Annotated in this window: 36 protein-coding genes, 1 tRNA gene and 1 other RNA gene; 24 read left to right on the top strand and 14 right to left on the bottom strand. The window is 60.6% G+C overall.

Going from position 1 to position 46,142, the window contains the following annotated elements:
- From I4W09_RS10315 to gatB, 5 genes are all read left to right on the top strand, one after another.
- Positions 1–191: hypothetical protein (locus I4W09_RS10315; RefSeq protein WP_230318614.1), on the top strand; the 191-nt coding region annotated here is incomplete at its 5' end.
- A 283-nt stretch (positions 192–474) separates the two neighbouring features.
- On the top strand, positions 475–1,392 hold the full coding sequence (locus tag I4W09_RS01985) for a class C sortase (RefSeq protein ID WP_196031437.1): 918 nt from the start codon (positions 475–477) through the stop codon (positions 1,390–1,392).
- Positions 1,393–1,717: 325 nt separating this feature from the next.
- Positions 1,718–2,029, top strand: coding sequence for an Asp-tRNA(Asn)/Glu-tRNA(Gln) amidotransferase subunit GatC (locus I4W09_RS01980; protein ID WP_196031436.1), 312 nt, complete (start codon positions 1,718–1,720; stop codon positions 2,027–2,029).
- Positions 2,029–3,543: an Asp-tRNA(Asn)/Glu-tRNA(Gln) amidotransferase subunit GatA gene (gatA, locus tag I4W09_RS01975; protein WP_196031435.1), complete on the top strand. Its 1,515-nt coding sequence runs from the start codon at positions 2,029–2,031 to the stop codon at positions 3,541–3,543. Before I4W09_RS01980 ends, gatA begins: the two co-directional genes overlap by 1 nt.
- Positions 3,543–5,219: an Asp-tRNA(Asn)/Glu-tRNA(Gln) amidotransferase subunit GatB gene (gene gatB, locus I4W09_RS01970; protein ID WP_196031434.1), complete on the top strand. Its 1,677-nt coding sequence runs from the start codon at positions 3,543–3,545 to the stop codon at positions 5,217–5,219. Before gatA ends, gatB begins: the two co-directional genes overlap by 1 nt.
- Before the next feature lie 224 nt (positions 5,220–5,443).
- Here the strand turns inward: gatB and I4W09_RS01965 are convergent, their stop codons facing one another.
- Positions 5,444–6,448 carry a helix-turn-helix transcriptional regulator gene (locus I4W09_RS01965; protein WP_196031433.1) on the bottom strand — a complete coding sequence of 335 codons (1,005 nt, stop codon included), beginning with the start codon at positions 6,446–6,448 and terminating at the stop codon, positions 5,444–5,446.
- Between the two features lie 114 nt (positions 6,449–6,562).
- Here I4W09_RS01965 and I4W09_RS01960 point away from each other — a divergent pair, with 114 nt between their 5' ends.
- The 6 genes from I4W09_RS01960 (at position 6,563) to I4W09_RS01935 (ending at position 13,641) form a co-directional block, all read left to right on the top strand.
- Positions 6,563–8,389 (top strand): ABC transporter ATP-binding protein, encoded by a 1,827-nt coding sequence (locus tag I4W09_RS01960; protein WP_196031432.1) that lies wholly within the window; start codon positions 6,563–6,565, stop codon positions 8,387–8,389.
- Complete coding sequence (locus tag I4W09_RS01955) at positions 8,390–10,147, top strand: ABC transporter ATP-binding protein (RefSeq protein ID WP_196031431.1); 1,758 nt, start codon at positions 8,390–8,392, stop codon at positions 10,145–10,147.
- 145 nt (positions 10,148–10,292) lie between these two features.
- Positions 10,293–10,538, top strand: coding sequence for a DUF6110 family protein (locus I4W09_RS01950; RefSeq protein ID WP_196031430.1), 246 nt, complete (start codon positions 10,293–10,295; stop codon positions 10,536–10,538).
- Between the two features lie 78 nt (positions 10,539–10,616).
- Complete coding sequence (locus I4W09_RS01945; protein ID WP_271756729.1) at positions 10,617–12,632, top strand: heavy metal translocating P-type ATPase; 2,016 nt, start codon at positions 10,617–10,619, stop codon at positions 12,630–12,632.
- 143 nt (positions 12,633–12,775) lie between these two features.
- Positions 12,776–13,129, top strand: coding sequence for a hypothetical protein (locus I4W09_RS01940; protein ID WP_196031428.1), 354 nt, complete (start codon positions 12,776–12,778; stop codon positions 13,127–13,129).
- Complete coding sequence (locus tag I4W09_RS01935; protein ID WP_124785938.1) at positions 13,126–13,641, top strand: type II toxin-antitoxin system VapC family toxin; 516 nt, start codon at positions 13,126–13,128, stop codon at positions 13,639–13,641. Before I4W09_RS01940 ends, I4W09_RS01935 begins: the two co-directional genes overlap by 4 nt.
- Before the next feature lie 58 nt (positions 13,642–13,699).
- Here I4W09_RS01935 and I4W09_RS01930 read toward each other — a convergent pair whose 3' ends face one another.
- Complete coding sequence (locus I4W09_RS01930) at positions 13,700–14,134, bottom strand: hypothetical protein (RefSeq protein WP_196031427.1); 435 nt, start codon at positions 14,132–14,134, stop codon at positions 13,700–13,702.
- Between the two features lie 236 nt (positions 14,135–14,370).
- Here I4W09_RS01930 and ssrA point away from each other — a divergent pair.
- The 8 genes from ssrA (at position 14,371) to I4W09_RS01890 (ending at position 23,618) form a co-directional block, all read left to right on the top strand.
- Positions 14,371–14,734, top strand: a transfer-messenger RNA (tmRNA) gene (gene ssrA / locus I4W09_RS01925).
- A 492-nt stretch (positions 14,735–15,226) separates the two neighbouring features.
- The gene (locus tag I4W09_RS01920) at positions 15,227–16,105 is read left to right on the top strand and encodes a patatin-like phospholipase family protein (protein WP_196031426.1); all 879 of its coding nucleotides are present in this window, start codon (positions 15,227–15,229) and stop codon (positions 16,103–16,105) included.
- A gap of 193 nt (positions 16,106–16,298) precedes the next feature.
- Positions 16,299–16,742, top strand: coding sequence for a 50S ribosomal protein L13 (gene rplM, locus I4W09_RS01915; protein WP_022094635.1), 444 nt, complete (start codon positions 16,299–16,301; stop codon positions 16,740–16,742).
- A 2-nt stretch (positions 16,743–16,744) separates the two neighbouring features.
- On the top strand, positions 16,745–17,140 hold the full coding sequence (gene rpsI, locus I4W09_RS01910; RefSeq protein WP_022094634.1) for a 30S ribosomal protein S9: 396 nt from the start codon (positions 16,745–16,747) through the stop codon (positions 17,138–17,140).
- Positions 17,141–17,263: 123 nt separating this feature from the next.
- Positions 17,264–18,601 carry a phosphoglucosamine mutase gene (glmM, locus tag I4W09_RS01905; RefSeq protein ID WP_006234694.1) on the top strand — a complete coding sequence of 446 codons (1,338 nt, stop codon included), beginning with the start codon at positions 17,264–17,266 and terminating at the stop codon, positions 18,599–18,601.
- A gap of 101 nt (positions 18,602–18,702) precedes the next feature.
- The gene (locus I4W09_RS01900; RefSeq protein ID WP_229030367.1) at positions 18,703–19,170 is read left to right on the top strand and encodes a PTS sugar transporter subunit IIA; all 468 of its coding nucleotides are present in this window, start codon (positions 18,703–18,705) and stop codon (positions 19,168–19,170) included.
- A 271-nt stretch (positions 19,171–19,441) separates the two neighbouring features.
- Complete coding sequence (gene nagB / locus I4W09_RS01895; protein ID WP_055287061.1) at positions 19,442–20,170, top strand: glucosamine-6-phosphate deaminase; 729 nt, start codon at positions 19,442–19,444, stop codon at positions 20,168–20,170.
- 448 nt (positions 20,171–20,618) lie between these two features.
- Positions 20,619–23,618: an AfsR/SARP family transcriptional regulator gene (locus I4W09_RS01890; protein ID WP_196031425.1), complete on the top strand. Its 3,000-nt coding sequence runs from the start codon at positions 20,619–20,621 to the stop codon at positions 23,616–23,618.
- Between the two features lie 69 nt (positions 23,619–23,687).
- Here I4W09_RS01890 and I4W09_RS01885 read toward each other — a convergent pair whose 3' ends face one another.
- The 6 genes from I4W09_RS01885 to I4W09_RS01860 form a co-directional block, all read right to left on the bottom strand.
- Positions 23,688–23,987, bottom strand: a complete 300-nt coding sequence (locus tag I4W09_RS01885) for a YhbY family RNA-binding protein (protein WP_006234690.1) — start codon at positions 23,985–23,987, stop codon at positions 23,688–23,690.
- Between the two features lie 159 nt (positions 23,988–24,146).
- Positions 24,147–24,830 (bottom strand): class I SAM-dependent methyltransferase, encoded by a 684-nt coding sequence (locus I4W09_RS01880; RefSeq protein ID WP_196031495.1) that lies wholly within the window; start codon positions 24,828–24,830, stop codon positions 24,147–24,149.
- A gap of 528 nt (positions 24,831–25,358) precedes the next feature.
- A complete protein-coding gene (locus I4W09_RS01875) occupies positions 25,359–26,723 on the bottom strand; it encodes a PFL family protein (RefSeq protein ID WP_196031424.1) in 1,365 nt (454 codons plus the stop codon).
- A gap of 108 nt (positions 26,724–26,831) precedes the next feature.
- Positions 26,832–29,390 carry a homocysteine S-methyltransferase family protein gene (locus I4W09_RS01870; RefSeq protein ID WP_196031423.1) on the bottom strand — a complete coding sequence of 853 codons (2,559 nt, stop codon included), beginning with the start codon at positions 29,388–29,390 and terminating at the stop codon, positions 26,832–26,834.
- Between the two features lie 9 nt (positions 29,391–29,399).
- Complete coding sequence (locus I4W09_RS01865; RefSeq protein WP_196031422.1) at positions 29,400–30,188, bottom strand: hypothetical protein; 789 nt, start codon at positions 30,186–30,188, stop codon at positions 29,400–29,402.
- Complete coding sequence (locus tag I4W09_RS01860) at positions 30,188–31,060, bottom strand: methylenetetrahydrofolate reductase (RefSeq protein ID WP_196031421.1); 873 nt, start codon at positions 31,058–31,060, stop codon at positions 30,188–30,190. Before I4W09_RS01860 ends, I4W09_RS01865 begins: the two co-directional genes overlap by 1 nt.
- A gap of 426 nt (positions 31,061–31,486) precedes the next feature.
- On the opposite strand from I4W09_RS01860, the gene I4W09_RS01855 reads away from it, so the two are divergent.
- On the top strand, positions 31,487–33,574 hold the full coding sequence (locus I4W09_RS01855; protein ID WP_196031420.1) for a glutamine synthetase III family protein: 2,088 nt from the start codon (positions 31,487–31,489) through the stop codon (positions 33,572–33,574).
- Between the two features lie 634 nt (positions 33,575–34,208).
- Here the strand turns inward: I4W09_RS01855 and I4W09_RS01850 are convergent.
- From I4W09_RS01850 to I4W09_RS01830, 4 genes are all read right to left on the bottom strand, one after another.
- A tRNA-Glu gene (locus tag I4W09_RS01850) sits at positions 34,209–34,285 on the bottom strand.
- 100 nt (positions 34,286–34,385) lie between these two features.
- On the bottom strand, positions 34,386–36,563 hold the full coding sequence (locus I4W09_RS10310) for a MurT ligase domain-containing protein (protein ID WP_230318613.1): 2,178 nt from the start codon (positions 36,561–36,563) through the stop codon (positions 34,386–34,388).
- Between the two features lie 45 nt (positions 36,564–36,608).
- A complete protein-coding gene (locus tag I4W09_RS01835) occupies positions 36,609–37,652 on the bottom strand; it encodes a hypothetical protein (RefSeq protein ID WP_196031419.1) in 1,044 nt (347 codons plus the stop codon).
- Positions 37,652–38,728, bottom strand: coding sequence for a hypothetical protein (locus tag I4W09_RS01830; RefSeq protein WP_196031418.1), 1,077 nt, complete (start codon positions 38,726–38,728; stop codon positions 37,652–37,654). The genes I4W09_RS01835 and I4W09_RS01830 overlap by 1 nt, the downstream gene beginning before the upstream one ends.
- Positions 38,729–39,228: 500 nt before the next feature.
- Here I4W09_RS01830 and I4W09_RS01825 point away from each other — a divergent pair, with 500 nt between their 5' ends.
- The 4 genes from I4W09_RS01825 to I4W09_RS01810 all read left to right on the top strand — a co-directional run bounded on the left by I4W09_RS01825 (position 39,229) and on the right by I4W09_RS01810 (position 43,657).
- Positions 39,229–40,452 carry an iron-containing alcohol dehydrogenase gene (locus I4W09_RS01825; RefSeq protein ID WP_195240295.1) on the top strand — a complete coding sequence of 408 codons (1,224 nt, stop codon included), beginning with the start codon at positions 39,229–39,231 and terminating at the stop codon, positions 40,450–40,452.
- Positions 40,453–40,530: 78 nt separating this feature from the next.
- Positions 40,531–41,631, top strand: coding sequence for a glycerol dehydrogenase (locus I4W09_RS01820; protein ID WP_196031417.1), 1,101 nt, complete (start codon positions 40,531–40,533; stop codon positions 41,629–41,631).
- A gap of 114 nt (positions 41,632–41,745) precedes the next feature.
- Positions 41,746–42,252 carry an iron-containing alcohol dehydrogenase gene (locus I4W09_RS01815; RefSeq protein ID WP_196031416.1) on the top strand — a complete coding sequence of 169 codons (507 nt, stop codon included), beginning with the start codon at positions 41,746–41,748 and terminating at the stop codon, positions 42,250–42,252.
- Between the two features lie 151 nt (positions 42,253–42,403).
- On the top strand, positions 42,404–43,657 hold the full coding sequence (locus I4W09_RS01810) for a 4Fe-4S binding protein (RefSeq protein WP_196031415.1): 1,254 nt from the start codon (positions 42,404–42,406) through the stop codon (positions 43,655–43,657).
- Positions 43,658–43,788: 131 nt separating this feature from the next.
- On the opposite strand, the gene I4W09_RS01805 is transcribed toward I4W09_RS01810, so the two are convergent.
- On the bottom strand, positions 43,789–44,544 hold the full coding sequence (locus I4W09_RS01805; protein WP_196031414.1) for a GntR family transcriptional regulator: 756 nt from the start codon (positions 44,542–44,544) through the stop codon (positions 43,789–43,791).
- A gap of 65 nt (positions 44,545–44,609) precedes the next feature.
- Positions 44,610–45,635: a zinc-dependent alcohol dehydrogenase family protein gene (locus I4W09_RS01800; protein ID WP_118387611.1), complete on the bottom strand. Its 1,026-nt coding sequence runs from the start codon at positions 45,633–45,635 to the stop codon at positions 44,610–44,612.
- Positions 45,636–46,142 lie beyond the last annotated feature (507 nt).

Raw genomic sequence — 46,142 nt, 5'->3', positions numbered from 1 at the left:
CCCGTGCGCGGGCGGCCGACGACTCGATCGGAGGTCCCCAAATGCTGAAATTCCTTAACGCGCTCGCCGCCCTCGCGACGGTGGGCACGTTCGTCATCGCGTTTCTTGACTCGTATGAAGTTCGGTTTAAGGTCCGTAGGCGCACGCGCGGTGCGGACGGTGGACGGCATTTGCGTCGAAAGCGCAAATAAGAATGCCCGGGGGTCGGATCCCGGGCATTTAACAAAAGCTGAAAACTAGGCCGCCCGCGCTCTCGTACACTTACGCGGGGTGCGTCGTTTTCTATTGACATTGTATCCCGAATCGCTCAGCCGATTCGGGACATTTTGAAAACTCAAATGCGGGCCCATACTCGCACTGCGCAATGCTGCTAGGCTGCGTTGTCCGGCGTGGAAGCTCGCTAATCAGCTATTATTTGTTTAGACAACTTGAGTTGTAGAGGAGTGACCGGCGATGGTGCAGGGCGCCAAACATATGAAGAGCAATAACGCCGCGACAAACGGTGGCTCAAGCCCTCAGCCCAAACCTCAACCAAAACCCAAGCGTCGTCGCAAGCGGTTGCCGCGCTGGGCCGACCGGCTCATCACCATCGTCATCATCCTTATTGGCGTGGGCCTTATGACCTGGCCGTGGATCTTGGATCGGCTCGAGGCCTCGGGCGTGTTCAACCAGATCAGCACGGTGTCCAGCACCGTGGATGCGCTCTCCGAAGAGGAGCGCGAGCGCATTCTGCTGCAGGCGCGCTCCTATAATGAGCAACTTTCCGGCGAGGCCACCGAGCTTCCCGCCGACCAGATCGAGCCCTACGCTCAGCAGCTCATCTTTGACCGCGACCCCATGATGAGCTGGGTCGAAATCCCCTCCATCGACGTGAGCATGCCTATCTACCACGGCACGAGCGAGGAGGTCCTCATGGCGGGCGTCGGCCACCTGGAGGGCACGAGCCTGCCGGTGGGCGGCGCCTCGACGCATTGCGTGCTCACCGCGCACTCGGGCATGCGCAACCTGAGCATGTTCGACGACATCCATTCGCTGGAGCCCGGCGACCTGGTGCTGCTGCACACCATGAGCAAGACGCTCGCCTACAAGATGGTGGACTCCGAGGTCGTGCTGCCCGAGGAGATGGAGTCGCTGACCATCGAGCCCGGCGCCGACAGGGTGACGCTCGTCACCTGCACGCCCTACGGCGTGAACGACCATCGCCTGCTGGTGCACTGCGTGCGCACCAAGTACAACAAGAAGGACGTCGACAAGCAAAAGTCGCTGGCCGACCGCCACTGGGGCAAGCGCGAGTTTGCCGTGCTCATCGTGGTCGTGGCCATTGTGCTGTTGCTGCTGGACATCGTGATCCACGCGGTCCGCAAGCGCCGCAAGGCCAAGGCCTCGGCATAAGACATCGTTCAGAACCACCACAAAGGGGACAGGCACCTTTGTGGCGGTCGGGGCTTTCAAACCATCACAACATTCGATGAAAATCTCGATTTTGACGATAAACGTCGAATGTTGTGATGGTCTTCGTTGTGGGCGGGACGGTTTTCGTTGTGGACAGGACGGTTTTCGCTACGGACGGTGCGGTTTCGCTGCAGAACCGCCGGCCTGTCGCCTGCCAACCGCCGCCCTCGTTACGTTTTCGCTGCATTTAGGTAAAGCGCCTGCTCCAAGCTGGCGTTGCCTTGTATACTAGAGCGGTTTAACTGTTATGCGGAAGGGAGCGCCTATGGCACTCAGCGAGAAAGACGTGCGCGGCATCGCCGAGTACGCAAAGATCGCACTGACCGATGACGAGCTCACCCAGATGACGTCCTACATGAACGACGCCGTCCAGATGCTCGAGCCCGTCTTGCAATATGACTTACCCGACGTGGAGCCCACGTTCCATCCTATCGGAAGCCTGTCCAACGTGATGGGCGACGACCTGCGCGAGCCCGAGCGCGACCTGCCGCTCGGCGTCGCGCTCGAAAACGCCGGCAGCGCGCGCGAGCGTTACTTCCGCGTGCCGTCCATTTTGGGAGAGGGGGAGAGCGAGTAATGGCGCTAAGCTTCGATTCCCTTACCGCCGCCCAGATTGCCGCGGGTGTTGCCGCCGGCGACTTTACCGCTACCGAGGTGGCCCAGGCCTCCCTTGACGCCATCGAGGCGCGCGAGGGCGGGGTCCAGGCATTCCTGCAGGTGGCGCCCGAGCTTGCGCTCGAGGCCGCTGCGCGCGTGGATGCCGACCGTGCCGCAGGCAAGCCGCTGCCCCCGCTCGCGGGCGTGCCGCTGGCCATCAAGGACAACATGAACCTCGTGGGCACGCGCACCACCTGCGCTTCCCGCATGCTCGAGAACTACCAGAGCGTCTACACCGCCACCTGCGTCCAGCGCATGCTCGATGCCGGCTGCCTGCCCATGGGCAAGGCCAACATGGACGAGTTTGCCTTTGGCAGCTCCACCGAGAGCTCGGCGTTCCACCGCACCAACAACCCCTGGGATACCGAGCGCGTGCCCGGCGGCTCCTCGGGCGGCTCCGCTGCCGCCGTCGCTGCGGGCGAGGTCGCGCTCTCGCTGGGCTCGGATACCGGCGGCTCCATTCGCCAGCCGGCGTCGCTGTGCGGCGTGGTGGGCTTTAAGCCCACGTATGGCGCCGTGAGCCGTTACGGCGTGGTCGCCTTTGGCTCGTCGCTCGACCAGGTGGGGCCATTTGGCCGCACGGTCGAGGATGTCGCGCTGGCCATGAACGCGCTTACCGGCGCGGGCCACGATCCGTACGACTGCACCAGCCAGGATTGCGCCGTCGACTTTACTGAGCATCTCAACGACAGCATCGAGGGCAAGCGCGTGGGCATCATCCCCGCGTTTATGGAGGCCGAGGGCCTGACGCCCGAGGTCAAGGCCGCTGTTCAGCGCGCCGCCCAGGAGCTGCAGAACCAGGGCGCCGAGCTGGTCGAGGTCGACCTGCCGCACCTGGACGCCGCCATCGCCGCCTACTACGTCATCGGCCCGGCCGAGGCGTTCTCCAACCTGGCCCGCTTCGACGGCATTCGCTACGGCTATCAGGAGGAGGGCTGCGCCAACCTGTCCGACCAGAGCTCGCTCTCGCGCGCCCACGGCTTTGGCGCCGAGGCCAAGCGCCGTCAGATGCTCGGCGCCTACCTGCTGAGCTCGGGCGTGTACGACAAGTACTACTACGCTGCGCAAAAGGCCCGCACGCTTATCACGCAGGACTACGACGCCGCGTATGCCAAGGTGGACACCATCCTCATGCCCGCCTCGCCGCGCACGGCCTTTAAGTTTGGCGAGATCAGCGACCCCACGCAGATGTACCTCTCCGACCTGTACACCATTTCGCTCAACATTTGCGGCAACGGTGGTATCTCGGTGCCGCTGGGCCTGGGCGAGGACACTCATCTGCCCGTTTCTGCCCAGCTGGTGGGTCCGGCGTTTAAGGACCGTCAGCTGCTCACGTTTGCCCGCGCCCTGGAGCGCGGCTTTGCCGATGCCGCTACGGGTGCGCCCGCGCTTTCCGTCGCGCCCGATTTTGCCGGGAAGGGGGGCGAGCTGTAATGAAGGAGCTTTCCGAGGTCCTGCAGGATTGGGAGGCCGTGATCGGCCTGGAGATCCATACCGAGCTCACCGCACTCGATACCAAGATGTTCTGCAACTGCAAGCTCAGCCACGATGACGAGCCCAACGCCAACGTGTGCCCGGTGTGCCTGGGCCTGCCCGGTGCCCTGCCGGTGCCCAACAAGCGTGCCATCGAGAGCATCGTCAAGGCCGGCCTCGCCACCAACTGCGAGATCCAACGCCACTCGATGTTCTACCGCAAGCACTACTTCTATCCCGATATGGCCAAGAACTTCCAGACCACGCAGGGTCCGGTCGCTTTTGCCATGTACGGCCACCTGGATCTGGACGTGACCGGTCGCGGTGCCGCCGAGCGCCCCGACTGCGCGTTTGGCGAGGCCGAGGCCCAGAGCCTGGCGAGCGCCTCGGCCAACGCCGAGGGCCTGTCCACGTCCATGACGTCGACCATGCGCGAGGGCAATCAGCGTGCCGGCCACCTGGCCAGCTACGATGCGTCCAGCCTGCAGATGCCCGAGCGTCGCGAGGACGGTTCCTACACGGTGCCCATCCGCATCCTGCGCATCCATATGGAAGAGGACGCCGCCAAGATGGTCCACGTGGGCGGCGCCGAGGGCCGCATTACCGCCGCGGCCGAGTCGCTCGTCGACTACAACCGCTGTGGCACACCGCTGATTGAGCTCGTTACCGAGCCCGACCTGCGCACGCCCGAGGAAGCGCGTCTGTTTATGGAAAAGCTCCGTCGCATTTTTGTGACGCTGGGCATTTCCGACTGCTCCATGGAGAAGGGCTCCATGCGCTGCGACGGCAATGTGTCGCTGCGCCGCCGCGGCGAGACCAAGCTGGGCACCAAGACCGAGCTCAAGAACCTCAACTCGTTTAAGAGCCTGCACGACGGTCTAGCCTACGAGATCTGCCGCCAGGCCGAGGTGCTCGAGGAGGGCGGCATCATCTATCAGGAGACCCGCCACTGGGAGCCCAGCCGCAAGCGCACCGTGGTCATGCGCGTGAAGGAGACGGCCGACGACTATCGTCTGTTCCCCGACCCCGACCTGGCGCCGTTCGATCTGGACGACGAGTTCATCGACCGCTGCCGTGGCGAGATTCCCGAGCTGCCCGATGCCAAGCGCGTCCGTTTTGAGGCCGACTTTGGCATTAAGACGGCCGACGCCGAGCAGATTGCCGGCGACCCGGAGTTTGCCGAGTTCTTTGAGGCCGCCGCTGCCGGAACGGCTGGCAAGGAGGCTCAGACGGTCGCAAACCTGCTGGTGAACGAGATGATCGCCTACCTTAAGGGCGCGGGCGTGTCGCTGGCCGAGTCCGGCATTGCGCCGGCTCAGGTGGCGGCGCTTGCCAAGCTGCTGGCGACCGATGCCATCAGCTCCAACCAGGCGCACGAGGTCTTTGAGGCCATGGCCCAAACTGGCGACGACCCCAACAAGATCGTCGACGAGCGTGGTATGCGCCAGGTGAGCGATGCCGGCGCGTTGCAGCCGATCGTGGACGAGGTGCTGGCAAACTGTGCCGATCAGGCACAGCAGTATCGTGACGGCAACCAGAAGGTCATCGGCTTTTTGGTGGGCCAGTGCATGAAGGCGAGCCGCGGCAAGGGTAACCCGAAACTCTTCAACGAGTTGCTGAGAACGTCGCTCTCGTAGCTGCGAGGCCGGGGAAGCCCCGAGTCGCCGGGGTATTTCCTCCAAATTTCAAACAGTCCTATGCAAGACGAAGGCTACATTTAGTGGCCTTCTTTGCATGCGGAACTCATTTGGAGCAAACACCCCGGCGACTCGGGGCTTCCCCGGCCAGACGACTCGGCCGTTCGGGTCAGGCGGGCTGGATTGAATTTGGTGAATGAGGGTGCCGTTGGCGCCCTCATTCTTTATATATGTTGGGAGCGCCAGGTGGTGGGGGTGGTGCCGGTGTGTTGCTTGAATGCTTGGGCGAAGGCGGCCTGCTGAGGGTAGCCTAGACGCTCTGCCACCTGCGCTATCGTGAGCGCGCTATCGGCCAAAAGGTCCTGTGCTCGCTCCATACGGCGTCTGCGAATGTAGGCGCCCAGGGATTCGCCAGTTTGGGCCTTAAAGGTGGCGCATAGTTTGGAGCGGCTTGTGTAGAGCCTCTCGGCCACCTCGTTGATACCCACACGCCTGCCTTTGTCGAGCGCGCGCTCGATCATTGCCGTTGCTTCTTCGGCAATGGTTATGCTGACGCGTGTGTCTGCCGCCTGCCGTGCCTGCTTGTGGGCCGCGCGCGAACAGGCGAGCTCCGCGACCATGGCCTCCACGATGCCCTGCATATAGACGTGTCCGCCTACGGTGCGGGCGCGTTCCTCGTTAATCCGGCGCAACGTGTGGCAGATGGCAGACGTCGCTTCCTCGTGCCATGGCTCGGCAAACGCCTCAAAGATTCCCGCGAACTCGGCGGGATAGCGGTGCTCCAGTTCGTCAAAATATCCAGGCAAAAAGAGTACCGAGCGCGAGTGATAAAGCTCCCCCGCAAACAGCGGGCTTAATTCCTCGCCACAGTTATCTTGGATAAAGCTGCAAACGGCATTGTTTGGCCACGGTCCATGCAATGGTTTAAGGTTCGCGGGTGTTATGCCAGCCTCGGGCATGCATGTAAGTGTGGGCGCGCTGACCTCGCTCACGCAGGCGTATGGCTCGGGTGTGTATTCGGCCAGGTGCATATCGCGCGTCGGGGTGATGAAATGCTCCATGACGATGCAGGCAGGGGAGAGAGGCATGATCCATGCGCGGCCGTGTGCCCGGTCGTTTGCCACCTCGCCGGTAAAGACGGCGCCCTTGCCGGTAAGCTCCAGGCCAAACTGCTCAAATTGCGGTGCGTAGAGCTCGGTTATGTCGGTCGCTGCCCGCCGTATTTGCAAAAGCGTCCCCTTCCTTTGCGGAAACGTCCATGCCTGGCTCGATTGTGTGCCTTGGCTAACATATCAATGATAAGTTGATTGAGGTTAACTCTCAAGCCGTCAGAAGGGAACCTTATGGCAAAGGGATCAAAAAGGGAAGGCGGCGGTATCGGCGAGCTGCTTGCATATGCCGGCGACCGTAAATTCCTAACTTATTTGGGCATGGCTCTCTCGGCGCTCTCGCAGCTGCTGAGCTTTGGCCCGTTCGTGTGCATTTGGCTTGTCGCGCGCGATCTGATCGCTGTGGCACCTAACTGGAGCGAAGCCTGTGACATCGCGATGTATGGCTGGTGGGCCGTGGGGTTTGCCCTGGCAAGCATCGTAGTTTATTTCGTGGGGCTCATGTGCACGCACCTGTCTGCGTTTCGCTGCGCGTCCAATATCCGCAAGACTACGAGCGAGCACCTGCTTAAGCTGCCGCTTGGCTACTTTGACACGCACGCCACCGGTGAGCTGCGCCGTATTGTAGACGGATGCGCCGCCTCCACCGAGACCCTGCTCGCGCACATGCTGCCCGATATCGCCGGCGCCACCGCCATGGTCGCAGGCCTGCTCGTGCTGCTTTTCGCCCTCGATTGGCGTTTGGGGGTGGCATGCCTTATCTCGGTCGTCGTTTCGCTTGGCGCCATGGCCACCATGATGAGTGGCAAGGGCGCCGAGTTCATGAAGGCCTACATGGGAGCGCTGGTCAAGATGAACAAGACCGGCACCGAATACGTACGCGGCATCCCCGTGGTCAAGGTGTTTCAGCAGACGGTCTATTCCTTCAAGGCCTTCCACGATGCGATTGCCGAATACGCCGACATGGCGCAAAGCTATGCGGGCACGTTCTGCCGAGGTCCGCAGGTACTCAACCTTACGGCGCTCAACGGCCTCGTGGCATTCTTTTTGCCGGTGGCGTTGCTGCTAGCTCCGGGCGAGACGGATTTTGCGCACTTTTTGGCCAACTTCACCTTCTACGCGATTTTTTCGGCCGTGGTGCCCACAGCCATGACCAAGCTTATGTTTGTGGGCGAGGCGTCTCAAATGAGTGCCGATTCGCTGGCGCGTATCCGAAGCATCATGGATTCCAAGCAGCTCTCCGTGCCCGCCCAACCCAAGCACCCTGCCGGCAGCGACGTACGATTTGAGGATGTGAGCTTTACCTATGAGGGCGCCGAAGCGCCTGCCGTCAACCATGCGAGTTTTAGCGTTTCCGCTGGTAGTACCCTTGCGCTTGTGGGTCCTTCGGGCGGCGGCAAGTCAACCTGCGCAAGCCTGATCCCGCGTTTTTGGGATGTTTCCTCGGGTCGAGTGCTCGTAGGCGGTGTGGACGTTCGCGATATGGATCCGCACGAGCTTATGGACCAGGTCGCCTTCGTGTTCCAGACCAACCAGCTGTTCCGGCAAACACTTGCCGATAACGTGCGCGCCTCCAAGCCTACGGCTACTGACGACGAAGTGCGTGCGGCCCTCTCCGCAGCTCAGTGCGACGACATTGTGGCCAAGCTCCCACAGGGCATCAATACCATGCTCGGTGCCGGCGGGGCATATCTTTCGGGCGGCGAGGTCCAGCGCGTGGCACTCGCCCGCGCAATCCTTAAAGACGCGCCTATCGTGGTGCTCGATGAGGCCACGGCGTTTGCCGATCCCGAGAACGAGGCGCTCATCCAGCGCGCCTTTAGCAAGCTGGCGGCGGGTCGCACGGTCATTATGATTGCGCACCGGCTTTCGACCGTAGTGGGCGCAGACCAAATCGTGGTGCTCAACCAGGGCAGCGTGCAGGAGTCGGGTACCCATGCCGAGTTGCTGTCCCAAGAGGGTCTGTATGCCAAGATGTGGGCCGAATACGAACAGGCCGCGAGCTGGAAGATCACTGCTGCGGCCGCGGATGACGCCGTCACGAAGGGAGGCGAGGCCTAAATGTTCGCCTCATTCCAAAAGAAGTATTTCCTATCCGATAAAGGCGTCGCCGGCGTAAAACGCGGCGTCTTCTGGACCACGCTCACCAATCTCATTACCATGGCCGGCATGGGCTTTTTATTCCTGGTCATGGCCGGTTTTGTCGAACATCTCGCCACCGGCGCCGACCTGCCGGATGCCCTGCCGATCGTGGGCGGCCTCCTGGTCTTTTTCGTGCTGCTCTTTGCCTCTAACTGGCAGCAGTATTACTACACCTACTGCATCTTTTACGAGGAGTGCGGCAAGCAGCGTATGGAGATCGCCGAGCGCTTGCGCAAACTGCCGCTGTCGTTTTTCGGTCGTCGTGATCTGGCCGATTTAACCGAGACCATCATGGGTGACGTCCAGGCCATGGAGCACGCCTACAGCCACGTGCTGGGAGAGCTTTGGGGTGCCATCATCGCAAGCGCCATTGTGTTCGTGGCGTCGCTGTTCTTTTGCTGGCAGCTGGCGATTGCGGCGTTTTGGAGCGTTCCCGTGGCCTTTGCCGTGCTGTATCTAACACGCGGCCCCATGACTCCGGTGTTCGATCGCGTGCGCGCCGAGAAGGTTAAGGTCACCGAGGCGATCCAGGAGACGCTCGACTGCGTTCGCGAGATCCGCGCCACCAACCAAGAGGCCCATTATCTTGAGGGACTCAACGCCGTGATCGATGCCGAGGAGCGCGAGACCACCAAGGGCGAGCTCGCTAACGGGCTTTTGGTCAACTCCGCCTTTGTCATCCTGCGTCTGGGCATTGCCACCACGCTGGTTACGGGCGCCGCGGTGGTCGCCTCCGGACAGGTCGACTTTTTGGTGATGTTTGCCTTCCTGCTTATGGTGAGCCGTATCTATGCGCCCTTTGACCAGGCGTTAATGTTAATGTCCGAGCTGTTTGCCGCCGAGTCGTCTGCCAAGCGCATGCGTTCCATCATGGAAGAGCCTGTGGCGCGGGGCAGCGAGAAATTTGAGCCCGCGGGCCACGATGTGGTGTTCGATCGCGTGGCATTTGGCTATGGTGCGGGCGAGGACGGACGCGCCGGCGAGAAAGTTCTTACCGATGTGAGCTTTACCGCCAAGGAAGGCGAAGTCACGGCACTGGTCGGTCCTTCGGGTTCCGGTAAGTCTACGGTGAGCCGCCTGGCCGCGCGTTTTTGGGATGCCACCGAAGGCACGGTCACCGTGGGTGGCGTGGATGTTGCGAGCGTTGATCCCGAGGTACTGCTGCGTGATTACGCCATTGTGTTCCAAGACGTGCTGCTCTTTGACGACACCGTGATGGGAAACATCCGCCTCGGGCGTCGTGATGCCACCGATGAGGAAGTGCTTGCGGCCGCGCGTGCCGCCAACTGCGACGAGTTCGTGAACCGCATGCCGCGGGGCTACGACACCATGATCGGCGAGAACGGCTCCAAACTTTCCGGTGGCGAGCGCCAGCGCATCTCCATCGCCCGCGCGCTGCTCAAAGATGCGCCCATCGTGCTGTTGGATGAGGCGACGGCGAGCTTGGACGTGGAGAACGAGACTGTGGTTCAGCAGGCGCTCTCTCGTCTGCTCGCAGGTAAGACGGTTATCGTGATTGCGCATCGCATGCGTACGGTGGAAAATGCCGACAAAATCGTTGTGCTCAAGGATGGTGTGGTTGCCGAGCAGGGCACTCCGGCGCAGCTTAAGGCGGCAGGCGGAGAATTTGCCCGCATGGTCGCACTGCAAAAGGAAGCGGCTGCCTGGCAGCTGTAGGAAAGGGGACCAAGATTTCCAAAGGTTAACTTTGGTTGACCATAATAGTTCGACTAAACTAGTCTCAAAAGCGTGCTCGAGCAAACTAATGAACTCGGGTGCTAAAGCACCATGCCGCGCTTGTGCGGCAAAAGGGAGAAGCAACATGAAGAAGTCGACGTTTAACACCCTGCTTGTCGGTGGCGGTTTTCTGCTTGGCACGGCCGGCATCAAGCTGCTCACCAGCGCTCCGGTAAAGAACGCCTGCGTGCAGGGCATTGCGTGCGGTATGCGCGTCAAGAACTGCTACCAGGACATGGTCGAGCAGGCCAAGGCCAATGTCGATGACATGGTTGCCGAGGCCGCCTACATCACCCAGAGCGAGACCGCTGCTGACGAGGCAGCCGAGTAACGCTCCCAGGCACAAACTATGAGATTCTCGATTATTAGCGAGATCCCCGGCAGGACCCGTCTTCAATTGGCGGGTCCTGTGCCAGAGAGCGATCTCGACGCACTTCTTAAGCTCAGCGGCGATATCGACGGCGTGCACAAGGTGCGCGTTTATGGCCGTATTGGCCAGATGGCGCTCGAATATGACGAGCAATGTCGTGCGAGCGTGCTCGACGCCTTGGGCGCACTCGATGCCCAGGCCATTGCCGACGCAAAGACGGGCTACGTGATGCAACTCGAGCCGCGCAAGCACAAACTCGTTATGGACCTGGCGACACTCGTCGGCGCCCATTACGCACGTCGCTGGTTCTTGCCGACGCCTCTGCGTGCGGTGTTTGTCGTGGCCGGTTACATGGCATTTTTGCGCGCTGCCCTTCATGAGCTGGCACAGCCGCGCCTGACCGTTCCTGTGCTCGACGCTTCGGCCATCGGCATTTCGTTCGTCAAGCGTGATGTCGACACCGCGGGCCAGACGATGTTCCTGCTCAACGTGGGCGAGCTGCTCGAGGACTACACCCGCGCCATGAGCGAAAACGAGCTCATCAACTCGCTGCTCGATGTGCCCGACAAGGCGCAAAAGGTCGTCGGTGACACCGAGGTGAGCGTTGCTGCGACCGAGCTCGAGCCCGGCGATCTGGTCGCCGTACGCACCGGCATGTCCATTTGCATCGACGGTGTTGTCGAGCAGGGGAGCGCCATGGTCAACCAGGCGACCCTGACCGGCGAGCCGCTTGCCGTCGAGCGCAGCGCAGGCGACGACGTGTTCGCCGGAACTGTCGTGGAAGACGGCAGCATCTTGGTGCGCGTGCGCGCCAACACGGCGCAGACCAAGCTGCGCTCGATCGTCTCGCTCGTGCAGACCGCCGACTCACTCAAGTCCGAGGGCCAGTCGCATATGGAGGACCTTGCCAACAAGATCGTCCCGTGGAACTTCCTGCTCGCGGGCCTTGTCGCTCTCACCACGCGTAGCCTCATCAAGACCTCGGCGGCGCTGATGGTCGACTACTCGTGCGCACTCAAGCTCACGGGTTCCGTCGCCGTCATGACTGCCATGAGCGATGCTGCCAAGATGGGCGTCATGGTCAAGGGCGCCAAGTACTTTGAGTCGTTTGCCAAGGCCGACACCATTGTGTTTGATAAGACTGGCACGCTCACCGAGGCCCAGCCGCGTCTTGCCTGCGTACTCACCACCGATGGTTGGAGCGAGGACGAGATCCTGCGCCTTTCCGCTTGCTTGGAGGAGCATTTTCCGCATCCGGTGGCGCGCGCCGTGGTCAATGCGGCATGCGAGCGCGGGCTCGAGCACCGCGAGCGCCACGCTGCCGTCGAGTACATCGTGGCGCACGGCATTGCCTCGTCCATCGAAGGGCGACGCGCGATTATCGGCTCGGCACACTTTGTGTTTGAGGACGAGAGCGCGCAGCTCGATTCCGACATTAAGGAGCGCATTGAGTCCCAGATGCAGGGGCTGTCGCCGCTGTATCTGGCGGTCGACGGCAAGGTCGTCGGCGTGCTCGGCATCGAGGATCCGCTCAAGCCTGGTGTCCGCGAGGCCATCGCCGACCTACATGCGCTGGGTGTCAAGCACGTGGTCATGCTCACGGGCGACTCGGAGCGCACGGCCGAGCGCATTGCTCGCGAGGCAGGTGTCGACGAGTTTAAGGCCGAACTGCTGCCCGAGGACAAGTACGCCTATGTGGAGCGCATTAAGGGCGAGGGGCGTCACGTTGCCATGGTGGGCGACGGCGTCAACGATTCGCCGGCGCTCGGTTTGGCCGACGTGGGCTTGGCGATGGGTGGCGGAAGCGACATCGCCAAGGAGGTCGCCGATATCATCCTGACCGATACGGATCTGGCCGCGATCGTGCGCCTGCGCCGCATGAGCCAGGGCCTCATTGATCGTCTGACGAGCTCCTACTCTAAGGTGATGCTCACCAACTCAGCGCTCTTGGCACTGGGCATTACCGGCACGATTACCCCGCAGACGTCATCGCTGCTGCATAACGGCTCGACGATTGCCTACAGCCTGAGCAACGCGAAGGCTTACCTGCATTAGCAGACGTGTTCGCCCACGTTATCTGGCCTGCGCCCAGACGGCATCGGTGTCGTCCAGGTGCAGGTCTTTTGCATTTGACCATTTGCTAGCTTCTCTATAAAGTGGTGCTAGCATGGCTAGCAATTGAAGGGAGCGGGATCGACGTGGGTGCTGTTAGTGGCATGGCGCAGGTGAATGTTCGCGTAGATCGCTCGGTTAAAGAGCGCGCCGAGGAAGCGCTACAGCTTTCGGGCAGGTCACTGCCCGAGCTCATCAAAAAGGTCGTGGCCAAGGTCGCGCAGGGTGGCGGGCAGTGCGAGGAAGTGCTTTCGGCCGTCGACGACCGGCAGCAGACCGTCGCGCCCGATACGCCGTTCGCCGCGTCGTGGGCAGCGGCAGACCGGCTTTATGCAGATTTGGGCATCGCTGTGTCGCCCGTATCCGACGATCGCGGTTGGGACGCAATCTATTCTGAAGCCATGGATGAGCATTATCGCCAAAAGGGGATGATCCTGTGAGCGGGGCTTCCCTCAAAATAATGGTGGATGCCAACGTATGGGTTGATTCGTTTTGCGTCGACCATGCCGAGTCGCTTGCCGCGCGTGCGTTTATTGGGCAGGCGGCGGAGACGGGGGCGTTGCTGTTCTTCCCGGTGCATATCGCTAAGGACGTGCTGTACGTTGTCCAACACGAGCTGAAGCGTAGCGTTCTTGCCAGCGGGGGAGCGCTCGACGAGGCTTCTGCCCGCGCGATTGGCGATGCGGCGCTGGCGTTTGTTCGGAATATGACCGAAAACGCTATGGCCGTGGGCGCCGATGCATCTGATCTGTGGCTAGCTGACAAATATCTGACGCTCCATCGCGATTACGAGGACAACTTGGTACTCGCCGCGTGCAAGCGCGCGCAGGTTGATTACTTGGTGACCAACGATCGCAAGCTGCTCGAACATGCCGATCTTGCAGCAAAGACACCTCGTCAAATGATGCCGATTCTTGCTTTGGCCGAACGTGGCCGCGCGGCTATCGGTTGACGCGAACTGTTTGCGGGCCTCTTGGACGACGATGCGCCAAGGGGCCCGCGTCTGCTATTTACAAAAGCTCGGCCTTGATGGCGGGACTTTCTGCGAGCTGCTCGGCTGCCTTTTCGTCGGAGCTGTCGAGTGCTGCCAGGCTGCGGTAGACCCACTCGTTGACCTGGGTGTTCTTGACGCCTGCGGTCTGCATAAGGGCACCTACCTCGCGGATTGCTGCGAACAGATCGGCTTTGGGACCCGCGAGCTCGACCTCAATGCCGTGGTAGGCGGTCACGCCGCGGTTCTCACTCACGTGGTCGATAAAGCCCTCGACGGTCTCAAGCTGCTGGGCGAGAGCTGCATCATCGTCAGCGTCCAGCGCGACGAGTGCGTTCGATACCGTGAGGGCGGGATGTCCGCAGGGGACAAAGCCCTCGATGACATCCATAGCTTCGGTAATGGTTGAGCCCAGGCCTGCGAGGGCATTGACGAGTTGCTGCTTGGTATCCATAACGGTCCTTTCGACGGGTCAATTTTGCTTGGCGAAAATATACGTGACGTGATCGGTAACAAAAGTGCGAAGTGTGGCGCACATTGGGGTCTTCACAGCTCGTGCATAGAACAGCTGTCCGCTTTCAGAACGTGGTAAGATAACACTCCACAAGCGGGGCTCGCCCTGCATGTTCCTTGAAAAGTCGACGGGTGTTGGGTGCTCGTGCCCAATGCCATCCAGACTTCCCGACATTCGGGGGCGACTGGTTTCGACACGATAGCTCTGAGAGAGGAAGCAAGCCGAGGTCTCCTCGCCTCGTTAAACAGGGGTACCGTCAAATTGAATTGACAACAACTCTTCTTTTGAGCCTATGGCTCTCGCTGCTTAGTTTATAGCGGCGCGTCAACCCGGTGATTTCCCCGACACCGGCGCGACGTCATGTTAGGGGAATGCTCCTGCGCACGTAATCGGTATGGCGCGGGCTAAGACCGAACCGGTTAGGACGCCGCGAGCGTGTCGCTGCGCGCAAAGTGTCCGAGACTAAACCAGCGACTGAGCTTGGAGATGCCAATCAGGGGGCTTTCGTGGACCGGAGTTCGATTCTCCGCGCCTCCACCAATAGTTATAAGCAGGTAGGTAAACGCACCTATCTGCTTTTTTATTACTTATAGATACCGCGGAGAATCGAACTCTGCGCAGGGCGCGAGCGTTAAACAAACGCGGAGCGTTTGTAGCGAGCGGGCGAGGGCGCCGGCAGGCGGCCGAAGCCGGTGCGGATTTGCGAAGCAAATACGCGGATTCTCCGCGCAAACTTTCGGCTCAAAACGGATGCGATGTTTATCGAATTTCAGCTGGCTTTGCCTCGCATCAGCGAATTCCCGTACCGCGGAGAATCGAACTCTGCGCAGGGCGCGAGCGTTAAGCAAACGCCTCAGTGACGCAGAGTGGGACACGCTTTCCCAACGGCGGTCCAAGCGGAAAGCACATCCCGGAATCCCGCCTCAAACTGGGACGCACTTTCCGTTTCGCCTGCCGCCTCAAAAAAACCTGCGCGCCCTCCATCCCAAAACTGGGTAGAAGAAAGTCAAAACGTAATCGCAGGAGGTCAATATGACTGCAGAAGATAAGGCAAAGAACGCCGGCAAGGTCGCGCTCGTCTTGGAGGGCGGCAGTTTTCGCGGGCAGTTTACTGCGGGCGTGCTCGACGTTCTCATGGAGGCCGGCGTCGAGATTCCGGCGGTCTACGGTGTATCGGCCGGCGCCCTCAACGGCGTGAACTACAAGTCGCACCAGATCGGCCGTGCCAACCGCATCAACCTGGCTTTCTGCAGCGACAGCCGCTTCATGGGCGCCGCATCGTTTGCGTCCACGGGCTCTATCGTCGGCTACGACTTTATCTTCAACGATGTCCAAGACCGCCTAGATCCCTTTGACAACGAGGTGTTCGACGCGAGCCCCATCGAGATGTACGCCGTCGCGACGGACATGCTCTTTGGAACTGCCACGTACCTCCCGGTTAAAAGCGCCGTGCTCGATCTCGACGCCGTGCGCGCCTCGACCTCGTTGCCGCTGGTGACGCCGCCGGTCGAGATTGACGGGCACAAATATGTCGACGGTGGCGTGGCCGATTCGGTCCCCATCGAGCATGTGCTCGAGGAGGCGGGCTTCGATCGCGCGGTCGTCATCGTCACGCAGGACCGTTCGTATGAGAAAAAGCCCTACGAGTTTTTGCCGGCCGCGCGTGCGCGTTATGCCGACTACCCCTATCTGCTCGAGGCTATCGAGACGCGCCACGACCGTTACAACATCCAGCGCATGCACCTGTGGAAGTATGAGCGCGAGGGCCGTGCGTTGGTCGTCGCTCCGCAAAAGCCGGTCGAGGTCGGCCATGTCGAGCACGATCCGGCAAAGCTTTTGGACCTGTATATCCAGGGCCGTCAGGAGGCAAAGCGCCTGCTCGCGGAAATCCAAGAGTTCGTTGAGCGCTAACGACGGCGAACCCTCAAAAAATGACAACAGCTAAAGAGCTGGAAAATCACGGCTCGTGGATGACATGTGCAGAAACTCTGGTCGGAACCAAAATACCTGTTGACTCGTACGGCGAGCGGGGTAATATGGACGGGTTACTTGCAGAGCCCCGTGAATCTCTGTAACAACACGTACTGTACATGGAGGAGTCTAAGTGATTTCGAAATCGACTCACTACGCCAAGCAGGGCGAGGTCCAGCGCAACTGGGTTCTCGTCGACGCCGATGGTGCTGTCCTGGGCCGTCTTGCCACCCAGATCGCAATGATCCTGCGCGGTAAGAACAAGCCCCAGTTCACGCCCAACAGCGACTGCGGCGACTTCGTTGTCGTCATCAACGCCGATAAGGTCCAGCTTACCGGTAACAAGGCCGACACGAAGACCTATTATCGCCACAGCGGCTACAACGGCGGCCTCAAGGCTGAGAGCTTCCGCCAGGCTATGGAGAAGCACCCGGAGAAGGTCATCGAGCGCGCCGTTCGCGGTATGCTGCCCAAGACCACCCTCGGCCGTGCCCAGATGACCAAGCTTAAGGTCTACGCTGGTGCCGAGCATCCGCATGCTGCCCAGAACCCCACGAAGATTGAGCTGGAGGCTTAAAGATGGCTGAGAACACCGTTGTCTACCAGGGTACCGGCCGTCGTAAGAACGCCGTCGCCCGCGTCCGTCTCGTCCCCGGCACCGGCAAGGTGACCATCAACAAGCGTGACGCCGAGCAGTATTTCGGCCGTCATCAGCTCGTTGAGAACGCCCTTGCTCCCTTCAAGGTGACCGACACCGCCGGTCAGTTCGACGTTATCGCTCTGTGCGATGGCGGCGGCATCTCCGGTCAGTCCGGCGCTCTGCGCCTGGGTATCGCTCGCGCTCTTCTGAACGCTGGCGACTACCGTGCTGACCTCAAGAAGGCCGGTTTCCTTACGCGCGATGCTCGCGTGGTCGAGCGCAAGAAGTACGGCCTCAAGAAGGCCCGCCGCGCTCCCCAGTTCTCCAAGCGCTAAGGTTTTATCTCCTTTCGAGATACAATGTACAAGCGGGGCCTGCCGATTCCTCGGCGGGTCCCGCTTTTCTTTTTCGACTAGGGTGGGCGGTTGCATATCGCCTGCTAGGGAAGGAGCGATCCTATGCCCCAGAACATCTTCGGTACCGACGGCGTCCGTGGCGTCGCCAATGCCGACCTCTCGTGTGACCTCGCGTTTCGCCTGGGCCGCGCGGCGACCAAGTTTCTTGGTCCGGACATCTGCATCGGCCGTGACACGCGCCTTTCGGGCACCATGCTCGAGAGCGCTCTGACCGCCGGCATTATGGCCGAGGGCGGCCGTCCGCACTGCTGCGGCGTCATCCCCACGCCCGCCGTGGCGCTGCTCACTGTTCAAAACGAGCTCGACGGCGGCATCGTCATCTCTGCTTCGCACAATCCGCCGGAGTTCAACGGCATCAAGTTCTTTAGCCGTAAGGGTATGAAGCTTCCCGATGCTGTCGAGGAAGAGATCAGCGCCTGGGTCATGTCCGAGGAAGCCATGGCTGCCGACACGCTTCCGACCGGTGCCGGCGTGGGCCACATCATCAAGATGAAGGATGCCCGCAAGGCATATGTCGACCACGCCATCGATACGCTTGATGGCCTGAGGCTCGACGGCCTGGTCGTTGCCGTCGACTGCGGCCATGGCGCTTCTTGCCAGACCACGCCCGCCGCGCTGCAGCGCCTGGGTGCCACGGTCCATGCCATCAACACCGATTACTGCGGCACTGACATTAACGTTGAGTGCGGCTCTACGCACCTCGAGCCCCTGCGCGAGCTCGTGCTGCGCACCCATGCTGATATCGGTCTTGCCCACGACGGCGACGCCGACCGCGTACTGTTCGTGGACAGCGAGGGCAATGAGATCGACGGTGACTACATCCTGGCTATCTGCGGTTCTGACCTCGCCGCTCGCGGCAAGCTCGCCAACTCCGAGATCGTCTCGACCGTTATGTGCAACCTGGGCTTCTCCATCGCTATGAAGGAGCAGGGCTTCGAGATGGTCCAGACCGCCGTGGGCGACCGCTACGTTCTGGAGCGCATGCTCGCGGACGGCGCCGTCATCGGCGGCGAACAGTCCGGCCACATCATCTTCCTGGAGCACAACACCACCGGTGATGGCCTGGTGACGGCTCTGCAGCTGCTGGCCGTGCTCAAGCGCACTGGTCGTACCCTCACCGATCTTGCCGGCATCATGAAGAAGTACCCGCAGGTACTCGTCAATGTGCATTCCGACAACAAGGCCGGTTTGGACGATTGCCAGCCCATTTGGGACGCCGTCGCTGCTGCCGAGAAGGAGCTTGACGGCCGCGGCCGCATTCTGGTGCGCCCGAGCGGTACCGAGCCGCTGGTCCGCGTGATGGCCGAGGCCGAGACGCACGAGCTGACCCAGCGCGTTGTCGACGACATCGTCGAGGTTGTCAAGCGCGAACTTCCCTAATGGTCAAAAACCGTTGCCAAGTGGTAAACTGTTAAGGTTATTTTGATTGATTGGTATGTCCGAGGGGGAGCATGTTCACTAAAGTCCTAAGGTCTTTTGGTATGCGTGGTCGAGTCCTTACGCTGGATGCTCCCATCTCGGGCGATGTCATTCCGCTTTCCGAGGTAAACGACCAGACGTTTGCCACCGGCCTTTTGGGCCAGGGCGTGGCGATTCGGCCCACCGGAACGCGTGTGATTGCACCGGCTGATGCCAAGGTCGAGGCCATTTTTCCCACGGGACACGCTGTTGCGCTTAACACGGTCGATGGCTTGGACGTGCTCATCCACGTTGGTTTGGACACTGTTCAGCTCGAGGGCAAGCACTTTACCGTGCATGCGCAAGTGGGTGACATCGTCCATAAGGGCGATGTACTCATTGAGTTCGATCGCGAGGCAATTGCTGCCGAGGGCTACGATGTGACGGTTCCCATCTTGGTGTGCAACTCCGTTGAGTTCTCGAGTATCAAGGGCTCCGTTGGCGTGCATGTCGAAGAGATGGACCAGCTCATCGTTGCTCGCGAGCGCTAGCAAGTGCACGTGGCCATTAGCCTACAATTCAAACACGTTTACGGAGGGCGCCCTTGAAAGAGGACGCCCTCCGTGGCAAGATGGGAAACGTCCGAGGCTAAACAGCTTCGGGTCACCGTGGACGGGCAGGGGCCTCGACGCGGCTAGACACGAGACACATACATTACGCGACCTCGCCCTGGTGGCCGCACACGTTGGTTGCGGCCGACGCGGGCCGCGGGCAAGTGCTTGTAAGGGAGCCTTGCCTCTCTTGTACGAGAAAGGACGCGTAATGAAGATCATTAAAGCTAAAGACTACGAGGATATGAGCCGCAAGGCCGCCAATATCATCTCGGCCCAGGTTATCCTCAAGCCCGACTGTGTACTGGGCCTTGCCACCGGCTCCACCCCGATCGGTGCCTACAAGCAGCTCGCTGCTTGGTACGAGAAGGGCGACGTCGACTTTGCCGAGGTCAGCACCTACAACCTGGACGAGTATCGCGGCCTTTCGCACGACGATCCCCAGAGCTATCACTACTTCATGCGCGAGAACTTCTTCGATCACATCAACATCGACCTGAACAACACGCATGTGCCCGATGGCTCCAACCCCGACGCCGCTGCCGCCTGCTCTGAGTACGACAAGATCGTCGCCGACGCCGGTTACCCGGATCTGCAGCTGCTCGGCATCGGCAACAACGGCCACATCGGCTTCAACGAGCCCGATGACCACTTCTCCAAGGGCACGCACTGCGTCGACCTCACCGAGAGCACCATTCAGGCCAACAGCCGCCTGTTCGACAGCATCGACGATGTTCCCCGTCAGGCCTACACCATGGGTACCCAGACCATCATGTATGCCCGCATGATCCTGGTCGTCGCCAACGGCGAGGCCAAGGCTCAGGCCGTGCATGACATGTGCTATGGCCCGGTTACGCCCGAGTGCCCGGCTTCGATCCTGCAGCTGCACACCAACTGCGTTGTCGTTGCCGACGAGGCCGCCCTTTCGCTCTGCGAGTAGCGCGAATCCTGCACCTCGACATAGCCTTGCCTGAGGCCTCCGCTTTGCGGGGGCCTTTTTGCTATCCCTTTCCGCCCGCTTGACCAAAATCTTGGCGCAAGCTTGACGAATGCCGGATGCCCAACAGCTTGATTCATTCCATACCAGATTCTATGCAAAAATGCCACTAGAAGGTCGTAGACGGTAGCGGGTGCTAGGCGAGTTGAATGACATGGCTGAACCTTGTTCATCTGCGTTACACTGCCGCTTAGATGGGACAAGCTGACAAGCTCATTTACCTGGTTAAAGACCGATTGGTCGGGGGATTAATAACAATCGGCCCTCGCTGTACAAAAACTTGCCGCTTGCGTACCAAAAGACAACCTAAAACACAAGGTCGCTCTATTCATAGCGCGGCTTGTATGGTCTTGCGGCTACAGTGTCCATACGGTCGAGTTGAGGAGCGGGCATGGTAAACGATTTGAGCGGTATAGACGACCTCGAGCTGATGCCGCTGGGCGGAGGCTATATGGTGCGACGCGAACGCTTGATGAATGAGCTTATCGCCAAGGGCCGAAAGGCCGGCATCGTGGTTCTTTATGCGCCCGATGGGTTTGGGAAGACCTCAGTGCTGCTGCAGTACACCCATGAGGTTAAATGCGACCCGACGCGAGGCCCCGTGCGGATTATCGAGGCCGATCGCGCCACTGGGCGCGAGGTGTTTATGCAGCTCGAGGTGGTTACCGAAGAACTCAAAGACAAACCGCGCTCCCTTATCGCGATTGATAATGTGCCAAACCTCGATCAGCACGATACCGAAGACCTCATCGACAGGATTCGCGGCCTGCGCGCTATGGGGGTAGGGGTCTTTATCTCCTGCCGTCCTTCAAATCGTCAGCTGATTCATGGGCTGGGCGATTCGGTTAAGATCAATGCGCAGATGCTTAAGGTGCATGCCTATGAGTATTCGGCGTGGGCATCGGCGTTTTCGATCAGCACATCGCTCGACTTTTATCAGCTCACGCAGGGCGTGCCCGAGCTCGTTTCGGCATTGCAGACGGGTCTGTATGGCCAAGGTGACGTAGCCGGTCTGCTCGAAAACGAGATTGTCAACGTATATGGCGCGGCACTTGTCGATCTGGCTTCGCTCGACAATAATGCGCTGTTTTGCGTGGCATGCCTCATGGTTTTGATGGGCGAGGGCAATATCGCAGAACTCGAGGCTTGTGGGGTGAGGCTGTCGATGGTCGACCAGTCCTACTTTGTACGCGACTACCCGATCTTTGGCTTGGATCCCGCCGAGCGGAGTTTTACGTGTCTGGGCACGGAGGATAACGGACGCTTGCGTTTGCGTAAGTTGGTGGCCGAGGTTCGCCCCGAACTGGTTCCGAGGGCGGCCCGGATTTTGCTTAAGGCGGGCCGATGCGATGCGGCGATGGGCCTGGCGGACGCCTTTTTGGACCGTGAAGCGGTCCTTGAACTTGCTGGGCAGTATGGGGTCGATCTTGCTCTGACGGGGCACGGGGCCGATATCTGCCGAGCAGCGCTGGGCACGATCGATGCCGACGATCCGGCTCCAGAGCCAACGCCTGCCGAGGCGCTCGGCGTATATCTGGCAGCGGTCAGCGTGTCCAATACAAAGCTCGCCCGCTATATGGCATCGGTTATCGAGCGCGGGGGCGAACGGGCGGCCTGCGAAATAGATCCTGTTTCATGGAGGGTGGCCCAGACGCTGACGGCTGTTTGCTATGGGGACAACGGGCTTGGGCTCCCTACGAACCTGGCCGTGCCAGAAATCGAGACATCCCATACCGCACTCGATATGTTGTCTGCGCATATCGAGGTCAAGCGGTGCCTGACCGAGCGGGGAGATGACGACGGCGTTCTACGGCAGCTCAAAACGAGCAAGGCCTACGACTGCGAGCTCGACATCGCGGGGATTGTTATACGGGCCGATAGCATGCTGGTGGAGCTCTTTGACGGGTCGTTTGCGGGAACCGACGAGCGCGACGACGAGATGACGGTGGTGCGGGAGGCGCTCGACGTACGTGGGCTTAAGGCGATGGCTATCTGGGTGCGTATGGTGTTGGCGGCACGGCGGCTCCTTTCCGGCTTGCCGGTAACCGACGATGCGGCGTTCAACGAGCTCGATCGTTTTGCCGTGCGCATGCGCGACAACCAGATTCAGCTGTTTGGTCTGTTGCTAGAAGGCTGGCAGTCACTGGCAGAGGGACGGCCGGTTAATGCAAAGTTCCGTGCGGTCCAAGTGCTCAAACTTGCCGAGGAGTCGATTGCGTATATGCGCGATAACGCATTGCTGCTGGAGCGCGCGGCATATCTGCGTAACACCTCGATGGTTTCGGTGCGCGAGGAAGCGGAGCTACTCGATATAAGCCAGACGCAGGTTGGTGGCGCAGAAGCCTGGATGGTGGCGCTACATTTGGCCTGTGCGGGCCGAGACAGCGACCTTGCGGCCTGGATGTCCATGAATCGCGCGGGGATTCTAGAGCCATCGTATCGGCTCTTTGCGCGCCTTGCCATGCATTGTCTGGGCGAGCCGGCGGCCAGGATACGCAAGAAGCTTCCCGTGCGCGAGCTGTCGCGGTACTCGCTGCGCGACGATTTGGAAGGGGAGGGCGAGCGCCTGTTCCAGGCCGGCGAGGTTGAAGCCGTTGATACCATCGACCATATCGAGATTCGCATGTTTGGTGCGTTTCGCGCCGAGCGCGACGGGTTTCCCATCACGGACAAAATGTGGCGCCGCAAGAAGGCGGCGACACTTGCCGAGCGGCTTGCGCTGGGCATGGATGCGCTCGTCGATCGTGAGACGCTGGCCATGGAGCTGTGGCCCCATGCCGAGTTCAATAGCGCCCGCAACAACCTGTACTCGACGATATCGCGCTTGCGGTCAGCTTTGGGACCGACGCCGGATGGCAAGTCGTGTGTGCTCATCCAAAATGAATGCATCGGACTCAACGGCGACTACGTCAAGACCGATGTACGGCTGTTTGACCAGATAAGCCGCGAGGTTTTGGGAAATCGCACAGGTGCGCGCGGACCCCATTTAGTTGAGCTGTGCCTTAAGATTGAGCAGCTTTATGCCGGACCGCTGTATGTTCCCAATGGCTGTAATCCCACCTACTTTTTGCGTATGCGACGCATTATGCAGTCAAAGTATATCGATTGCATGATTAAGGGAGCAAATGCCGCTCTAGAAGAAAACGATCTGCAGTCGGCGATTTGGCTGGCGGAGTCGGGGCTTCGACAGGAAACGGCGCGCGAGGATATGGTGCGCTGCGCCATGCGCGTCTACAGTGCGGCGGGGCGGCGGCGCGATATCGTTGAGCTGTACAGCGGGCATATGCACCATCTGAGGGAGCAGGTCAATGGCGTGCCCGAGCCCGAGACGCGGCGTCTATATGAGCGCTTGGTGGAGGGGCGGCTCAATCGCGTGCTGGTCGAGCGATAAAAAACGGGCGCCCGAAGTACTTGGGCACCCGTAAGCTTGCTATGTGTTGGCTCGCCGGATCATTGGCTCCTAGACGAGCTTGATCTTCTCGATGTCCTTGCGCGAGGACTCGCGATACAGCGAGAACTTGCGGCCGATGACCTGAACGACCTCGGCGTGGCAACGCTCGGCGAGCTCCTCGGCGGCTTCGCGGGCGGAAAGGCTGGAGCCATCGAGCACGGAGCACTTAACGAGCTCGTGCTTCTCCAGGTAGGCGACCGTCTGCTCGACGGTGCCCTCGTTGACATCGGACTTGCCGATGATGATGGCGGGGTTGAGGTGATGGGCCATGCTGCGAAGCTGCTTGACCTGGGCTCCTGTCAGTGCCATGGGTTCTCGCTTTCTATGTTATGGGGCGCCCCACGATGGGGCCTTAATCTACGTGAACTGTCCCACGATAGCGCAGGAACGGCGTGGTGTGGAGCGCGTTTGCCCAGTTCAAAAAGAATGCGGATGCCGAGTGAGTGGGCGGTGCGGGCTGCGAGCAGGCTATGAGCGGGGTGCAGAGACCGGCTCCCATGCAATAAACGCCCAACGAACCTTGCGAACGTGATCGAGCATATAGCGCCCCTGCGGCACGCCCTTGGAGCCCGGCTCGCCGGCATGGGGGTTCTCAATCATGTGTTGAGCGATGTAGTCGCGCAGGCGGTCAACCTTATCCTCGTTGCCATGCTCGAGCATACGGGAAAAATCCGCCACACCTGCCTCAAGGCTTTCGAAGGTATCGCGACGAGGCGATTCAAAGTACGTAACCTGCGGCAACGCACCCATCTGAATGAGAATGTTAAAGGCATACACAAAGCCATTGCTGCAGGTAACGGAGGCACCGATGGCGTTCATCAGGTGCAGGTCATAGCGCGGGCTGGAGTTGGCGACCATCGTGACAGCACAACGCCGACGAGCCGTACGATCAAGCTTAGCAAGCGCGCCTTTTAGATTGGTCGTCGTAACTGACCGACTGGCAAAGGCAACATCCACCGCTTTCGCGACCGGTCCAACCAGATCCCAATCGTCATCCCAAGCAAGCTCAAGCGGCGTTATGCGCCCCTCGAGCCCGAAATACTCAATGCCGGCATCAAGGGTGCCCAACATAGCAGGAGAGAAGTCGGCAGCAATCACAGGATGTCCGTCTTGCGCAAGCGGAATAGCAATCGACCCAGCCCCACACCCCATATCAAGCACCGATTCACCAGGCTTTAACGCCAACAGCTTCATAAAGTCTCGGGCATACGGAGCAGTCTCAAGCGGCCGAAAATGCCGAGCCCTTTTATCCCACTCAAAAGAATCATCAGCTCGATGTCGAGCTGCCTGCATTTGCATCCATTCCTGATTCCAATCAGCAGAAAGGAGCTCAGAGTGAGCATCCCCATCAACCACGGGCCAACCTCCTGGCAACAAAAAAGCGACTCCTTCCAAAAGAAGAGCCGCAACCAGCATATATCAGAAAGAACCGTTCCAACGCCAAACCGCCGCACCAGCCAAGTGGTGCAGGAGCGAAGCAACTGCAACCGGGATAGAACCCAACTGAGGTCCCGTTGTGCGGGAGCCCCGCCGCCGGGCGGCAGACATATAAGGTCGATCGCGAGTTCCGCACGCAAAGGAGGCCACTTAATGTGGCCTCCGTCTTGCGCAGGACTGTCCGAGCAGGCGACCTTATATGTCTGCCGCCCGGCGGCGGGGCTCCTCGCCCGAACCCCTCAGCTAGTTCTTCAGCGAGTTCAGCGGCGCCGGGAAGCGTCCACCGCGGTGGGCAAGCACGGTGCCGGCGTTGGGGTTCACCGGCATGATGGGCGCACGGCCAAACAGGCCGCCGTACTCGACGCAGTCGCCCACGCTCTTGCCGATGGCAGGAATCACGCGGACGGCCGTGGTCTTGTTGTTGATGACGCCGATGGCCATCTCGTCGGCGATGATGCCGGCGATGGTCTCGACTGGAGTGTCGCCGGGGATGGCGATCATGTCCAGGCCAACGGAGCACACGCAGGTCATGGCCTCGAGCTTCTCGAGCGAAAGCGCACCGGCCTCGACGGCGGCGATCATGCCGGCATCCTCGGACACGGGGATGAAAGCGCCGGAGAGACCGCCCACGCTGGAGCTGGCCATGACACCGCCCTTCTTGACGGCATCGTTGAGCATGGCGAGCGCGCAGGTCGTGCCCGGGCCGCCGCAGGTGCCCACGCCGATGATCTCGAGGATACGGGCAACGGAGTCGCCGATGGCAGGCGTGGGAGCCAGCGACAGGTCGACAATGCCCTTCTCGACACCCAGGCGATGGGCGGCCTCGCGGCTCATGAGCTCGCCGGCACGGGTGATCTTAAAGGCGGTCTGCTTGATCTTTTCGGCGACTTCCATCATCGATGCGGAATCGGGCAGCGTCTCCAGGGCTGCGGCCATAACGCCGGGGCCCGAGACGCCTACGTTGATGACGGCGTCGGCCTCGCCACCGCCGTGGACGGCGCCCGCCATAAACGGGGAGTCCTCGACCATATTGGCAAAGCAGACAAATTTGGAAGCGCCGACGGAGTCCTGGTCGGCCGTGAGTTTAGCGGCATCGATGATGGTCTGGGCGGCCATAAGCACGGCGTCCATGTTGATACCGGCGCGCAGGCTGGCGACGTTGACGCTGGAGCAGACGCGGCTCGTGGTGGCGAGCGCCTGGGGGATGGACTGGATGACGCGACGGTCGGCGTCGCCGATGCCCTTCTGGACGAGCGCGGAGAAGCCGCCCAGGTAATCGATGCCGAGCGTCTCGGCCGCGCGGTCGAGGGCATGCGCGATGGGGGTGAGGTCCTCATCCTTGCAGCACGCGGCAATCTGCGCCACCGGGGTGACGGAAACGCGCTTGTTGACGATGGGGATACCGTACTCGCGCTCGAGGTTCTCGGCGGTCTCGACCAGATACTCAGCCGTGTGCGTCACGTGGTCGTAGATCTTCGTGCACATGCGGTCGAGGTTCTCGTCACCGCAACCCATGAGCGAAACACCCATGGTGATGGTCCTGATGTCGAGGTTCTGCTCCTCAACCATGCCGCGGGTTTCCGCGATTTCTGCGGGCGTGATCGCCATCCTTGCGCTCCTATCTGCCAAAACGAGCATAGTCTTATCTATTCTAACGTGCCGCACGTGCCAAGTGGCGCATGCGGCACGTTTTGGTGCTCGGTTGTTTCCGTTGTGTTACTGCCCAAAGACCTCTTCGGCGATACGAGCGCTTTCGGCGGCGTCCTTAGCGTAGTAGTCCGCGCCGATCTGCTTGGCGTATTCGGGGGTGAGTACGGCGCCGCCCACGATGATCTTGACGCCCGGCACCTCGGCATGGAGCAACTTGATGGTCTCCTCCATGGCGACGACCGTGGTAGTCATAAGCGCCGAGAGGCCGACGAGCTTAATGTCACGCTCCTGCACGGTCTTGAGTACCTCTTGCGGGTCGACGTCGCGGCCTAGGTCAAAGACGGTGTAGCCGTAGTTATCGAGCAGCATTTTGACGATGTTCTTGCCAATATCGTGGATGTCGCCCTTGACGGTGGCCACGCAGATCTTGCCCTTGTCGGCGATCTCGCCGGCGGGCATCAGGCGCTTGATGGTGTCGAAGCCCACGCGTGCGGCCTCGGCCGAGGCCATGAGCTGCGGCAAGAAGAACTTGCCTTGGTCAAAGAGGACGCCAACCTCGTCGAGGGCGGGGATAAAGTGATTGTTGATGAGGTCCATGGCGTCGTGGTCTGCCAGCAGACGCTCGGTCTCGGCAGCGATCTCGCCTTTGCGGCCCGAGACGACCATGCGACGAATCGGGTCGTCGTTGCCGTCGGTGCCGGCGGTGCCCGCGGCAGGCGCGGCATCACTCGATGCAGCCTGAGCTGCTGCCGGGTTGGCGGCGATCTTGTACGGATCGGTCCAGCCGGCGTAGCGCTCGATGTATCCGGTCGAGCCCTCGTCCTCAACGCTCAGGACGCGATAGCTGTAGACGGTATCCATAAAGCGCTTGGAACCCGGGTTCATGATGGGGGCGTCCAGGCCCGCGCCAAAAGCGGCAGCCAAAAAGACCGAACCCAGCAGCGGGCGAGCGGGCAGGCCAAAGCTGATGTTCGACACGCCGAGCGCGCATTTGACGCCCAGACGCTCCTTGCACAGGGACATGGCGCGCAGGATCTGCTCGGCCTGGCGTTGATTGGTCGAGGCGGTCATGACCAGGCAGTCGATGAGGATGCGGTCCGGTCCGATGCCGTAGCGGGCAGCCTCGGCCACGATGCGCTCGGCGATGGCGAAGCGGGCCTCGGCGGTATCGGGGATGCCGCCTTCGTCGAGCGTAAGGCCGACAACGTTGGTGCCGTAGTGGGCGACCAGCGGAAAGATCTCATCCATGATCTGCTGCTTGCCATTGACCGAGTTGATGATGGGCTTGCCGGCGTAGCGGCGCACGGCGGCCTCGACAGCGGCGGGATCGGTGGAGTCGATCTGCAGCGGCAACAGCGTGGAGCCCTGGAGCTGTTCGGTCGCCTGTTGGATGATCTTGACCTCGTCGATCTCGGGCAGGCCGACGTTGACGTCCAGGATATCGGCGCCCTGTTCCTGCTGGCTGATGCCCTGGCTCACGACGTAGTCCAGATCGCCGTCGCGCAGGGCCTGCTGCAGGCGCTTTTTGCCGGTGGGGTTGATGCGCTCGCCGATGACGGCGATCTTGTGGCCGTCGCAGGGAAGGTCCACCACGGTCTGGGCGCTTGTGACCGACATGCTGGGCTTGCGGTGGCGCGGGCTGGGCGTGTGGTTGTCGATAAGCGTGCGCAAGGCCGCCATGTGCGCCGGCGTGGTGCCGCAGCAACCGCCCACGACGCTCACGCCGTCGGCGATCATGCCGGCGACGGCCTCGGCGTATTCGGGGGCCTGGATATCAAAGACGGTGTTGCCGTCGTCGTCCACATGGGGGAGTCCTGCATTGGCCTGCACCATAACGGGCTTGTCCGTAACGGTGAGCATACGTGCGGCGAGTCCTCGGAGCTCAGCCGGGCCCTGGCTGCAGTTGATGCCCAAAACGTCGGCGCCGATGGCGTCGAGCGTGATGGCGGCCACCTCGGGACTCGTACCCAGGAATGTGCGGCCGTCCTCCTCAAAGGTCATGGTGGCAAAGACGGGCAGGTCGGAGTTCTCGCGGCAGGCAAGGACCGCCGCCTTGATCTCGGCAAGGTCGGTCATGGTCTCGATAATAAAGAGGTCCACACCCGCGGCGACGCTGGCGCGCACCTCCTCGGCAAAGAGGTCATAGGCTTCGTCAAAGCTGAGGGTACCCAAGGGGCGAAGCAGCGCGCCGATGGGGCCGATATCGCCGGCGACGTAGCGGGCACCGGCCGCGCGGGCGCAGGCGACAGCGGCGGCAAAGACATCTGCCACGGTGGCGGCACCGTCGAGCTTGTGGGCATTGGCGCCAAAGGTGTTGGCGGTGATCACGTCGCAGCCGGCCTCGACGTACTGACGCTGGATGTCGGTAATGACTTGGGGCTCCTCAAAGTTGAGCAGCTCGGGCAGGGCGCCGGCCTTCATGCCGGCCGCCTGCAGCATGGTGCCCATGCCGCCGTCGAACAGCAAGTGCCCCGTGCCCTCGACGGCCGCATGCAGGCGATCGTCCTTAATGCGCAGATCGCCGATCGTGCGCGTCTTGTACGTGGCACCGTTGCGACGTGCGGCATCAACGGGTGCCGCCAATGCAGTGCCGTCAGAATCATGAGTGATAAGCGGAGTAAACATTGAGGGCTCCTAATGGCTGGAATAGCAGGTGGTGTGGGCGGCGCGGAAGCGGCAGTGCTCGCGCATGCGGCAGATATTGCAGGTGGGGCGGCTCTGGGCGTCGTGGACTTCGCCGTCGAATAGGCCGATCACCGCGGTCACGCTTTTGGTGGGCATGAGCAGGCTGGTGGGTGTGACGGTAAGCCCGATGAGCCGCGTGGCGTTGAGCGCATTGACGATCGAGCGCTGGGCCGAGAGCGGGCAGTCGCCGTAGCCGGGACTAAAGCGCCAGTTGCCGGCGAGCCCATGAACGGCGGCGTCCGTCTTGACCTGCTGGTCCATTTGCTCAACGGCGGCTTCTACGTAAGCGGAGCACGCGGCGTCGAGCACGGCGCCCTCCAGGGGATGTTGGGCTCCCGTGGTGCGCAGGCGACGCTCGGCGTCCATGCCGAGGGTACATGCCATGAGCGCGGCAAAGCGGGCATCTTTGAGATGTCGATAGATATCGCGACCTCGCAGCTCAACGTTGGTGCCGACCAAGTGAATGCAAGGCTCACTTTGTTCGTCCACGCCCGTGGCATCGACGGCAAACACGCGGCGCACGCCACGGGGCTCAATGTCAAGTTCCAGACGCTCGACCACAAGCTCAATACGTCGTGACAGCTCGGGTTCAATCTGCTGGCCGCCGTAACCCAGATACCGCAGCATCTCGGCACGGTCGACACGGGGATGGTGCGCAGCATCGACACGGTAAAGCGCCGGCGACGCAAGGTCGGCCGGCACTTCGACAGCGGTTGTATCGATGTGCGGTTTTTCCATTACCCCAGGCGCTCCATAATGGTCGCGGCGATCGCAGGACGGTTCATAGTGTACAGGTGCAGGCCGTCGGCGCCGTGCTCCTTGAGGTCGCAAAGCTGGCGGGCGGCATAATCTACACCGGCTGCCTGCAGGCTCTCGGGGTCGTTCTCGTACTTGGCGAGAATCTTGATGACGGGGGAGGGCAGCGACGCGCCGCACATAAAGACCATGCGGCTGATCTGCGACTTGCCCATAAACGGCATGATGCCCGCGGTAATGGGCACGGTGATACCGGCCTTGTCGGCAAGCTCGCGAAAACGGTAGAAGCACTCGTTATCAAAGAAGAGCTGTGTCACAAAGAAGCTCGCGCCGGCGTCCTGTTTTTGCTTGAGGTGTTCGACCGAGAGGTTGAGATCCACACAGGCAATGTGGCCCTCGGGGTAGGCTGCGGCGCCCACGCAAAAGCCGGCGTCGACGAGCTCGGGGATGAGGTCGCGGGCGTAGGCGTAGTCGGAGGCGGGCTTGTCGTCCTCGGTCGCGCCGGCAGGGAGATCGCCACGCAGGGCCAGAATGTTTTCAACGCCGGCGGTGCGATACTCGTCGATCTTGGCGGCGATGTCGGCGTGGGTGCGGCCCACGCAGGTGAGGTGTGCCACCGAGGGCGTGTCGAATTCGCTCGAAATCATATGCGCGATGGGGGCGGTGGTGGCACCGTTGCCCGAGCCGCCGGCCGAGCAGGTGACCGAGACAAAGCTCGGCGAAAGCTTGCACAGATTGCCTGCCACTTCGCGAGCCGTGTCGAGGGTGAGCTCGCCCTTGGGCGGGAACATCTCAAACGAAACGGGCGCGGTGCCCTGGGATGCTGCCTGCTTAAAAACCTCGTCGACGCGCATATCGTGCTCCTCTAGATACATAATAGTGTGATGTGTTGTAAGGATTCTACAGCACCGCTGTGTCACGGTGGAGTTTCACTCGCTATTTGGGGATACCAATCAAAGATGCCTTGCTATCGGCATTCCCTATAACAGGGCGGTCAATCTAGGATGGGGCTATAAAGACTGGTATCTGATGCAAAATACCAGTTAATAGAGCTCCATCTCAAATTGACTACCCTTAAACCATGGGGAGAGGTCTGCAATTTATGCAGTTGATTGGCTGTTGAGGGTGGCAACGCCGCCTCGATAGGGTAACCTCATTGATTGGTTTCGCGACAGCAACATAACGGTAATGTCGCGGAAACACGGCGAGTCTAAGCTATGACTCGTTCGTTAGTAATCAACACCGCTTCTCACGCGGTGCCGATACGAAGGGAGTTCCGTATGGCCGAACTTACTGACCGCTTCGGGACCATGGTGTTCTCTGAGGAAGTCATGAAGGACTACCTCCCCAAGGACATTTGGAAGCGCCTTGCTGCAACCCTCGAGGACGGTGAGCCGCTCGACCTGGATGTGGCCAACGCTGTTGCCCACGCTATGAAGGTCTGGGCCATCTCCAAGGGCGCTACACACTACGCGCACTGGTTCCAGCCGCTTTCGGGCATTACTTCCGAGAAGCACGATAGCTTCCTCGAGCCCAACCACGACGGCACCGCCATCACCAAGTTTACGGGCAAGAACCTCATCCAGGGCGAGCCCGATGCTTCCAGCTTCCCCAACGGCGGCCTGCGTGCCACCTTCGAGGCCCGTGGCTACACCGCTTGGGATCCCACTAGCCCCGCATTCATTAAGGACGATGTCCTGTGCATCCCCACGGCTTTCTGCTCCTACACGGGCGAGGCCCTGGACAAGAAGACCCCGCTGCTGCGCTCCATGACCGCGCTCTCGCGTGAGTCCAAGCGCGTTTTGGCGCTGTTTGGCAAGACCCCCAAGAAGGTCGTTCCTTCCGTGGGCGATGAGCAGGAGTACTTCCTGATCAAGAAGGACGCTTACCGCAAGCGCAGGGACCTGGTCATCACCGGTCGCACCCTCTTTGGCGCTGCTCCCTGCAAGGGCCAGGAGCTCGAGGAGCACTACTTTGGCGCTATCCGCCCCACCGTCTCGGCCTACATGAAGGACCTGGACGATGAGCTGTGGGCGCTCGGCATTCCCGCCAAGACCAAGCACAACGAGGTCGCTCCCTGCCAGCATGAGCTCGCCCCTGTCTATGGCGAGGTCAACGAGGCCATCGACCAGAATCTGGTCATGATGGAGAAGATGAAGCTCATCGCCTCCCGTCACGACTTGGTCTGCCTGCTGCACGAGAAGCCCTTCGAGGGCATCAACGGTTCGGGCAAGCACAACAACTGGTCGCTTGGCACCGAGTCCGAGAACCTGCTCGACCCGGGCGACACCCCGCTCGACAACCTGCAGTTCATCGTCTTCCTCACCGCGGTGATCGAGGCCGTCGATAACTATCAGGAGCTCCTGCGTGCCTCCGTTGCCTCGGCCGGCAACGATCATCGTCTGGGCGCCAACGAGGCTCCTCCGGCGATTATGTCCATCTTCCTGGGCGACCAGCTTACCGAGGTCGTTGAGAAGATCATCGATGGCAAGGCTTCCGTCCATGCCACGCGCGGCGTGCTTGACCTGGGTGCCGATACCCTGCCCAAGCTGATGCAGGACAACACCGACCGCAACCGCACCTCCCCGTTTGCCTTCACCGGCAACAAGTTCGAGTTCCGTGCCTGCGGCTCCGAGCAGAACGTCTCCGACTCCAACCTGGTGCTCGATGCTGCCGTGGCCAAGTCGCTCAAGTCCTTCGCCGACGCACTCGAGGGTACGCCCGAGGATAAGTTCCAGGACGCCGCGCTCGAGTACTGCAAGAAGGTCCTGACTGACCACCAGCGCATCCTCTTCTCCGGCGATGGCTACTCCGACGAGTGGCCCATCGAGGCCGAGAAGCGCGGCCTTGCCAACAACAAGACCACGGCCGATGCCCTGCCCGCCTTTGTTTCCGATAAGGCTATCGCGCTCTTCGAGGAGACGGGTGTCCTGACCAAGGCCGAGGCTCAGTGCCGCTACGACTGCAAGCTCGAGAAGTACAACAAGCTCATGAACATCGAGGCTACCACGATGGTTCGCGAGGCGCGTCGTACCTATCGCCCGGTCATTACCGCCTATGCCACCAAGGTCGCTAAGGGCCTTGAGACTATTCGTGCCGCCGGTGCCGAGGCCGCCATGCAGTGCGAGCAGAACACGCTCAACAAGCTCTGCAACGGTATCACCACCATCAACGACTCCATCAAGGCGCTCGACGCCGTGCATCAGAAGGCCGAGGGCCTCGATGGTCAGGAGCAGGCCAACGTGTATGCACATGAGGTCGTTCCCGCTATGGATACGCTGCGCGCCGCCGTGGATGCCATGGAGGAGATCGTGGCCGCCGACTACTGGCCGGTCCCGACCTATGACGACATCCTGTTCTACGTGTAGAGCGTAACTGACATATCGTCACGGTATTGAGCCGGGGTCCGCATCATGCGGGCCCCGGTTTTTGTTTGCGAAGGGCGCTTTGAAGCCCGTTTTGCCGCCGATTTGCCTAGGTATAAAGGGCTATGGGCAAAAAACGTCAAATATGAGTACTGTCACAAGTCCTGTAACATTATTTATTTGCAAAATATGTAGTGTTACGCAACATATGTCCAAGTACTTAGCCGATAAACGTCTGCAATTTTTCCGCCGTAGGACGCCTGACGGCTAAATCGTCTTCTGAAGGCATGAAATTGCTGTTACTAAAATGGTAACAGTACTCATATTTGCTATTTTTTGCCCACAGGCCTTGCGATGATGCCGGGATTCGCACCCTGTCGGGTTCGAATCCCGGCATATCGGTAGCAAAAAGCCCGTCACTGCAAGGGCAACGGGCTTCTCAGTTTAAATGGTGCCCCCAGCGGGATGTCCGCGTGCGGCTGACGCCGCCCGCTTTCGCCGCGTCGCTTCGCTCCTTGCGTGCTGCGCTGGAAAACGCTTCGCGTTTCCTCAGCTCCGCACCCTGTCGGGTTCGAATCCCGGCGCATGGGTAGCAAAAAGCCCGCTACCGCGAGGGTAACGGGCTCTTCAATTCAAATGGTGCCCCCAGCGGGATTCGAACCCGCGATATCCACCTTGAAAGGGTGGCGTCCTTGGCCGCTAGACGATGGGGACAGCGGGAAAGAGTATAGCAGACTTTTTTAGCCGTTCACATATCGTTGGCAAACTGAAAAACCACCACAAAGGTGCCTGTCCCCTTTGTGGTTGTGAGGTGCTAGGGGAGGAGCTTCATGGCGGCGTCGTGGGCGGCGCGCTCGCAGGTGTCGTCGAGGGGCTTGAGCGGCAGCAGGGCTGTGGCCTGCGCATCGCCGCGCCGCTCGAGGGTGTGCGCGATCAGCCAGTCAGCGAGTTCGGGGTTCTTGGGCAGCGCCGGGCCATGCAGGTACGTGCCGATGACACCCTTGTAGATGATGCCCTCAAAGCCATCGTCGCCGTTGTTGCCGGTGCCCGCGACGACGGACGTTCCGAGCGGCGTTGCCTCCGCGTCGAGCAGGGTGCGACCCCCATGGTTCTCGAATCCCACAAAGGGCTCAGGTGCCAGATCGGTTTTGACGGCTACGTTGCCGATCAGGCGATCGGAGCCACGTACGGTTTCGGCGGCAATGACGCCCAGGCCCTCAATGCGATCGTCGCCCATGTAGTACGAACGGCCGAGCAGCTGATAGCTGCCACAGATGGCAAGCAGTGTGCCGCCGTCCTCAACATAGGCCGCGACCTTGTCTTTTTGGGCGAGCAGCTCGTGTGCCACGGCTAGCTGGTCGCGGTCGGAGCCGCCACCCATCATGACGATATCGGCATCGGTGAGATCGAGTGATTCGCCCATACGGACCTCGTCCACGCGCACGGGAATGCCACGCCAGGCGCAGCGGCGCTCGAGGGCGATAACATTGCCGCCGTCGCCGTAGAGGTTAAGGGCATCGGGATACAGGTAGACGATGCGCAGCGGGCGCGAAAGCTCGACTGGCGCGATACCGACAGGAAGAGCGCTGCCGTCGGCACGGGCTACGGCGCGCCCAGCAACAGCGTCGGCGGTGGCGCCTTTCAGCCCGTCGAGCTCCTTGACCAGCGGCGGGAAGGCCGTGTAGTTGGCGACGGCGTAGAAGGTGTCATCGGCGGCCTCGTCTGCCACGGCGCCAATTGCCTGCGCGACGTCCGAGATAATCGCGGCATCGATGCCGGCGTACTTGAGGCGCACCTGCATGTCGTGCGCGCGCGTGCCTCCGGCAAAGGCGACAAGACCCGGCGTGTCGGCGATGCGCTCAAAGTCGACGTCGTAGATCCACGATACATCGTGGCCGTCGGCATCGTTATCGTTGAGGAAGAAAGCGCAGAGTCTGCCGCCTGCCGTCTTGATGGACTGGATTTGTCGATCGAAGCCTACGGGATTCTTAGCCAGGTTGGCCTCGACGGTGCGGCCGGCGATATCCCAGCGGCCCATGCGTCCGCCGGCGGGGACGTAGGCATCGAGCGTGGGCTGCAGGTGCGCCGTATCCACGCCTAACTCATGTGCGGCAAAGAATGCAGCGGCAACGTTGTAGACCATGTACAGGTCGTTGTAGCGCGTGGCGATGTGTACGGCAGCTGCGTCGGACGCAGATCCAAAGACCAGGTCAAAGCCGTAGCCGTCGCAGCCGAGCTCCACGCCCGTCACGCGACGGACAAGCGCAGGGCGGGCCCAGCCGCACGAGGGGCAATGGTAGGCGCCGAGCTGGCCGTATTGCACGTAGTCATACTCCAGCGGCGCGTTGCACTGTGAGCAAAAACGTGAGTCGCTAATACGGTCGGACTCGGTGTTGGTGGCGCCGTCGATGCCAAAGGCAATACTCGCGTTGGGAACGCGCGCGGCAATCGAGGCGCACAGCGGGTCGTCGGCGTTATAGATGAGTGTCGTTGCCGGCGAAAGCTCCAGCGCGTGGGCGATGACGTCCTGGGTGTGGTCGATCTCGCCGTAGCGGTCCAGCTGGTCGCGGAACAGGTTGAGCAGCACAAAGTAGGTCGGCTTGAGCTTGGGCAGGACGCGTACGGTGTAAAGCTCATCGCACTCAAAAACGCCCACGCGCTTGCCGCCACCGGCTCGCTTGAGGCCGCTGCGCGCTTCGAGCAGTGCGCCCACCACGCCCGGCTCCATGTTGTTGCCGGCGCGGTTGCATACCACGGTGGCGCCGCTGGCGGCAACGGCGTCGGCGATGAGGTTGGAGGTGGTGGTCTTGCCATTAGTGCCCGTAATCACCACGCTGCGGTCGACAAGGCCAGCGAGGTCGCTCAGCAACTCGGGATCGATCTTCATGGCGATGCGGCCGGGGAGTACGCCGCCCTGGCGCTTAAGGACGGAGCGCAGTCCCCAGCGGGCGATATCGCTCGAGGTGCAGGCGAGAGATGAGCGGAGGTTCATGAAACCGTTCCTAACGTAAACGACATGGTCGGGTCGAGTGCGTCACTAAAAACCGTAGCGGCGCGCAAATTCCTGGGCAAGCTGTGACACGTCTTCACAGGCATTGGCCCAGGGGGCAAAGTCGGGAGTGTCCGAGATAATGCCGTCCGCTTCCCAAACGGCCTGGTGCGAAAGATCCCAGGGATCGCGCGGCTCGGGCCGGCAGGGAAGGTACGGCGTCTGGTACATGGGGTTCAGCAAGAAGAACGCGCCGCCCTCGCAACGGTTGGCAAACTCACGCAGCGCGCGTGTCGCCGGGCGCATCTTGTTTGTTTTGAACAGCAGAATCGTGCGGGCGAGCAGATACCAAGGAGAGTTCTCGAGCGCGTCAGCCCCGATCTCTTCCTCGAGCTGGTGGGCCAGGGCAAAAAAGCCGTCCTCGTCTTCCAAGCGAGCGAGGGCGAGTAGCACGGTGCCCGCAGCTCGGGTGGGATAGCCTTCTGCCTTAAGAACACGGCGGGCGTAGTTGGCGGCAGCACGGTAGCGGGCGCTCGCCATGCACAGCTGCGAGATGGCCTCAAGCGTGTGGAGCCACCCGATAAGTGCCGGCTCGTTCACGGTGAGATCTGCCGCCGTCACGCCGTCCGTCAAAACTTTGTTGGCCCAGTAGTGTGGGGCCTCCATATCGAACCCGGGCACACTTTGCTGCAGGTAATCGGTCGTGGTCGCCTCGAGCTTCATCAGGTCGCTCAGGCAGGCGTCAACGGGCGTGTCCGCCAAAATGATGGCGAGCAGCTGGGCATCGAGGACATGTGCATCGACGCGGACAATTTTGAGCAGCTCATCGCGCATGTCGTCGAACAGGCGATTACGCGTCTGTTCGAACTCCTCGTCACTGCCCATGTCCTCGATGCGATGGAGCTCGTCGAGCAGGTGGCGATGAACACCGGCGTAGGACAGCAGCGCCTGGGCATGCTCGGACTGCGCATACTTTTGGGGATTCGCGCTAATGTCGTTATGGACAAGCTCGCGTGCTGCATCGGTGAGCTCGGGGTGCGACGCCAGATAGGTGCGCTCCAGGTAGGCGGGGATGTAGACGCTCGGATCCATTAGAGGTCTCCTCCCTTAAACGGCAAACCCTGCTCGGCCGCCTGCAGGATGCGCTCATCGATTTGGGAACGCACGATATCGTTGGTGGCGACCCAGGCGGCAAAGCTGGCGTTGTCGGGGGCGCCCAGGCCCTCCTGCAGCACCGGCGTCGCCTCGGACAGCGCGAGGACAAGCTCGTCGGTGGAGCCTACGCCTACGTTGACGCGGGCATAGACGCCATCGGGAAACTCGGTTTGGAAGTAGAGTGCCTCGGCTGCGTGCGGGCACGAGCGTGCAAGGATGCGCAAGTAGTGCTCGGCACCCTCGTAGTCCAGCTCGCGCCAGGCAGCGCTCATCAGCGCGATGAGCGTCCACGGGTCCAAGTCGCGCTCCGCATCCTTGGGACGACGGCGCAGCGGCGTGTTGGCGAGATAGGGGACGGAGTGGGCAGAGCGAAAGCGCTTGAGCTCCTCGGCGGGGTATTCGAGCTTTGCCATGGCGAGCATCGCGGTGTGGCGGACGCCGGCAGGATCGTTGGGGGAAAAGTCGAGGCTGCGGTTTGCGGCTTCGAGCGACATGCGATAGCGGCCGCTAATGAGCGCGCGCGATGCCAAGGCGGCAAGCCAGCGCAGGTAGGGGCGGCGCATAAGGTCGCCAGCGGCCTCGCGCTCGTAGGGGTCCTGCGCCGAGGCGATCTTAAGCGCCAGATCGTGCTCCACCTCGTCGCACTTGGACACCAGATACTGCACGTATTCCTCGTTGGATTCGGCGGCGAGGGCGGTCAGCATGCGCTGAGCGTCCCAGTTGGTGGGGTCGAGCACGGCTGCCTCGCGGAGCATGTTCTCGGCAGCTGCCTCTTCCTGCTCTGCCTGGGTATCGTCAGGGATAAAGGGAATGCGGTAGTCGACAGCCTCGACCACCTTGGCAATGAGGTGCCCGGCGCGGTCGCGGTCGTGCACGATGAGCGGTGCGGGGTTGCGGGTGAATTGTTCCATCAGATGCTCTACGGCGGCAGCGTCGGTGAGCGGGATATTGTCGCGGCGCAAGGCCTCAAGAACGAGGCGATGGCAATTCTCTTGAATGGGATCGAATGCCATGGGGCCTCCTTTGCTGCGGTTAGGGTTCAAATGTTTCTATATAAAGTTCTAGTTTACCCGCATGTGGCACAACGGGGGTGCCGCACTTGGACTTGCACCTTTGCACCACGAAGACGGATGTCGCACAAATGTCGGCACCTTGGACGACCGAGTGGTATCACGGTGCCGCAAACGGTCGATTTTTGGCGGCGAACGGTGCATATTTTGGAGGGGCACGGTCCTGCCCGGGATATGTAGTCAACCTTGATAAAACGTTTGCCCAGCTTGGGAGTATGAATGCCGCACAAGGGTCTTCAGGGATAGAAAAAACGTTTCATCATTGGCGGCTTTAGGTGAATAACTGACCAACCAGAACGGTAAAATAGTGTTTGTCTGAGCGTTGAGACGTTTAGACATCGCGCATTGTCATCGCCGGCAACGCGCAAACCGGTCCTAACGGAGCCAATTGGGTGCTCCGTTATATACGCAAGTCTAAGAGGGGCTTGTTTAGGAGGCACAGTATGGGACGTTTTACCAATCCTCGCGATCTGTACTTTGGTGAGGGCGCTCGCCACGAGGTGAAGAACCTCAAGGGTAAGAAGGCCATCATCGTTTCTGGCGGCAGCTCTATGCGCCGCGGCGGGTTCCTGCAGGACGTTGAGGCCGACCTCAAAGAGGCCGGCATGGAGGTCAAGCTGTTCGAGGGCGTCGAGTCCGATCCCTCCATCGAGACCGTCATGAAGGGCGCAGCCGCTATGCGCGACTTCGAGCCCGACTGGATCGTTGCTATCGGCGGCGGTTCGCCCATCGATGCTGCTAAGGCCATGTGGGTCTTCTACGAGTATCCCGAGGAGTCCTTCGACAACATTATCCAGCCGTTCAGCTTCCCCGAGCTGCGTCAGAAGGCTCACTTCTGCGCCATTTCCTCTACCTCCGGCACCGCTACCGAGGTCACCGCATTCTCCGTCATCACGGATTACGAAAAGGGCATCAAGTACCCGCTGGCCGACTTCAACATCACCCCTGATGTCGCCATCGTCGACCCCGAGCTCACCTACACCATGCCCGCCAAGCTGTGCGCTCACACCGGCATGGATGCTCTGACCCACTGCATGGAGGCCTACGTTTCCACCTGCGCCTCTATGTTCACCGACGCCAACGCTCTGCACGGCATCCGCGAGATCGTTGAGTGGCTGCCCAAGTCCTATGCTGGCGACCATGAGGCCCGTCAGCACATGCACGAGGCTCAGTGCATCGCCGGTATCGCCTTCTCCTCGGGCCTGCTCGGCATCGTTCACTCCATGGCTCACAAGACCGGTGCAGCCTTCGAGAACGGTCACATCATCCACGGTGCTGCTAACGCTATGTACCTTGGCAAGGTCATCCAGTGGAACTCCAAGGACCCGCGTGCTGCCGAGCGTTACGCTTACGTGGCCAAGGAGATCCTGCACCTTCCCGGCGAGACCAACGAGGAGCTCATCGCCGCGCTCGTCCAGAAGATTCGCGACCTCAACGACCAGCTCAACATCCCGCAGTCCATCAAGGATTACGCGAATGGTGGCGTGAAGGTCGACGCCGAGAACCCGCAGATGGTTTCCGAGGAGGAGTTCCTCGCCAAGCTGCCCGAGATCGCCGCGAACGCCGAGACCGACGCCTGCACGCCTGAGAACCCGCGTGAGACCAAGGCTGCCGACTTCGAGAAGATTCTCAAGGCCTGCTACTACGACACCGACATCGATTTCTAATCGACTCTTGTTATCGCAACGAGGGGCTCCGCACGCATCTGTACGGAGCCCCTTTCTTTTTTAGAGAATGGGATAGTTATGGCTGCAATTTTCAATAGCCCCAGCAAGTACATCCAGGGCCCGGACGAGCTGGCCAAGCTCGGCTCCTATGTCGAGCCGCTCGGCGCTAAGGCCCTCGTCATCGTGACGCCTTCGGGCAAGAAGCGCGTCGGTGCCAAGATCGAGGGCGGCTTTGCCGAGGCTAAGGCCGAGCTGCTGTTTGAGGACTTTAACGGTGAGTGCTCCAAGGGCGAGGTCAATCGACTGGTTGCGCTCGCTCGCGACAACGGTTGCGACATCATCGTCGGCGTCGGTGGCGGCAAGATCCTCGACACCGCGAAGGCCGTCGCCTATTACCTGGAGTCCCCGGTTATCATTTGCCCCACCATCGCTTCGACCGATGCCCCGTGTTCGGCGCTTTCGGTGCTCTATACCGATGACGGCCAGTTCGACAAGTACCTCTTCCTTAAGGCAAACCCCAATATCGTCCTTATGGATACGACGGTTATCGCGGCGAGCCCGGTGCGCCTGACGGTTTCCGGTATGGGCGATGCGCTCGCAACCTATTTCGAGGCCCAGGCGACGCACGATGCCGACGGCGGCACCTGCGCCGGCGGTAAGGGCGGAATGGCCGGCCTGGCGCTCGCCAAGCTCTGCTATGAGACGCTCATGGCCGATGGCGTCAAGGCCAAGGTTGCGCTGGAGAAGGGTGCGCTCACGCCTGCCGTCGAGCACATCATCGAGGCCAATACGCTGCTTTCGGGTATTGGCTTTGAGAGCTCGGGCCTTGCCGCTGCTCATGCCATCCACAATGGTCTGACGATGCTGCCCGAGTGCCACAGCATGTATCACGGCGAGAAGGTCGCCTTCGGCACCATCGTCCAGCTGGTACTCGAGGATGCCCCGACCGAGAAGCTCGAGGAAGTCTTGGGCTTCTGCATTGAGCTGGGCCTGCCGGTCACGATGAAGGAACTTGGCGTTGCCGAGCTTACGCGCGAGCAGGCCATGATTGTTGCCGAGGCCGCATGCGCGCCCGAGGACACCATGTGCAACATGCCCTTTGAGGTGACGCCCGAGATGGTCGCAAACGCCATTCTGGGTGCTGACGCACTGGGCCACTACTATCTCATGGATGAGTAGATCAAGCTAAGGAAGGGGCAAAGCCAGCAGATGGCTTTGCCCCTTTTTTGCTATGGTGCAAAGGGGTCAGGTTACTTTGCACCAATCGTTGTTTGATGAAGGGCGGATTCTCGTATGGCGCTTCCTATGGTTTACGGCGGTCCCGGCCGGTATGTTCAGGGGCCGGGCGAACTGTCGCGTCAAGGCAGGTATTTGTCATGGTTGGGCTGCGCTGCCTATGTCTTGTTTGACCAGGGCACCGAGGATCGGCTGTGCAGGCAGATCGTCGATGGATTTCTGGACGAAGATCTAAGCGAGCCGTTCTTTAAGATTTATGACGGTCCGTGTACGGAAGAGGCCGTTGTCGAAATGGCTAAGGAAGCCCAGGCCGAGTATTGCGACATGGTAGTGGGTATTGGCGGCGGCAAAATGCTCGATATCGCCAAGGCCGTTGCGTTTTATGCCGAGTTGCCGTTGTGCGTATGCCCCACGGCGGCATCGATGGACGGTCCGTGCAGCGAGATTTCCGATGCCGATTTGCAGGGTGTTGCAGATGCGGTCTTTAGAAACGAGCGCAATATGGCTAACGAACAGGCCAAGGTGACCAAACTAAAGCTCGTGCAGTTCATGTGCGAGGCATAGCTTGGCACTTGATTGACCTTGTGCAATCGAGGCGGCGATAGGCCATAGACTATTTGCCGCAAAGATGCTCCGCGTGTAATTTGCCCGAGGCATGGGCCGATAGCGTATCATTATCTCTTGCTTGTTTGCACTGCTCAGGGAGGGGCCGCGCATGGCGCAGGAACACGATCTGTTTGATGACATTATCGAGATCAGCAAGGGTTTCGACTTTCTTAAAAATCCGCTTGGCGGCGTGACCAATGCACTCGATCCGTCGGCGCCGCAGTGGAATCCTGCCGACTACAAGGAGCGTCCGCGCGGCAACACCATTCCATGCCTGACCTGCAAAAACGAAAAGAGCGGCTGCACCGCGTGCATGGACGTGTGCCCGGTCAACGCTATTGAGGTCGAGGAAGACGCCATCGAGATCCTCGACTCCTGCCGCAAGTGCGGTCTGTGCGCCGCTGCCTGCCCGACCGAGGCGATCATCTCGCCGCGCCTGGCGCCTAAAAACCTGTATGACGATATCGTCTCTGCTGCTACGAGCCACGAGACCGCCTACGTCACCTGCACGCGTGCCCTCAAACGCATGCCGCGTGAAAACGAGGTCGTCGTTGCCTGCGTGGGCGATATTACGGCAGAGACCTGGTTCTCGGTACTGGCCGACTATCCCAACGTGAGTGTGTACCTGCCGTTGGGCGTGTGCGATAAATGCCGCAACACCGGCGGTGAGGACATTCTTGGCGAGGCGATTGCGAAGGCCGAAGAGTGGTCTGGCACGGGTATGGGCCTAGAGGTCGACCCCAAGAGCCTCAAGTGCCATAAGCGCCGCGAGTACGAGCGCAAGGAGTACATGGAAAAGATTGCCCGCACCACGGGCCTGACGGTGACCAAGCTCAACCCGGCGACGGCGGCGCTGGCCTCGGTGACGCAAAAGCTCAAGGCCCATCGCCATCAGATTACCCAGCTGGAGCGCACGCTCAACACCATGTGCGGCACCACGACGACCAAGCGTCGCCGTTCGCTCACCCATGGGCGGCAGCTGGTGCTCTCGACACTGCAGAACCATCCCGAGCTTGCCCAGAATATGCAGGTGAGCACGCCGGAGTGCGATTTTGAAAAGTGCACGTCGTGCGGCGAGTGCGTCAACGTGTGTCCCACGTTTGCCTGTGATCTGGTGGGAAGCGGCCGCTTTGCGTTGGAGTCCACGTATTGTTTAGGCTGCGGCGCCTGTGTCAAGGTTTGTCCCGAGCATGCGCTCAAGCTTGTTGAGCACGACGCGTCCAATCTGGTCGTCGTCGATCCCGAAGCCGAGGAAAAGGCCGCCCAGAAGGCGAAGGCTCACGAAGAAGCTGTGAAGGTCAAGGCCGAGGCAAAGGCCAAGCTGGACAAGATGCTCGACCAGGTGGAGAAGCTCGCGGACTAGCTAAAAGAGCGTAAATGATGGCCGGTGGGACAGGTACTGCCCCGCCGGCCAAAAAAGTTGCGGTGGAATAGTTCCTGTTTTGCCCTTAAGCTGGCAATTCTAGGAACTATCCCACCGCAACTAATAAATGGTTAGTTCATGCTGCTTTGGTGGCCGGTTCGACCGGTACCGTTGCGTGTCACGGTTTCATGGAGCAAAAAGAACCCGGGAACCTGTTTGGTCTCGGTGTATTCCATAAGGATACCGTCGGCGTTGTAGGTCTGTCCGCGTATAACGGCGAGTGCGTTAAAGTCGTCGAGATCGAGCACGCGCGTATCCTCGGGCGTGGGATGCTCGATCGTTACATCGCGTTTGCCCGTGACAATCTTAATGCCAAGGTCTTCTTCGAGGTAACGATAGATCGAGTCGTTGACAATCTCGGGTGTCAGCCCCGGTACCTGTGAGCTTAGGTAATAGGAGTCGTCGGAGCACACGGCGTGTCCGTTTGCGTAACGGATGCGTTTGGCGCGTGTGAGCTCGCAGCCTTCGGGAAACCCGGTAATCCCGGAGAGTGCCTTGCTACAGACGAGGAGCTCAAAAACGGTGGTGACAGTCTTGAGCTCAAAGCCTCGGCTGGCCGCGATTTCCTTAAAGGTCTCGAGTCCGCCGCCACCACGACTCTTCTCGTCACTGATGTTGCGAATGACGCGCATGCCTTTGCCTTGCTGGGGGAGCACGTAACCATCTGCCGCAAGCATCGAGATGGCGCGACGGACCGTCATGCGCGAACAGTCAAACAGCTGCGTGAGCTCAGTCTCCGAAGGCAGATAACTCTGATAGGCGTATGTGCCGTCGTCAATCGACTGCTTCACGTTGTCATAAATAGTTTGGAAGATGGCTCGCGCCACGACGGTCTCCTAGAGCTGAGTGCGCGAGCGGTGGATGAGGACCGCTCGCGCAGGTGTCGATCGATTTACTTGCTGGGGTCGATTATATATTTACCCATGGCACGCAGAGCTGGGTCTGACAGGATGGCGCCGAGTTCGTCGAGGGAAGCCACCTTGGCGACCATCGAGGATACGTCGAGCCTGCCAGAGTCGATGAGCTCGAGCGCGCGACGCTGCGTATAAGGGTTGATGTAGGACGAGGTAAGCACAAGCTCCTTCTGGAAGACCTCGAAGGGCTTGACGGTGATCGTCTCATCGGGCTTGGTGAGGCCGAACATCATGACCGTAGCCTTGTGGCCGGCGATCTGGATGGCCTGCTCGATGGTGACGGGCTTGCCAACACACTCGATAACGACATCGACGTTGCCGACGCCCTCCTGCTTCAGGCGGGCCGGGACGTCCTCGTGGATGGAATCAATTGCCAGGTCGGCGCCGAGTTTGAGCGCAACCTCGCGCTTGCCTTCGACGGGCTCGAGCAAGACAACCTTGGTGGCGCCGGCGTTTTTAGCAAGCTGCATCATGAGCAGACCGATCATGCCACCGCCGATAACGACAACTGTGCTGCCGGGCTTGATGTTGCACATATCGATGCCGTGCAGGCAGCAGGCGACGGGCTCGGTCATAGCACCCTGCTCAAAGCTGGTGTGATCGCCCAACTTGTAGACTTGCTGCATATCGACGGAGCAGTACTCGGCAAAGCCGCCGTTAACAGTGGTGCCGTAACCGGTCATATGCTCGCAGTAGTGGTTGATTCCGTCGCGGCAGGGTTCGCAGCAGCCGCAGGGATGGTTTGGGTCGATGCACACGCGATCGCCCGGTTTAAAGCCAGCGACGTCGCTGCCCACGGCCTCGACAACGCCCGCAAACTCATGACCAAGGATCGTGGGCGGGGTAACGTCGGCTGCACCCTTGTCGCCTTCATAGATATGAACGTCGGTACCGCAGACGCCGCAAGCTTTGACGTTGATCAGAACGTCGCGCCTGCCCACGGCCGGCTTTGCCGATTCCTCGACTCTGAGGTCGTGCTTTCCATAGAAGACCGCGCTTTTCATGGTGACTCCTTAACGTGGCGGTGAATGTTGTAATGAAGTATAGGCATGTCTATAGATATAGACAAGCACATCTAGACAAGTAGAAAAGAAAATTGAAATGCAGCCATCAACTATGTCAGATTTAACAGGCGAAATACTGGACATATACCGTTTACGGCCAATAATCAACCGTTTACCGACCGTTGTATTTATGCTAACTTGTCTAGATAAGTGATATGATAAAAATAGAAGCGCAAGAAGTCAGGGAAGCGGGCCCACCCGTCCTATTGCACGAGGTACACGCAAACGGCGCGTCTGCGGTCTCGAGTGAAGCCAAAACCGCAGTCGCTCCGAATGAAGAGAGGGGGATTCCCCGTCATGATGCAAAAGATACAACGTTTCGGCGGTGCAATGTACACGCCTGCAATTCTTTTCGCATTTTCCGGAATCGCCTTGATTATCAACTTTATCCGAACACCTCCCACATTCATCCGCACATGTGCGGATGAATGTGGGAACCCGATACCC

The organism is Collinsella aerofaciens, assembly GCF_015670795.1.
GTDB lineage: Bacteria > Actinomycetota > Coriobacteriia > Coriobacteriales > Coriobacteriaceae > Collinsella > Collinsella aerofaciens_Q.
Note: the sequence above shows the minus strand (reverse complement) of the source record. Positions and strands in the feature narration are given on the sequence as shown.

Excerpts from the sequence above, each read along its gene's own strand:
- I4W09_RS01950 (WP_196031430.1), top strand. The coding sequence starts at position 10,293 with ATGAAGAAGTCGACGTTTAACACCCTGCTTGTCGGTGGCGGTTTTCTG.
- I4W09_RS01930 (WP_196031427.1), bottom strand. The coding sequence starts at position 14,134 with ATGGATACCAAGCAGCAACTCGTCAATGCCCTCGCAGGCCTGGGCTCA.
- I4W09_RS01825 (WP_195240295.1), top strand. The coding sequence starts at position 39,229 with ATGGGACGTTTTACCAATCCTCGCGATCTGTACTTTGGTGAGGGCGCT.
- I4W09_RS01890 (WP_196031425.1), top strand. The coding sequence starts at position 20,619 with ATGGTAAACGATTTGAGCGGTATAGACGACCTCGAGCTGATGCCGCTG.
- rpsI (WP_022094634.1), top strand. The coding sequence starts at position 16,745 with ATGGCTGAGAACACCGTTGTCTACCAGGGTACCGGCCGTCGTAAGAAC.
- I4W09_RS01955 (WP_196031431.1), top strand. The coding sequence starts at position 8,390 with ATGTTCGCCTCATTCCAAAAGAAGTATTTCCTATCCGATAAAGGCGTC.
- I4W09_RS01835 (WP_196031419.1), bottom strand. The coding sequence starts at position 37,652 with ATGGATCCGAGCGTCTACATCCCCGCCTACCTGGAGCGCACCTATCTG.
- I4W09_RS01860 (WP_196031421.1), bottom strand. The coding sequence starts at position 31,060 with ATGCGCGTCGACGAGGTTTTTAAGCAGGCAGCATCCCAGGGCACCGCG.
- glmM (WP_006234694.1), top strand. The coding sequence starts at position 17,264 with ATGCCCCAGAACATCTTCGGTACCGACGGCGTCCGTGGCGTCGCCAAT.
- I4W09_RS01865 (WP_196031422.1), bottom strand. The coding sequence starts at position 30,188 with ATGGAAAAACCGCACATCGATACAACCGCTGTCGAAGTGCCGGCCGAC.
- gatB (WP_196031434.1), top strand. The coding sequence starts at position 3,543 with ATGAAGGAGCTTTCCGAGGTCCTGCAGGATTGGGAGGCCGTGATCGGC.
- I4W09_RS01885 (WP_006234690.1), bottom strand. The coding sequence starts at position 23,987 with ATGGCACTGACAGGAGCCCAGGTCAAGCAGCTTCGCAGCATGGCCCAT.
- I4W09_RS01875 (WP_196031424.1), bottom strand. The coding sequence starts at position 26,723 with ATGGCGATCACGCCCGCAGAAATCGCGGAAACCCGCGGCATGGTTGAG.
- I4W09_RS01815 (WP_196031416.1), top strand. The coding sequence starts at position 41,746 with ATGGCGCTTCCTATGGTTTACGGCGGTCCCGGCCGGTATGTTCAGGGG.
- I4W09_RS01820 (WP_196031417.1), top strand. The coding sequence starts at position 40,531 with ATGGCTGCAATTTTCAATAGCCCCAGCAAGTACATCCAGGGCCCGGAC.
- I4W09_RS01830 (WP_196031418.1), bottom strand. The coding sequence starts at position 38,728 with ATGGCATTCGATCCCATTCAAGAGAATTGCCATCGCCTCGTTCTTGAG.
- I4W09_RS01985 (WP_196031437.1), top strand. The coding sequence starts at position 475 with ATGAAGAGCAATAACGCCGCGACAAACGGTGGCTCAAGCCCTCAGCCC.
- I4W09_RS01800 (WP_118387611.1), bottom strand. The coding sequence starts at position 45,635 with ATGAAAAGCGCGGTCTTCTATGGAAAGCACGACCTCAGAGTCGAGGAA.
- I4W09_RS01980 (WP_196031436.1), top strand. The coding sequence starts at position 1,718 with ATGGCACTCAGCGAGAAAGACGTGCGCGGCATCGCCGAGTACGCAAAG.
- I4W09_RS01900 (WP_229030367.1), top strand. The coding sequence starts at position 18,703 with ATGCGTGGTCGAGTCCTTACGCTGGATGCTCCCATCTCGGGCGATGTC.
- I4W09_RS10310 (WP_230318613.1), bottom strand. The coding sequence starts at position 36,563 with ATGAACCTCCGCTCATCTCTCGCCTGCACCTCGAGCGATATCGCCCGC.
- gatA (WP_196031435.1), top strand. The coding sequence starts at position 2,029 with ATGGCGCTAAGCTTCGATTCCCTTACCGCCGCCCAGATTGCCGCGGGT.
- nagB (WP_055287061.1), top strand. The coding sequence starts at position 19,442 with ATGAAGATCATTAAAGCTAAAGACTACGAGGATATGAGCCGCAAGGCC.
- I4W09_RS01855 (WP_196031420.1), top strand. The coding sequence starts at position 31,487 with ATGGCCGAACTTACTGACCGCTTCGGGACCATGGTGTTCTCTGAGGAA.
- I4W09_RS01880 (WP_196031495.1), bottom strand. The coding sequence starts at position 24,830 with ATGGGGTGTGGGGCTGGGTCGATTGCTATTCCGCTTGCGCAAGACGGA.
- I4W09_RS01870 (WP_196031423.1), bottom strand. The coding sequence starts at position 29,390 with ATGTTTACTCCGCTTATCACTCATGATTCTGACGGCACTGCATTGGCG.
- I4W09_RS01960 (WP_196031432.1), top strand. The coding sequence starts at position 6,563 with ATGGCAAAGGGATCAAAAAGGGAAGGCGGCGGTATCGGCGAGCTGCTT.
- I4W09_RS01810 (WP_196031415.1), top strand. The coding sequence starts at position 42,404 with ATGGCGCAGGAACACGATCTGTTTGATGACATTATCGAGATCAGCAAG.
- I4W09_RS01920 (WP_196031426.1), top strand. The coding sequence starts at position 15,227 with ATGACTGCAGAAGATAAGGCAAAGAACGCCGGCAAGGTCGCGCTCGTC.